The organism is Halorubrum sp. SD41, from assembly GCF_058630335.1.
On sequence record NZ_JBZVGZ010000017.1, the window covers coordinates 1 to 53,169 of the forward strand.

A 53,169-nucleotide genomic window follows, 5' to 3' on the forward strand; every position below is an offset into this window, starting at 1 on the left:
ACGCCTCCCCAACCTCGCCGCTCACGCCCTGCGGGCGTTCGCGGCGTCCCTCGCGGGCTGGCTCGCGGCCTCCGCTTCGCTCCGGCCGCTCGCAGGCGCGCCACCGCACCCCTTTTTATAGCCCCTCGTCGCCGTCGCTCGTGGCTATTTAAATACGTTTTCGTCGCCATCGATCTGCGATACTCACTCCCGCTATGGATCGCCGTCGCGCCTGTGCTGAGCGATCGAGTATCGGAAACGGTCCATCGGATCGCGACGGAACCACCGCCACTATTTATAAAAACTAGCCGCACCCACCGCCGACATGGAGATCGGCGTGACCGTCGGCGACGACATCGACCGCCTCGCGGCGTCGCCGTCGCGGTTCGACTTCTGCGAGCTCGGCGTCGGCGAGCCGACGCTCGTCCCGAGCGAGATCGACCCGGAGCGGCTCGCGACCGCGCTCGGCGACCGCGACCTGCTCGTCCACCTGCCGTACGGCCAGCGGCTGGCGACGTACGTCCCCGAGGTCAACGACGCCATCGTCGACTACCAGCGCCGCCTGTTAACTGCGGCCGGCGACCTCGGCGCGGAGAAGGCGGTCCTCCACGCCACTTCCGCCGACCGCGACGACGTCGAGTTCCGGGAGACCGCCCGCGAGCAGCTCCGCCGGGTCGCCGACGCCGGTCGCGAGGCGGGCGTCGAGGTCGTCGTCGAGAACGTCGGCCACCAGCACGCGGGGCTCCAGCTCTCCGTCCTCGGCGACCTCGCTCGGGAGACGGACACGCCGGTCTGCTTCGACGTCGGCCACGCGTACATGGAGGGCGGTAACAAGGCGATCAAGCGGTTCCTCCGGAGCCACGGGGACAGAGTCTCGCACCTCCACTGCCACGACGTCCGCCGCCGCGGCGACACGCACCTCCCCGTGGGGGCCGGGGAGGTCGACTACGGCCTCGTCGAGTCCGAGCTCGCGGGCTTCGACGGCACGGTCGCGCTGGAGGTGTTCACCGACGACGAGACCCTCCTCCTCGATTCGGCTGAACGAGTCGCCGACCGACTCGGCGGGTCCTTTTGAAACTGCGACTCAGTTCGGCCGGTCGTCAGAGTCGTCCGCGTCCCGGCTCTCGTCGTCCCCGTCGTCGTCCGCGCCGGCGTCCGCGTCGTCCTCCCCGCCCGCACCGCTCTCCGCGTCGTCGCCCACACCGGGACCGGTCTCGCCGGCGTCCGGGTCGGCCTCGTCGCCGTCGATCTGGCGCTTTATCGACTCCAGCTCGGACTCGACGTCGACCTCCGGGGGGTCGTCGGCGTCGCCGGCCGCTTCGCCCTCGGCGCCGTCGTCTCCCCCTTCGCCGGGGTCGGTCACGTCGATCTGAACCGGGGTCCCGTCGTCGTCCCGGTCGGACCGCGTCTCGTCACGCTCGCGGCGCCCGTCGTCGCGCTCGCGGCGCCCGTCGTCTCGCCGACCGTCGCGGTCCCGCCCCAGTCGCCGGTCGCGCGCCGCGTCCGCCTCCCGGCGCCCCTCGTCGATGCGGGACTCGATCTCCGCGGTGAGGTCGCGCGCGTCGGCGATGATCGACCGGGAGGCGGCGTCTTCGGGGAGGTCCGCCTCCGAGAGCGCGGTCCGGAGCTCCGAGAGCGACCGCGAGAGCCCGGCGGTCGCGCCGTCGCGGACGTCCGCGAGGCGGTCGCCGGCGCCCTCCGCGCCCTCGGCGACGCTCCGGCCGGGATCGGCGAGCCGGAGGGTGCCCTGAAGCAGTTCGAGCGACTTGATCGTCGTCTCCAGCAGGGCGATGAGCGTCGGAATCGTGTACTGTTCGGTGAACCGGACCAGCTCCGAGAGCCGGGGCGGCCGCGGGGGCCCGCGGCGGTCCTCCTCCGTCTCCCGGAGGTCGGCGCGGAGCTCGCTCAACACGTCCTCGAGCTCGTCGAGCCGCTCCTCGAGGTCGTCGTCGTCGCATCGGTCGCGGGAACTCATGCCGCGTCGTAGGCGGTCCGCGGATAAAAAGCCCGGCAGCGCAGATGATTCAGAACCCCTCGCGCAGGTGCGTCGTCCGCGGCGGGAACAGCGCGCGGAGGCCGGCCGCGAGGCCGTCGCCCCGGTCCGCGTCGTCGACGGCGAGGCCGTCGCCTCGAATCACCTCGTCGACCGACCGGTACCCGACGTACAGCTGCGAGAGAGCGCCAATCTCGACCGCGGCGTCCGCGTCACCGACCTCGGAACCGCTCTCGTCGCCCGCTCTCTCGGCGCCGTCGGCCGGCTCGACCGCTACCGCACCGTCCGCGACCTCGACTCGGAACGTCCGGTCGTTCCACTCCGCGAGGGGGTCGACGACCGAAAGCGAGAACGCGGCCTCGACCGCCGGGTCGGGGGAGAGCGCTTCGAGCGCGGCCGCGACGTCGACGAGGCGGACCATCGGGCCGGTGCGGACCTCGCAGTCGACGGCGCGCGGGTCGTCGACGAGGTCGAGCAGGGGCGCGTCCGGCGGGGCGCGGATCCGGACCTCGTCGACCTGCGAGTCGTGGTTGCGGAAGAAGCGCAGCAGCTGGAACCACGCCTCGTCGTCCGTGACGGCGACGTCGGTGACGCGCAGGACCGGTCCGTCCGCGTCGTCCGGCTCCTCGAAGCTGTACGCGCAGACGGCCCGGAGCTCGCCGTCGCGCTCCCAGCCGTAGACGAACGGGTCGGTCTTCCACCCTTGGAGCGTCCGCTCGCGCCACCACTCCTCGGTCCAGTCCATCGTCAGGTCGTAGCGGTCGGCCATCGCCGCGAGGACGGGCGTCACCGCCGAGTAGTCCTCCTCGGCGAGCCGGCGAAAGCGCCCGGCGTCGTCGCCGTCGGTCGCGATCAGGTCGTCGACGAACCCCAGCTGGGCCGGCGGCGCGCTCAGGCGGCGGTATCGGCTCGCGGTCGCCCAGCCGTAGTTCGCGTAGAATGGGTACTCGAAGGGCCACAGCGTCGAGACGAACACGCCGCGCTCGCGGTACTCAGCCAGCGACTCCCGAAGCATCCGGCCGACGTTCCCGCGTCTGCGGTGTTCCGGCGGGGACGCGACCGCGGAGAGCCCGGCGACCTCGCGGTCCGCGTCGCGGATCCGCAGCGAGAAGTAGTGGTGCGCGCAGACCGCGACCGGGTCGCCGCCGTCGAACAGCCCCCGCCTGTCGGCGATGGTGTCGTGATCGTCCGCCGCTTCGGGGTCGTACGGACCCTCCGTCGGGGAGAAGGCGTACCGCATGAACGCGTCGAACTCGTCGCCGCGCTCGTCGGGGAACGGTCGGTACTCCATACGCGGTCGGCTCGCGGGAGCCGAATAAGTCTTCCCGGAGCGTGCGGGAGCGTCTCGACCTCCCCTCGGCGACCGCCTCAGTCGAAGCGCCCGCGCCGGTACTGGACCGGCCAGTCGGCCTCCTCGCCGAGCTCGTGGGCGGCCTCCAGCGGCCAGTACGGGTGCCGGAGCATCTCGCGGCCGAGCGCGACGAGGTCGGCCCGTCCGTTCCGGACGAGGGCGTCGGCGTGGGTCGGCTCCGTGATCCCGCCGACCGCGGCGACGGGCACGTCGGTCCCCTCGCGGATCGCCGCGGCGTAGGGCACTTGGTACCCCGGGCCGGCGCTCGGGATCTCCTGATCCGGGTGGATCCCGCCGCCCGAGACGTCGATCAGGTCGGCGCCGGCCTCGGCGAGCAGCGGCGCCACCCGCACCGAGTCGTCCACGTTCCACGAGTCGCGGTCGGGGAGCCAGTCCGTCGCGGAGATCCGGACGAAGACGGGCTTGCCGCCGGGCCAGACCTCGCGAACGGCCTCGACGACCTCGCGCAGGAGGCGAGTGCGGTCCTCGAAGCTCCCCCCGTACCCGTCGTCGCGGTCGTTGGTGACCGGCGACAGGAACTGGTGGAGCAGGTAGCCGTGGGCGGCGTGGACCTCCGCGACCTCGAACCCGATGTCACGCGCGCGCTCCGCGGCGGCCGCGAACGAGTCGATCACCGCGTCGATCCCGTCCCCGTCGAGCCGGCGCGTCTCGGCCAGGTCCCCCTCGTCGACGTCCGGGTGCGGGTACGGCTCGTCGGTCGCGGAGACGGTCTCCCACCCCTCGGGCTCGTCGACGGAGATGGGGCCGCTCCCCTCGGCCGGCGGGCGGTGCGACGCCTTCCGGCCGGCGTGGGCCAGCTGGATCCCCGGCGTCGCGCCCTGCGACCGGACGAACTCGACGATCGGTTCGATCGCTTCGGCGTGCTCGTCGGACCAGATGCCGAGGCAGTTCGGCGTGATACGGCCGCGGTCCTCGACGGCCGTCGCCTCGGTCATCACGACCCCCGCGCCGCCGGCGGCGCGGGCGCCGAGGTGGACGCGGTGCCAGTCGTTCGCCATGCCGTCCTCGGCGGAGTACTGGCACATCGGCGACAGCATTACGCGGTTTCGGAACTCGGTGTCGCGGAGTGAAAGCTGCGTGAACAGCGTGTCGGTCACGGATCGCCGAACGCCCCCGGCGACGTAAGTCCCACCGATCCCCCGCGCGGATCGCCGGCGACGGTTTAGGTCGACCGAAATCTATAACAGCACCGGCCCCTGACCGGATGGTAATGACAACGGGAGACCGGATGGAGCGGGACGTCGAGTCGGCGGCCGACGAGCGGCCGGCCGTCGCCGCGACCCGCTGCTCGCAGGAGCGGACCGTCTTCGCCGAACAGGGGAACACCGACGCGTGGATCGCGACCGACCTCACGGTCGATCTCGACCTCGAACGGTAACGCCGACCTCGCCTTCTACGCCCTTCGCGTTCGCCGCTCAGTGACGCCTACTCCTCGGAACGCAGCGTCTCGCCCGACGCTCCGGACGCGCGCGTCGAAGACGCGGCTCCCGCGCCCGTCGTCACCTCGCGCTCCCGCCGCTCGTCGACGAGCGCGCGGATCCGGTCCAGGATCGCGTCGAACCGGCCGCGGTCGGACCCCTTCTCGAAGTAGGCGTCCGCGCCGGCGCCGAACGCCGCCGCCTCGCGCTCCTCGCCCGGACACGTGGTGTGGAAGACGACCGGGAGCCCGCGGCCCGCCTCGCGCAGCCGTTCGGTGAGGTCGACGCCGTCGCCGTCGGGGAGCCGCTGTTCGGTCACGACGCAGTCGACCGCGACGCGTTCACCGTCGACCTCGACGCCGGTCTCGACCGCGTCGAGCGCGTCCGCAAAGCGGCCCACCGAGCGGACTCGGACCCGGTCGGTGAGCCGCGCCGCGAACGCCTCCAATAGCTCCGCGGAGCGCGCGTCGGGCTCGACTTGGAGGACGGTTATCGGCGCGTGGCGCGTCTCCGCGGCTCCGGCTGCGGTCGGTTCTGATCGATCGGCGGCTGCGTTCGTGTCCGCGCGTGCGTCGGACGGCGGGGATGTGTTGTCGGGCATGGGTTGCGTGGCGGGCGACGAGTCGTCGAGGAGCGACTTACTACTACGGTGGTGATTTTCTTCGAAAAATAATTTCATCTCCGACGGCATAATAATACCGCGATCACCGTTGTCACGGGCTCAGAGCCGATTATTCGGTGGTATCACCGCGAAAACACCGGACGAAAGTGGGGGCGGCGAGCGGTCGCGGGGACGGTCCGCGAGCGCGGCGGGGGTTCCCGGAACGGGGTCGCTTAGGCGAACAGGTCGCGCGCCTCGCGGACCGCGTCGACCAAGGCGTCGACCTCCTCGACGGTGTTGTAGAAGTAGAAGGAGGCGCGCGCCGAGGCGGCGACGCCCATCTCGTCGTGGAGCGGCTGGGTACAGTGGTCGCCGGCGCGGATCGCGACGCCGTAGTCGTTGAGGATGCTGGAGAGGTCGTGGGCGTGGACGCCCTCGACGTTGAACGCGACGAGACCGCCGCGGTCGTCGCCGGGCGGGCCGTAGATCTCGACGCCGCCGAGCGCCTCGAGTTCGTCGTAGGCGTACTCGGCCAGCAGGTCCTCGTGGGCCTCGATCCGGTCCATGCCGACCTCCTCTAAGTACTCGATCGCGGCCGCGAGGCCGACCCCCTGCGCGATCGAGGGCGTGCCGGCCTCGAACTTCCACGGGAGGTCCTCCCAGGTGGAGTCCTCGAAGGAGACGCGACGGATCATGTCGCCGCCGTAGAGGTACGGCTGCATCCCGTCTAAGATCTCCTCGCGGCCGTAGAGGGCGCCGATCCCGGTCGGACCGCACATCTTGTGGCCGGAGAAGGCGAGGAAGTCGACGTCGAGGTCGCCGACGTCGACCGGACGCGTCGGGACCGACTGCGCGGCGTCGGCGAAGATGAGGGCGTCGTGATCGTGGGCCATGTCGGCCAGCTCGCGGATCGGATTCACGGTGCCGAGCGTGTTCGACACGTGGACGACGGAGACCATCTCGGTGTCGTCGTCGATCAGCTCGGCGGCGTGGTCCATGTCGAGCCGCCCCTCGTCGGTGACGTCGACGAAGCGCACGTCGGCGCCCGTGCGCTTGCCGATCTGCTGCCAGGTGACGAGGGAGGCGTGGTGCTCCATCTCGGTGAGGACGACGTTGTCTCCCGGGCCGAGCTCCTCGAGTCCCCAGGCGTAGGCGACGAGGTTCATCGCCTCGGTCGTGTTCTTCGTGAAGACGATCTCCTCGCGGCCGTCCGCGCCGATGAACTCCGCGACCGCGTCGTGGGCCTCCTCGTAGGCGACGGAGGCCTCCTGGCTCAGCTGGTGGATCCCGCGGTGGACGTTCGAGTTGTAGCTCCGGTAGTAGTCGGAGATGGCGTCGACGACCGGGTCGGGCGTGTGCGAGGTCGCCGCGTTGTCGAGGTAGACGAGGGGGGTGTCGTCGCCCTCGCCCTCGCCCGCCGTCTCCGGATCTCCGCCGACCTTCCGATCGAGGATCGGGAAGTCGGCGCGGAGCGCCTCCACGTCGAACGGGTACTGTTCCTGAACTCCCATTACCCCCAATCGGGGCCCGAGGGCTAACACACCTTCGGTCCGGTACGTCTTGCCCGTATCGCTGACGCGCGGGATCGCGCGATCCGCGGGCGGCTCGCCGCCGAAATCCGACCGTCCGGTCGGCGACCTTCGGTCTACTCCCCCCAGTCGGGGTTCGCCCGCGGCGGCGAGAAGATGTCGTAGCCGACGGCCGGTTCGTTGGTCCGGTTCTCGGCGGCGTGCGGCTCGCCGCCGGGGATCGCGTAGGTGTCGTCCGGGCCGACCACGCGCTCCTCGCCGTCGACGAGGAAGGTGAGCCGCCCGGCCGTGATCACGCCGATCTGCTCGTGCGGGTGGTCGTGTTCCGGCACCGTCTCGCCCGGCTCGATCTCGAACCGCTGGATGCTCATTCCCTCGCCGACGGCGCCCTGCGTGAGGAACACGCCGTCGACCGCCTCGACCGCCTCCACGTCCGCGTCTGGTACGACCTCCATACGGCCTCCCGCGACCCGGAGGCACCTAAATCCGCGGGCGCGGGCAGTCGGCGCCGGAGGCGTCGGGCCCGACCGGCGCGGCGCGTCCCGAACCGCGCCCTCACGGGAACGGGTGGTACGGCCGGTCGAGCGCGGGCTCGAACCCCATCGACCGCGGCACCTCGCTCGCGCGGTCGCCGAAGAAGGGTTCGCCGGTGAACAGCGGCTGCGCGCCCGGCACCAGCACGCGGACGGCCTCGAAGCCCAGCGCTTCGAGGTCGCGGGTCGTCACCCGCGCGACGTACGGGTCGAGCCCGACGCCCTCGACGCGGTCGACGACGGCGTCGAGCTCCTCGGTCCCCGTCAGCGCCGGCTCCCCGAGCCCCTCGGCCGAGACGCTCGCGTCCGGGTCGAAGAACGCCGCGGTCTCCGCGGGGAAGTCGGCGTGGCGACCGATCGCGGCGCCCTGCTCGGCGGCCGCCTCCCGGCCCATCGAGCGGAGCTCGGTCCAGTTCTGGAGCGCCTCGGCGAGCGCGCTCCGCGCCGCCGCGGCCGGGTCGAGGTCGGCGCCCGACCCCGCGGCGAACCGCGGCCAGTCGCCCTCGCGCTCGACGCCGGCCGCGACGACCGGCACGTCCACGTCCGTCGTGACGAGCAGGAGCGTCGCCGACAGCGACTCCGCGCGCGCCCGCTTCTCCAGCTCGGCGACCCCCGGGTCGTCGACGTCGAGCCCGAGCGGCTCCGTCGTGGAGTACCAGCCGGTCATCGTCGCGTCGCGCTCGATCGACTCGTACAGCCCGGAGAGCGCGGCGTCGGGTCCGGAGCTCCCGAGCCCGAGCCCGGTCGTGATCGGCGGGCGGTACCGGTTCTCCGGCGGCGGGAAGCCGACGAACTCCGCCGGGAGGCTCGCGGGGTCGCCCGTTCCGAGGCGCTCGCCGCGGACCCACGGGAGGGCGTCGTCGCGGTCGTACGCCTCGGCGCCGTCGGGGCGGACGAACGCGTCCGGCGTGACCGGGTTCGGCACGTTCGCGGCCGGCGCGCGCGTGAACTCGGCCTCGCGGTAGACGCCGGCCGCGTACCGCTCTAACCCCTCGCCGAGCGCCTTCATGAACGCGGCGTCCCAGTCGGCGGCCGCGCCGCCGCCGAAGTCGGCCGCGTCCGCGTCGGAGAACGGCGTCGTGTCCGCGACCCGGGCGACGTAGTACGGCAGCGGGAACGACTCCTGTTCGCCGACCTCGCTCAGGGCGCCGATCCGGGGGTCGACGGCCCGCTCCGCGCGGTCGATCGCGTCGTCGAGCCCGCGGTCGGCGTGGTCGCGCGGGAGCGCGTCGCCGGGGGCGGCGCCGCAGCCGCACCCGGGCGCGGGCAGCAGCGTCCGCTCGGAGCCCGGCACCTCGACGACGGTGTCCGCCACCGGGTCGCCGGCGAGCAGGCGGATCGCCCGTCGCCCGGCCACCGCGCCGGCGTACCGCACGGCGGACCGGCGGCCGGTCGGCGCGTCGGCCGGCTCGGCGCCCCCGCTCTCGACGCGGGCGCGCAGGCAGTCGTAGCAGGCGTCGTCGAACACCGTCACCGCCGCGTCGAGGTCGGCGAGTGGGACGCCGCCGAGCCCGCCCACCTCGACGGCGACCCAGCGGTCGAGCAGTTCGTTCGCGGTCGCGAACGCCGACGACCCCGCGGTGTCGACGACGACCGCCAGGTCGAACCCGTCGAGTAACTCCGCCTCGACGGGCATCGCGTTCACGTCGACGTCGCCGAGCGCGGCCGCGGTCGCCTCGACCGCGGGGCCGTCGCCGACAAGTCCGATATCCATACCCGGTCGACGCGAGGCGGCGAAAAAAAGCCGCGGGGTCCGCGGCGCGCGGCGGAGCGCGCAACGGGGCCGCGGCGCGCGACCGGACGCGTGACGAGACTGCGGCGGGAACGGGAAACGGCGTTCAGGCGGGCGTCGCGGCCATCATCTCGGCGGCCTCGGCGGCCAGATCGGCCGCGTCGACGCCCTGGAGGCGCTCGTCGCCGAGCTTCAGGCGGAGGCGGGGGCGACCGACGTCGATCGGGACCTTCTCGGTGTCGATGATGCCGAGGTCCTCGAGGCGCGTCTTCGTCCGGGAGAACGTCGCCTTCGAGGCGATGCCGACGTCCTCGCCCCACTTCGAGATGTCGTAGAGCAGCACGTCGTTCTTCGCCGCGACGAGCAGCGAGACGGTCACCTCGTCGAGGTCGGCGCGGCCGTCGCCCTCGGTCGCGTCGAGGACGGCGTCGAAGTCCGCGCGCGCCGCCTCGCCGATCTCCGACTCCATCGTCTCGCGGACCCGGCTGATCGCCGGCGTGCGGAGCGTGTACGGCTCCGCGTCGTCGAACGCGCTCCGGTGGGAGCCGTACACCTCGTCGACGAACTCGTCGTCGTCGGTCGAGAGCGCGGCGACGCCGTCCCCCGCGGTGACCAGGGCGACGACCCGGGAGGGGGAGACGAACAACGCGTTGTCGACCTCGCCGTCCAGCACCCGGAGGTCAAGAGCGCCGTCCGCCACGAGGTCGGCCGCCCGGGACGCGACGACGAAGTCGTCCATGACGCCCTTGAGCGTGCGCTCGTCGGCGAGCATCGACAGCTCCGGGAGGTCGTCCCGCCCGACCGCGGTCTCGACCAGCGATACGATCGTCTCCGCGGAGGGGTCCACGACGAGCAGCTCGTCGTCGCCCCCGGCGAACGCCGCTTCGAGCGCCGCCTCGACGTCGGCCGCCAGTAAATTCGACACCATTTATCTCTTCGATCAAAAGCCGGTTGCGTATTTAATATTAACGGGAATCATGGGTCGAACAACGCGCGCAGCGGGCCTCAAACCACCGAAAACGGCCGATGAGCGGCGTCGGAAAATTTCCCGTCTCGGGAGGTCGCTTCCGAGCCGCCAGTCTTCTCTCGGCCGGGGGTCTTTCCCCGGGACTTCGCTCTCGGGCCGACCGTCAGGGGGAGCCGCGTCCGCGGACGGAGCGCCGGCATTTCCGCCGGCGACGGAAGGATTAATGCGCGGTCGCGCCCGCGTTCGCACATGGACCACGAGCACGTCCGGGAGGTCGACCCGGCGGTCGCCGACGCGCTGGCGGGCGAGCGCGACAGACAGGAGCAGACGCTCGCGATGATCGCGAGCGAGAACCACGCCAGCGAGGCGGTGCTGGAGGCGCAGGGGAGCGTCCTCACCAACAAGTACGCCGAAGGCTATCCCGGGTCGCGCTACTACGCCGGCTGCGAGTACGCCGACGAGGTGGAGGAGCTGGCGATCGAGCGCGCGAAGGAGCTGTGGGGCGCCGACCACGTCAACGTCCAGCCCCACTCCGGCACGCAGGCGAACCAGGCGGTGTACTACTCCGTCCTCGAACCGGGCGACAAGATCCTCTCCCTCGACCTCAACCACGGCGGCCACCTCTCGCACGGCCACCCCGCGAACTTCACGGGGCAGCTGTACGACGTCGAGCAGTACGAGGTCGACCCCGAGACGGGGTACATCGACTACGAGGGGCTCCGCGACGCGGCCGAGTCGTTCGAGCCGGACATCATCGTCTCGGGCTACTCGGCGTACCCCCGCACCGTCGACTGGGAGGAGATCCAGGCGGCCGCCGACGCGGTCGACGCCTACCACCTCGCCGACATCGCGCACATCACCGGGCTCGTCGCCGCCGGCGTCCACCCCTCGCCCGTCGGCGTCGCCGACTTCGTCACGGGCTCGACCCACAAGACGATCCGCGCCGGCCGCGGCGGGATCGTGATGTGCGACGCGGAGTTCGCGGACGACGTCGACTCGGCCGTGTTCCCCGGCGGGCAGGGCGGTCCGCTGATGCACAACGTCGCCGGCAAGGCGGTCGGCTTCAAGGAGGCTCTCCAGCCCGAGTTCGAGGAGTACGCCCGGAACGTGGTCGACAACGCCGAGGTGCTCGCCGAGACGCTGCAGGAGCACGGCCTCTCTCTGGTCTCCGGCGGGACGGACAACCACCTCGTGCTGGCCGACCTGCGCGACTCGCATCCGGACCTCTCCGGCGGCGACGCGGAGGACGCCCTCGCGGCCGCGAACATCGTCCTCAACGGGAACACGGTCCCCGGCGAGACGCGCTCGCCGTTCGACCCCTCGGGGATCCGCGCGGGCACCGCCGGGCTGACGACGCGCGGCTTCGACGCCGACGCCATCGAGGAGGTCGGCGACCTGATCTACCGCGTCGTCGACAACGTCGACAGCGACGACGTCATCTACGAGGTCGGCGAGCGCGTCGTCGAGCTCTGCGAGGCGCACCCGCTGTACGAGTGACGACGTAGCGCCGGCCGGCCGCCCCGGTCGCCCTCGATCGCCGCCCCGGGCCGCCGCTCTCCCGCGCCGACGAATCCATGCGTAAAAGTGGGGGCGGCTCGGAATGGGCGGTATGGACGCTCCGTCGTTTCTCGCCGCCCGCCTCGACCGCGGCGCCGCGCCGCTCGCCGTCGGGGACGTGATCGCGTTGATCCTCCTGTTGACCGTGGGGACGCTCAACCACCAGACGATCGAGTTCCTGACCGCGAACCCGCTGTACCTGCCGGGCGTCTACGCGCCCTTCCTGATCGCGTGGGCCCTGATCGCGCCGCTCGTCGGCGCGTACTCCGCGGGCGCGGCCGAGACCGGGAAGTCCTCGGTCCCGCTCGTCGTCCGGTCGTGGATCCCCGCCGCGGTCCTCGGGCTCGCGCTCCGCGCGTTCGTGTTCCGCGGCGGCGCCGAACTCACCTTCGCCGCCGTCATGCTCGTGACGGGGTCGCTCGCGCTCGGCGGCTGGCGGGCGCTCTACTTCCGACTCCGGTAGCGTTCTCGTCCGATTTCGGCGCTCGGCCGCCGTTTCTTCCCCCTTTTTTGCGTTCTCGAACCGCGTCGGCGACAGCTCGGTCCGGTTCATAAGTTATGAGTCACATCTGCGTGTTCACGAACGAACCGCCTCCGAACCGCGGGAAAAATTTAATATGGATTTCTCCGTTAGTATTCGACGGGAGCATGACTGGATACTACGACTACGTCCTCGGGCTCATCCCGGTAGCGCTGATCGGTGTGACCGCCTCGCTCACGCTGGTCGGACTGTCGGTAACGTCGGCGCTCCCGTTCGGCGCCGTCGCCGCGGGGACGGTGATGGCTCACGCGATGTTCGTCCGAAATCCAGTCGCGCTCGACGCGCCCGCGGAGCGCTCCTTCGACGGCGACGCCGGCGAGCGCTCCGCGGTCGGCGGCTCGGCCGCGGGCGGCTCGACGGCGGGCGGTTCCTCCGCGGGCACCGCCGACTGACGGTCCTGTCGCTCCTCCCTTGCCGTTCCGGTCGCCGCCGCGACCGTTCGCCGCGTCCTGTATCGTTTAGTCCCCGCGCCCCGAGTGGGCGGGTATGACGGACGCCCTGTTCCTCACGAGTTCCGAGGTCGACGACCTCGCCGAGCCGGCCGACTACGTCGCCGCCGTGCGCGACGCCTACCGACAGGTCGGCGAGGGAGCGCCGGCGGAGCCGCGGACGAAGCTGTTCAACCGCGAGCCGCCGGGGATGTTCACGACCTACGCCGCCGTCCTCCCGGAGACGGGCGCGATGGGCGGGTACAGCTACTCCGCCGGCTTCGGCGCGGAGGACGCGTGGTTCATGACGCCGCTGTTCGACGCCGAGTCGGGCGAACCGCTCGCGCTGCTCGACGGCGCGTCGATGAATCCGTTTAAAACGGGTGCCGCGGGGGCGGTCGCGGTCGACGCGCTCGCCCGCGACGACGCGACCGAGCTCGCCGTGATCGGCAGCGGCGCGCAGGCGCGCGGGCAGGTCGCGACGACCGCGACGGTCCGCGAGTTCGAGGCGGTGCGCGTCTTCTCGCCGACCCCGGAGAGTCGGGAGTCGTTCGCCGCCGACTTCGACGAGCGCCTCGACGCCGACGTGGCCGCGGTCGCGAGCGCGAGCGACGCGCTGGCGGGCGCCGACGTCGTGATCACCGCGACGACCGCGAGCGACCCCGTGATCGACGACGCCGACGTGGAGCCGGGGACGCACGTCACCGCGATGGGACAGTACCACCCGGAGAAGAACGAGCTGCCGCCCGAGCTCGTCGCGCGGGCGACGTACGTCCCCGACCTCCGGGCGCGCGCGACGCAGGACGCCGGCTCGTACCTCGCCGCGGTCGAAACGGGCCTGATCGAGGAGGGCGAGGGGATCGCGGCAGATCTGGGCGAGGTCGTCGCAAGCGACCACCCCGGCCGGACGAGCGATGACGAGGTGACCGTCTTCGACTCTGGCGGGACCGGCGTCGAGACGGTCGCGGCCGCACACATGCTTTATAAGCGGGCGAGCGAGAGGGGGCGCGGACAGACGATCGACTTCGCGCCCGCGAGCGAGGCGCTGACCGGGGAGTAGTCACGAGAGCCGCGAGGTGGTAGCCGGAGGTTGAAGTGCCGCGCCCGCCTCCCGGCGCACATGCTGATCGGCATCGTCTCCGACACGCACGACGACCTCGCCGCCGTCGAGGCGGCCGTCTCGCTGTTCGAGCGCGAGGGGGTCGACGCGGTCGTCCACTGCGGCGACTTCGTCGCGCCCTTCTCCGTGACGCCGTTCGACGCGGACTTCGACTTTCACGCGGTCCGCGGGAACAACGACGGCGAGTGGGCGGTCGAGTCGACGGTCGAAGAATTTGGCGCGTACCACGGCGAGGCCGCGGCGCTCTCGTTCGAGAGGGCGGGCGACAACGCGGTCGACGTCGCGGTCACGCACGGCACGAGCGACCTCGTCGTCGACGCGCTCGTCGACTGCGGCGACTACGACTACGTGTTCCACGGCCACACCCACGCGCACGGCGTCGAGGAGCGCGACGGGACTATTCGGGTGAACCCGGGCGGGCTTCCGATCCCGGTCGAGGGCGCGGACGACGCGTTCCGGGTCGCGACGCTGGAGACGGCGGAGTCAGGAGCGGACGCCGTGACGCACCACGTCCTCGATGAATAAGAGAAGCACGTGACGCAGAGCGGCTGTTTATAAGCCGACTCGGGACACGGTGTTGGATGTTTATAAGCGATCGTCGACTCTGCGGTGAAGGCCGCCAAAGCCCCAGCCGCTCGCTTATAAATGGCTGCCAGCAGATCGGCGGCGACCGCCTCCAAAGCCCCAGCCGCTCGCTTATAAATGGCTGCCAGCAGATCGGCGGCGACCGCCTCCAAAGCCCCAGCCGCGAGGGCTCGGTGCGCTCGCTGCGCGCCTCGGTCGCTCGCGCTGCTCGCTCCCTGCGGTGCTTACATCGCGCGCCTTCGCCCTCGCGGCTGCCCCTTTGAGTCCCGCCCCGCACAGCACCGCAACCTCACCCCTCCCCAACCTCGCGGTTCGCTCCGGGCTCCCTTCGGTCGCCCGTCGCTCACCGCGTCCCTCGCGCGTGCGACTCGCACCCTGCGGGCGCTCGTCGGCACGCGCCACCGCATCATTTTTTTATAAGCGATCGCGCCGCATCTAACTGGCATTTAAACTGCGATCCTACCCCGAGTTTTATCGCCGCTCGTTCGCTCTATTGGTTCATGAGACACGCACAGGGGCCGCTCCTCACGATCGACCTGACCGAGCGGACCGCGTCGACGGCACCGATCGACGACCGGCTCGCGTCGTTCGTCGGCGGCCGCGGGCTCAACACGTCGCTCGCGTACGACCGGATCCCGTTCGACGCCGACCCGCTCGGGCCGGAGAACCGCCTGTACCTCTCGACGGGGCCGATGCAGTACTCGACGACCTCCTACACCGGCCGGATGGCCGCCACGGGCCTCTCGCCGCTCACGAACGGGCTGCTGTCGTCGAACGCGGGCGGGTTCCTCTCGCGGAACTTCACCGGCGCGGGATACGCCGCGGTCGAACTCGTCGGCGCGAGCGACGACCTGCTCGCGGTCCACGTCCGCGAAATCGGGCCGGACGGCGAGCCGGACGTGACGTTCGAGGAAGTTTCCGATCTGGCGGAGGCCGAGGTGTCGGCCGTGTCGGATCGGTTCGCCGAGACGCACGACCTGGAGCCCGAACACGTCGCCTGTATCGGGCCCGCGGGGGAGAACGCGGTCCGGTTCGCGTCGATCATGACCTCGGACACGCGGGCGTTCGGCCGCGGCGGGCTGGGGGCGGTCCTCGGGTCGAAGGGCGTGAAGGCGCTCACGTTCGACGGCGACGCCGAAGTCGACCTCGACCTCGACTGGCCCGACGAGGCGGGCGAGGTCCACCGCGAGGCGGCCACCTCCGACTCGATCATGAAGCGGCAGGGGACGACGAGCGTGACGGAGCTGGCGAACGAGGTGGACGCGCTTCCGTCGTACTACTTCGCGGAGACCTCCTTCGAGGGCGTCGAGGGCATCTCCGGCGACCGCGTGGAAGAAAAGAAGTACAAGAAGGGGACCTGCTCGCAGTGCGCGTTCGCGTGTAAGCTCCCGACGCGCGACGAGGAGACCGGCGTCGAGACGGAGGGGCCGGAGTTCGAGACGGTGATGGCGTTCGGCTCGAACGCCGGCGTCGACGACGTCGTCGACGTAATGGCCGCCAACGAGCTGTGCGACGAGCTGGGGATGGACACCATCTCCTGTGGCGACGTCGTCTCGATGTTCTTGGAGAGCGAAGACGAGTTCGGCAACGCGGACCTCGTCCGCTCGCTCGTCGAGCGGATCGCCTACCGCGAGGGCGTCGGCGACAAGCTCGCGGAGGGGGTCCACCGCGCCAGCGGGGAGTTCGGCGCCGAGGACTGGACGGTGAAGGGGTTGGCCTTCTCCGGCCACGACGGCCGCGCGCTCAACGGCCAGGGGCTCGCGTTCGCGACCGCGAACCGCGGCGCCGACCACATGTACGGGGAGTTCTACCCCTACGAGTACCCGCTCGTCGACCCCGACGACGCGCTCGACCCCCAGGGGCTCGACGGGAAGCCGCCGAAGCTCGTCGCGAAGGAGAACCGCAACGCGGTCCTCGACTCGGCCGTCGTCTGTAAGTTCTCGCGGGGCACCGTCACCGACGACCGGCTCGCGGCGCTGCTCGACGCCGACTACGACGCCCTCCAGACGCTGGGCGCCCGGATCGTCGAGCTGGAGCGCGCGTTCAACAACGCCCGCGGCTTCGACCGCGCGGACGACACCCTCCCGTACGCCGACGCCATCGAGGGGTTCGACGACGCCCTCTCGGAGTACTACGCGATCCGCGGCTGGAACGACGACGGCACCGTCCCGGGCCACGGCGACGGGCTCGACCCGGCGAGCGCGGCGCCGGCCGACGACTGAGGCGGTCTCACTCGGGTCGGTCGCCGGGCTCGACGTCGACGCCGCGGAACTCGAACCGGGCGCCGCCCGTTTCGCTCTCAGCGAGCTCGACCGTCCACCCGTGCGCCTCCGCGACCTCGGCGACGATCTTCAGCCCGAAGCCGGTCCCGTCCGGGTCCGACGTCACGCCCGCCTCGAACGCCTCCTCGCGGTCACCGGGGTCGATCCCGGGGCCGTCGTCGGCGACGTAGAAGCCGTCGCCGTCGGGGAGCGCGCCGACCGTGACGGCGACGTCGGGGCCCGCGTGGGTGACCGCGTTGACGAAGAGGTTCTCCAGCGCCTGCCGGAGGCGGCTACGGTCGGCGGCGACGACGGCGCCCGTCTCGACCGTCAGCGTCGCCGACTCGGTGTCGGCGGTCTCCCAGCACTCCGCGACGAGGTCGGCCAGCGGGACGGGCTCGGTCTCGTCGATGCCGGCGCCCTGTCGGGCCAGCGCGAGCAGGTCCTCGATCAGCGCGTCCATCCGGTCCAGCGAGCGCTCGACCGCGCCCAGCTCCTCGACGTCGATCGACTCGTCGGCGAGCCGGTCCGTGACGATCTCGAGGTTCCCGGCGGCGACGTTGAGCGGGCTCCGCAGGTCGTGGGAGACGAGGCTGGCGAACTCCTCCAACCGGTCGCGCTCGCGGGCGACCTCCGCTTCGCGCCGGCGGAGCTGTCGCTCCCGCTCGATGCGGACCAGCACCATCGTCACCGTCGCCGCCCAGATGCGCGCGACCGCGAGGTCCGAGTCGTCGAACGCGTCGGGAACGGTCGCGCCGACGTTCAACACGCCGTACCGGCCGAGCGGGACCACGAGCTCGCTGCGGATCGTCGCGTCGTCGTCGTAGCGGTCGGGGTCGTCGCCGACGTCCGCCACGTAGGTCGGCTCGCCGCTCTCGAAGGCCTCCCAGGTGATGCTCGGCTCGTCGGCCGCGAACGTCGGATGATCGCCGACGACGGCGTCCGCGGTGTCGGTCCAGACGATCGGTTCGAGGGCGTCCGACTCCTCGTCGTACAGCCAGATCGCGGCGATCGGGTGGCCGAGCACGTCGTCGACGTACGACACGGCCGCCTCGGCGGCCGCCTCCCTGTCGGTCGTCTTCAGCAGCTCCCTGGTCGCCTCGTGGAGGGATTCGAGCGTCTCCGTGCGGCGCTGGAGCGCCAGCCGCCGCGTCCGCTCGTTCGAGACGTCGATCGCGGTGACGACCGCGTACGGGTCGCCGTCTATCTCGAACGGGCCGACGCTGACCCGAGCCGGGACGAGGACGCCGTCGCCGCGGCGCACGGCCAGCTCGAACCCGTCGGCGAGCGACCGCGCCTCGCCGGCGCGCGTCGTCTCGATCAGCGCCGTCACGCCGTGACGGGAGCCCGCCGCTTCCGCCTCGCTCCGCTCGTCGCTCCGGGAGGCTCCGCCTCCGGTGTCGTCGCCGTCGGTATCGGTTCCGAATGGCGGCGTCGACCCGCCGCCGCCCCAGTCCAACTCGGTCGGGTCCTGGAACACGTCGTCGATCGATCGCCCGGCGAGGTCCGTCGGATCGAGGCCGAACACCGCCTCGACGCTCGGTGTGCCCGCGCGGACGACGCCGTCGCCGTCGACGACGAGCGTGGGGTCCGGGGTCGCGTCGATCGCCTCTGGGAAGCGGTCCATGGTCACTCCTCGGTCGGCTCGTGGACGTGCCCGCACTCGGGGCAGCGCACCTCCTCTCCCCGGAGGTCGGCCGAGGAGGCGCGCACCTCGCGCATCACCTCGCTGATCTTGTCTTCGGCCTCCAGCTCGTCGGCGACGGCGAGGTCGACCCCCTCCACTTCGAGGAGGAACTTCGCGACCTCCGTCACCTCGTACATCATCTCGTCTAAGTCCTCGGCGGTGAAGAAGCCGGACATCGCGCCGTAGAGGAACGTCGCGCCGGCCTTCGTCACCTTCTCCTCGAAGGAGTAGCGCGCCTGGTTGACCGCCTGCGGCGTGTACGTGTCGGTCATGAAGGGGACCAGCTCCGGGAGGTTCTCGCCGATCTTCGTCATCTCGACGCCCGTCTCAGTGCGGAAGTCGGCGCAGAGCCGCGCGATCGCCCACTCGCGGGCCGTGATGTACGTCCGGTCGCGGAGGAACTCGTTGACGCGCTCGTAGCGCGCGCCGTCCATCTTTGTGAACCGCTCGTACTTCTGGACGTCCCGCGGCACGTCGTCGGACTCGTCGCCGGTCGCGTCCTCGGTGTCGGGTTCCTCACCGGTCGCGGTCGGATCCTGTTCGCCGTCCGTTCCGCCTTCGTCGTCGGCCGCGTCCGGCTCCGCTTCCGGCGTCTCGTCGTCCGATCCGTCGTTCGATTCGTCGCCCGCTCGGGAGTCGGGCTCCCCGTCGCCGCCTCCAGAGGGGGACCGGTCCTCGGGCGGGGACCGGTCCGCGGCGGAGTCGCCGGTCTCGCCGGCCGAGTCGGCCGCCGAACCGGTGTGATCGCTCATACCTCTGAAACTCCACGGGCGGGCAAAAGCCTTGTCGGTGGTCGCCCGCCGGAGATCCACTTTTGTACCGGCGCGTGGAGGGATGGGGCATGAAGGTGCTCTGCGGGATCGGCGGCAGCGACGACTCGTTCCGCGCGCTCGACCGGACGGTGGAGCGCGCGGCGATCGCGAACGACGACCTGACGATCGCCGTGGTGGACAACGAGGACTCGTCGGTCGCCCCAGACGAGGTGATGGAACGCGCCCGGGAGGCGACAGACGAGGCCGAGATCGACGCCGAGGTGCGACGCGTCGAGGGCGACCCCGGAAGCCGACTGGTCGAGATCGCCGAGACCGAGGGGTTCGAGGAGATCGTCTTGGGCGGCGGCCACACCAGTCCGATGGGGAAGATCACCATCGGCTCGATCGCGGAGTTCGTCCTGCTGAACGCGAAGACGTCGGTCACGCTGGTCAGATGAGCGACCGAGGCTACCCGGACGCGGTGGCGGACGAGTTCCCGCCGCCGCCGACCGCGTTCACCGACCGCGAGGACCGCGAGATCGAGGTCCGGCCGTACGAGGGCGAGGAGGCGGTCCGCGAGGCGCTCGTCGAGATGTACGACGCCTTCGACCCGGCCGACCGCGCGCAGGGGATCCCCCCGGGCGGCGAGGAGCGCATCCGCGAGTGGCTCGACGCCATCCTCGGCGACGACTGCTACAACGTGATCGCCTGGTGCGGCGACGAGGCCGCCGGCCACGCGACGCTCGTCCCCGACGGCGACGCCTACGAGCTGGCGATCTTCGTCCACCAGGAGTACCAGCGCGCCGGGATCGGCACGCACCTCATCCGCGGGCTGCTCGGGCACGGACAGGCGAACGGCGTCGAGAAGGTGTGGCTCACCGTCGAGCGGTGGAACCGCGCCGCGGTCTCGCTGTACAAGAAGATCGGCTTCGAGACCTCCGACGCCGAGAGCTTCGAGCTGGAGATGGGGCTGCGGCTCCGCGCGGACGACGGAGACGAGGACGGCGAGGACTGAGGGACCTCGCTCGCCGGAATCTTCAAGCCTTTAGGGGCGGCCCGCGACCGCTCCGGTATGAGCCATCGAATTCTGCTGTTGGGGGCGCCCGGCGCCGGGAAGGGGACGCAGAGCGCGAAGCTGGCCGACGAGTACGGCGTCGAGCACGTCACGACCGGCGACGCGCTCCGCGCGAACAAGGAGATGGAGACGGAGTACGGGACGCCGAAGTCGTTCATGGACGCGGGCGAGCTCGTTCCCGACCCGGTCGTCAACGAGATCGTGAAGGCCGCGCTCGACGACGCCGACGGGTTCGTCCTCGACGGCTACCCGCGCAACATCGAGCAGGCGGAGTACCTCTCGGAGATAACCGACCTCGACGCCGTCATCCTCCTCGACGTCGACGAGGAGGTCCTCGTCGACCGACTCACCGGCCGCCGCGTCTGCGACGACTGCGGCGCGAACTACCACGTCGACTTCCAGCCCCCGGAGGAGCCGGGCGTCTGCGACGAGTGCGGCGGCGAGCTGATCCAGCGCGAGGACGACACCGAGGAGACCGCGCGCGAGCGCCTGGAGGTCTTCTACGAGAACACCGAGCCCGTGGTCGACCACTTCCGCGACGAGGGCGTGCTCGTCGAGGTCGACGGCGAGGCCCCTCCGGACGAGGTCTTCGCCCGGATCCGCGACGTCGTCGAGAGCTAACTCGCGTCGCCGAAAACTGATCCGCGTCGTCGTCGGAGGTCGACTCGCGTCGTCGAGGGACGCCGATCCGAGCGGCGATCCTACAAGGTTCTTAACCGTCGACCGCTAATCGGCCGCTAATGAGCAAAGTCGAACGGCGAGTCCGCTCGCTGGTCCGCGATGACGGCGAGATGCGGGACGCCATTCAAGTCGTCCTCGACAACGCCAGCGGCGGCGAGGTCCGTTGGGTCGACGTTCGCGACGAAATCTCGAGCGGGCAGTGGGGCCGGCTCATCGAGAAGGAGATCCTCGTCGACGGCGAGGAGGGGTTCGCGCTGGCCGACCGCGAGGGGATCGAGGCCGGCATGGAGGACGACGACGACTCGGGCGGCGGCGACGTGGAGACGCCGGAGACGACCACCTGGTCGAAGTGGGACAAGCTCGCCGGGGTGGCGACGGTCGGCGCGTTCGTCGGCTACGCGGTCGGCCCGGTCCGGAACGCCATCGCCGGCGCCATCGACGTCGTCCTCGGCCCGCTCCTGAACGTGGTCCCCTTCTACGTCGTGATCATGGTCATCGCGCTCGGGACGGGGCTGTACTCGACGCTGCTGCGCGCCGGGCTCATGGACATGGAGAAGATGGGCGCGTACCAGGACCGGATGAAAGACATCCAAGAGCGTCGGAAGGAGGCCGAGAAGCGCGACGACGACGAGGCCCTCGACGAGATCCAAGAAGAGCAGATGGAGGCGATGGGCGACCAGCTCGGCATGTTCAAAGAGCAGTTCCGCCCGATGGTGTGGATCATGTTCCTCACCATCCCCGCGTTCCTCTGGATGTTCTGGGTGATCGGCTACCGCGGCTCGGACGCCGCGTATCCGGCCGTCGCCGCGCAGGAGCTCGTCGTGCCGCTGGCGGGGACCGTCACTTGGGACACCGGGATCGTCGGCCCGATCCAGATGTGGATCCTCTGGTACTTCCTCTGCTCGATGGCGTTCACGCAGCTGGTCCAGAAGAGCCTCAACATCGAGATGTCGCCGTCCTCCTCGTAGGCGACGCGCTCGATTCCCGCTGTTTCCTCCCGGCGCCTACTCGTCGGCTTCGCCCGCGTTGTCGCCGTCGCTCTCCTCGGTCGCAACCTCCTCGGCCGCGACCTCCTCGGCGACCGCCTCGAACGCCGCGAGGATGACGCGCTTACACGCCTGTCCCTCGGTGCTCCAGTGGTGGGCGTAATCGAGCATGTCGTCGTAGATGTCGGGCTTGCAGCCCGCCGCCTGCGGGTGGCCGCCGCCGTTCACCTTCCCGGCGACCTCGTGGGCGTGCCGGAAGTCGTCCGAGCCGCGGATGGAGGCGGACCCCGCGGGCTTGACGATCACGGCGGCGTCGGCGCCCGCCTCGCGCAGCCGCTCCGCGACCTCGTTCTGCGAGCAGCGGCCGTAGGTGACCGCGACGCGCCAGTCGCCGACCTCGTGGGTGACCGCGCGGTCGACCGCGAGGTCGATTCTGGCTTCCTTCTCGACGCGGCGGTCCTCGACGAACGACCGCACCGTCTCGGGGAGGTCGACGCCGTACGCGCCGATCACGGCCGCGTACTCCTCGGCGCCGGCCCAGTAGGAGTAGTCGGCGAGGTCGTCGGAGCGCGGGTCCTCCTTGATCCAGAGGTCGTGGTCGCGCGTGACTTCGGCGAGTTCGGCCCAGCGGTCGTCGAACGCGACGTCGAGCGACCGGAGCGTCACGTCGGCGGTGCACTCCTCGTCGGAGTCGCCGACGACGAGGTCGACGCCGGCCTCGCGCACCGCCGCGGCGGTCTCGTCGTCCCACTGGTGGTGGTCGAACCAGCGGATCGCGTCGGTCGACTCCGCGAGCGATTCCAGCGGCTCCGCGATCGGCTCGTAGTCGTCGGGACAGAGGTCGCAAATGAACAGGTCGACGCCGTCGTCGGCGTACGCCTCGACGCGTTCGAGCGCGGTGTCGATCGAGTACGGGCCCGCCGAGAGCAGCCCGACCGGGGACTCGGCGTGGACGTCGGCGAGGGGGTCGTCGTCGGACTCCTCGCCGTCATCGTCGTTGCCGTCGGACTCCTCGTCGTCGTCCGCCAACCGCGCCGCGATGGCGTCTTCGAAGGGCTCGACGTCGAGCGCGGCGTCGTACGCCTCGCGGATCATCGCCGCGCAGGCGAGGCCGTCGGCGTCGCCGTCGGCGATCACGACCGCCTCGCTGCCCTCGATCGCCTCCCGCGCCCGGCGCTCCGCGCGTTCGTCGTCCAGCGAGTCGGGGTAGAAGAACCCCTTCCCCGGAAGTTTCGTGTACCGCGAGCGGGGGGCCTCGCCCGTCTCGATGAGGTCGTCGTCCATACCGTTGAGGCGGGCGGCAGCCGGAAAACTCCGCCGCTCTCGGGGCGGTCGCGGGGCGTCAGCGTCGCGTTCGGCGGCCGCCGACCTCCGCGACCGCTCAGATCGTCGTCCGCCGCGGGTCCTCGTCGGTCAGCTGTCGCACCGTCAGCACCGGCACCGGGCAGGTCCGGACGACGCGCTCGGCGACGGAGCCGATGAGGAAGCGGTTCTCGCCGTGGCGGCCCCGCGTGCCCATCGCGACGAGGTCGGCGTCGACCGACCGGGCGTACGTGTCGATCTCCGAGGCCGGGCGCCCCTCGCGCACCTCGATGGTGACGTCGAGGTCGCCGTCGCGGTCGTGCGCCGCGTCGGAGACGCGGTCGAGCGCGTCCCGTCCCTGGTCGTCGAGCGCGTCGCGGAGGTCGTCGCGGACCCTGTCCGGCGACGACTCCACCTCGCCGGCGTCGACGACGTACACCGCGTGGACCTCGGCGTCGAACCGCGCCGCCACGTCGACCGCGACCGAGACGGCCCGCCGGACGCTGTCGGAGCCGTCGGTCGCGACCACGATGGTGTCGAACATGGCCGACCGTTCGCCGCAGCGATACCTAAAACCCGGCGGTCGGGTGAGGGGAGACGGTGCGAAGCGGCGTGAATTCGATGACGATTCTATTTATAAATGACCGGGCGTGGCGGTGGCGCGTGCCGACGAGCGCCCAGCGGGCGCGAGTCGCACGCGCGAGGGAGTCGGCCGACCGGAGGGAGGCCGACGAGGCTGGGGAGGTGTGAGGCTGCGGTGCTGTGCGGGGCGGGACTCAAAGGGGCAGTCGGCGAGGCGGGCGCAGGCGTTCACGAGAGCAGAGCTCTCGTGAGCCAATCAGAACGCAGAGCGTTCTGATGACGACGTAAGCACTGGAAGGAGCGAGCAACGCGAGCGACTGAAGCGCGCAACGAGCGTGCGCCCGCCTCGCCGGCTGGGGCTTTGGCTGTGTCCGCTGCGGCGGCAGCGATTTATAAGCGAGCAGTTGGTGATTTGGCGGTGTCCACCGTTGATCCATAGTCGACTATTTATAAACGAGCGGCTGAGGCTTTGGAGGCGTTTGCCGCCGATCCATAATCGACTATTTATAAGTGAGCGGATGGGGCTTTGGCGGCGTTCGCCGCAGACCCGCCGTATTTATAAAAGACTGCGCGCGTCCAGTCGCGCTACGCCAAGAACACGTGTCGCGGTCGGTCGGCGAGCACGTCGCGGCCCCACTGGACTGTCTCGGAGAACTCGTCGGAGCGGAAGAAGGCCATCGCGTCCTCCTTCGCGTTCCACTGGCTGGCGATGAACATGTCGTTCTCGTCTTCGACGTTCACCATCAGGTCGGTCTCGACGTGGCCGTCCATCTCCCCCAGCAGCTCGCCGACGTCGTCGAACGTCTCGACGAACTCCGACTGGTAGTCGGGCTTGACCGTGTAGAACATCCCCATCGTGCCGAAGCCGGACTCCTCGCCGGCGCGCGCGACGATGTCGGGCAGCTCGGAGAGGAAGCCGGCCGCGGTCTCCGCCGCCGACGCGGTGTCCCAGATGGAGACGACCGCGGCGCGGTCGGTGTGGCGGCCCTCGTACACCGCGGTCTTGACGTGGGTGCCGTAGTGGTCGAAGTTGCCGCGCAGCCCCTCGACCTCGTCGAACAACTCGTCGACGTCGGCCTCGCTGTACAGCACGGTGGCGTACACGTCCTCGCCGTGGGGCTTCCCGGCGTAGATGTCGAGGTCGGCGAGCTCGCCGCGGATGTCCTCGTCGGAACTCCCGTCCCCCCCGCCGCCGTGGCCGCCCTCGCCGCCGTGGCCGTCGCCCTCGCCGTGGGGGTGGTCGCCCTCGCCGCCGCCCCCGTCCTCGCCGTGGGGGTGGTCGCCGTGGGCGGAGCCGCCGCCCGCGCCCGAGCGGTCGTGGCCCTCACCGCGACCGTGGCCGTCGTCGCCGTGCCCGCCTTCGCCGTGATGGCCCCCCTTGCCGTGATGGCCCCCCTCGCCGTGATGGCTCCCCTCGTCGCCGTGCCCGCCTTCGCCGTGGGGGTGGCCGGCGCTGTCGTCCTCCGGAACGCGCCCGGTCGGGACCGACTCGCCGGCGAGGAAGGCGTCGAGGTCGCTCGGCGGGAACCGGCGGCCGACGTAGAAGTCGCCGAACTCGCCGTACCGCGAGGAGGCGGGGTCGAACCGCATCTCGTAGACGATGTCCTTGATGTCGGTCGGGTCGGCGCCGAACAGCGTGACGCCCCACTCGTGGTCGTCGAAGCCGACGGAGGAGGCGATCACCTGCTTGATCTTGCCCGCGTACTCCTTGCCGACCTCGCCGTGGCCCGCCATCAGCTCGGCGCGCTCCTCGAACTCCAGGTCGTACCAGTTGTGCTCCTCGCCGCGGCGCTTGCTCATCGGGTAGAAGCTGACGTACTCCTCGTCCGGGATGTCGGGCTTCAGCTTCCCCTCGATGTAGCGGCGGAGCCCCTCGTCGACGGCGTCGGCGCCCTCCTCGAAGTAGTCGTCCGAGACGTACCCGGACACCTCGGTGACGGTGACGTAGGAGGTCTCCCGTTCGGTGAACTTCGCGAGCGCGGTGTCCTCGAAGCGGCGCTCGATCGAAGACAGGTCGTCGAGCGACGGCCGGAAGTGTAAGAAGAGGAGGTCGGCCTTGTGCCCGAGCACGGAGAACAGCGCCGACTCGCCGTCGTCGGCGTCGGCGACCAGTTCGCGGTGTTTCAGGAAGGCCTCGCCCTCCTCGATCGCTCGCTGCCGCTCGGACTCGGGCGCCTCGCGCCAGGCGTCCCAGTCGATCGAGCGGAAGTCGTGCAGCGAGAACCACCCTTCGGCGGTCTGTGGAGCCTCGACCATACGCCGGGTTCGGGCCGCGCGACTTAGGGGTTTGCGGGTCGTCCCGCGCACCGGAAACGGAACCACGGTCGCGGGTCCCGCGCACCGGAAACGGAACCACGGTCGCGGGTCCCGCGCGCCGCTCACATAGCGTTTTGTACACGCCTCGTGTTGCGGGCGGTATGCCCGCTGAGACGGCACCCTCCGACGACGCGACCGCGTCACCCGACGACGAGTCGGTCGCGGTTCAAACGATCGGCCTGACGAAACGCTACGGCGACGACGTCCTCGCGGTCGACGACCTCGATCTGACCGTGTACGCCGGCGAGATATTCGGGTTCCTCGGGCCGAACGGCGCCGGGAAGTCGACGACGATCGACGTGATCATGGACTACGTCCGCCCGTCAGCCGGGAGCGCGACCGTCCTCGGGCACGACGCGCAGGCCGAGACGCGCGCGGTCGGCGGCTACTCGAAGGGGATGACCCAGCGGCTGGCGCTCGCGATCGCGCTCGTCGGCGACCCCGACGTGCTGATCCTCGACGAGCCGTCGTCGGGGCTCGACCCGAACGGCGTCCGCCTCGTCCGCGAGATCGCCCGCGACCACGCCGACCGGGGGAAGACGGTGTTCTTCTCCAGCCACATCCTCAGTCAGGTCGAGGCCGTCTGCGACCGCGTCGCGATCCTCGACCGCGGGCGGCTCGTCGCCGTCGACACCATCGCGGGGCTCCGCGACGCGCTGGACACCGGCTCGACGGTGACGCTCACGGTCGACGCCGTCCCGGACCGGCTGACGCTCGGCGAACTCGCCGGCGTCGACGACGTCGCGGTCGACGACCGGACGATCCGGGTGCGCGTCGGCGAGGCCGCCGCGAAGGTCGGCGTCATCGATCGGGTGCGCGAGGACGGGGCCGCGGTCCTCGACGTGGCGATCGCGGAATCGTCGCTGGAGGACCTTTTCAGCGCCTATACCGGCGGGTCGACGCCGGATCGAAGCGGTTCCGACGTCGACCCCGCGGAGGCGGAGCGATGACCCGGCGCGTCCGGCTGACGATCGCTCGCAAGGAGTTCGGGGACGCCCTCCGGTCGCGAGTGGTCTGGGGGATCGTCGCGGTCGTCGCCGCGATGTCCTCCCTGTCGGCGGCGCTCCCGCTGTTCGTCCCCGAGGCGGACGTGGGCGCCGGCCCCGAGGCGGCGATCGGCGGCGCGTCGCAGTTCGCCGGGCTACTCGTCCCGATCATGGCGCTGATCGCCGCCTACCTCTCTGTCGCCGGCGAGCGCGAGTCGGGGAGCCTGAAGGTGTTGCTCGGGCTCCCGCCGTCGCGCGGCGAGGTGATCGCCGGGAAGTTCTTCGGCCGGGGCGGCGCGGTTGCCGCCGGGATCGCCGCGGGGTTCGCGATCTCGGGCGCGGTCACGGCGGTCCTCTACGGCGGCCTCCCGGTCGCCGCGTTCCTCGCGACGACGGCGCTGACGGTGCTGCTCGCGGTCTCGTTCCTCGGTATCGCCGTCGGGATATCGGCCGTCACGGCGACGCGGGCCCGGGCGATGACGCTCGCGATCACGGCGTACCTCGGCTTGACGCTCCTCTGGGACCTCGCCCCGAACGGCGTCCACCTGCTGGTCACCGGGCGACTCCCCGGAGCCGACGTGCCCGCCTGGTTCCTGCTCGTCCGGGGGCTCAGCCCGACCGGGGCATACAACGCGCTCGTCCAGCGGACGCTGCTCGGCGACGCCGGCGTGGCGGCGGCGACCGGCGGCCCCGCGCCGGCGTTCCTCAGCCCCGTCGTGTTCCTCGCGGTCATGGTCGCGTGGGCCGCGGTTCCGCTCGCTGTCGGGTACCTCGGCTTCCGGCGCGCCGACCTGAGCTGACCCGGTCCGTCGTCGCTCTCGGCCGCGGTCGCTCTCTACCATCGCCGTTTTCGGCCCTCATCGTGGCCGTTCGGCCGGAGTCGCCGTGACCGAAACCCTTTCGACGCGACCACGAAAGATGTGGACGATGCGGAAAAGCGGCCCGCCGAAAGGACTGATCTCGTATCTCGTGCTGGAGCTGCTCGACGAGCGTCCCCGGTACGGGTACGAGCTGCTCGGCGAGATCACGGAGATCAGCGGCGGCCACTGGGAGCCCTCCTACGGCTCCGTCTACCCGATCCTCTACAAGTTCGAGGAGGAGGGCGTCGCCGAGCGCGTCGAGCGCGACGACGAGCCCGACCGTAAGTACTTCGCGCTCACCGACACGGGCCGCGAGGAACTGGCGGAGAAGCGCCGCGAGATCGGCGGCGAGGCGAAGGAGTTCGGCGACGTCGTCCTCGGCTTCTATCACCTGTACGCCGCGCTCGCCACCGACGACCGCTTCGAGGTGGACGACGCGGACGCCGACTGGGGGTACTCGGAGCGGTACAGCGCGTGGATCGTCGAGCAGATGATCCGGCACCACGAGCGCGACTTCGGCGAGTTCGAGCGGATCGACGCCTCCCCGGAGGAGTTCTACGCGGCGGCGGACGGCTCTGACGCCGCCGACGCGGAGGAGTCGGAGGGGGCGTCCGGCGTCGAGGAGTCCTCCTCCGGCGCGGCCGACGACTGACGCCGGACGAGCCGCCCGCGGCGGAACGAGTCCCTCACCGGTGGAGCAGCCGCCACAGGAGCCCGCCGGGAAGCCCGGCGCGCACGAGCCGGTCGTACAGCCGGTCGGGGAGGACGCGCGCGAGGCGGGGCAGCCACCGCGCCCGGCGACTCACCCGGTAGCGCGTCCGCGGTCGGTCCGCGGTCGTCGCGGTCACCACGCGTTCGACGACCGTCTCGACGTCTGTGGCGGCCGGGGAGTACCCCTCGAACGCGCGGTAGGTGTCGGCGTAGGGGCCCGCGCCGCTCGCGTCCTCGTCGCCCTCTCTCGCGCCGCTCGCCTCCTCGCCGCCCGCACTCACGACCGCCGCCGCGGCCCGCTCGTTGAACCCGGTCGGGACCGGCCCGGGTTCGACCAGCGCGACGTCGATCCCGCGGGGCGCGACCTCGCGCCGCAAGGCGTCGACGTAGCCGTCCAGCCCGGCCTTCGCGGCGCTGTACGCCCCGTGGTACGGCAGCGCCACCGACCCGACCATCGACCCGACGACGACGATCCGCCCGCCGCGCTCGCGCAGCGACGGGAGCGCCGCGGAGACGGTCGCGTGGACCGCGGTCAGATTCGTCTCCAGCTGTCGCCGGAACGACGCGGCCGAGGTGTCCTCGACCGCCGCGATCTCGTAGCCGCCGACGCAGGAGACGACGGCGTCGAGGGGACGGTCCGCCAGCAGGTCGCGGACGGCGTCCTCGTCGCGGAGGTCGACCACGGCGGTCTCGACCGCGTCGGGCAGGGCGGCGAGCCCGTCCGCGTCGCGGTCGGCGCCGAGGACGTCGTGGCCGGCGGCCGCGAGCGAACGAGCGACGCCCCCGCCGATCCCGCCCGCCGCCCCCGTCACGAGAACGTACATGCCGGAAGTTCGCGGCGCGGCCAGTAGACGGTGGCGGTTCTCGGCGTCCGCGGGCGCGGACCGGAGTCCCGGCCCGGATCGGCGTCCCGGTCGGAGCGCGGCGCCGACCCCGCCCGCGACGCCCGAAGGCATATATCCGCCACGGGCGATTGTCGGCGTAATGTCCACCGACGAGCCGTCCGTCCCGATCGTGTGCGACGAGTGCGAGACGGAGACCCGCGTGCCGCTCGACGACCTCGCGGACGCGCTCGAGAAACACAACGCCCAGAAACACGACGGCGAGTCCGTCGCCGAGGTCGACCCGGCGATCAAAGACCGCCTCGCCGACCTCGTCGCCGAGGATCTCGGGCTGTTCGACGAGGACGCGACCGAGCGGCCGTGAGACCGCACGCCCGATTCGGGTGACCGGGTCGCCCGCTGACCGACTCCCGCACACGCGCCGCGCGACCGAGAACGACGACGCGCGATGCGGCGGAATACACCAGCAACAATTGCGTTGTTCGATGACGTGCTTTGCTCCGAAATACCCCTTAAAATCAGTGTTCAGTCCCGAGAGGCTCCGAATTCCGGATTCATCGATGTCACCGGAACGCGCTTCCGTTGCTGGTGACGCGAGGGTGTTGCCCGCGGAGCCGCTTCCGTGTGTATGTACGAATCTACGCGGACAGCGTCGCGGCGGTCGTTCCTCGCGGCAGCGGGCGGAACCGCGACGGTCGGCCTCGCCGGCTGTCTCGGCGGCGGCAGTGGCGGCGGACTCGACGAGCTGACGGTCGCGCACATGCCGATCTACCCGGACCTCCAGTGGTACGTGATGGAGGGCGAGGGGTACTTCTCGGAGATCGACGCCGAGGTCACCGGGCAGGAGTTCAGCAACGGCCCGGACATCGTTCAGGCGCTCGGCGGGGGTGACATCGATATCGCGATGTTCGGGATCGTCCCCGCGATGATCGCGATCGACCGCGGCATCGCCGCGCAGGTGACCGCCGCGAACATCCAGGAGCCGATGGGCATCATGGCGGAGGAGTCGTTCCACGAGACGTTCGAGGCCGAGGGCGGCGACGCGTTCGCGACGTGGGAGGAAGAGCGGGGGGAGCCGTTCACCTTCGGCACGTTCCCGCAGGGGAGCGTCCCCGACGTCCTCCTGCGCTACTGGCTCCGCGACGTCGGCGTCGACCCCGCCGAGAACGACGCGGTGGAGATCCTCGAGATCAGCGGCGCGAGTTCGGTCTGGCAGGCGATCGCCAACGACGAGATCGACGGCACCTCGATCATGGAGCCGGTGCCGACGATCGCGCAGGCGGAGGACTCGTCGGTGACGATGCTCCGGACCGCGGCCGAGGTCCTTCCCGGCCAGCCCGCCGCGGTCACCCTGATGAGCGACGCGGTGCGCGACTCTCCGCTCGCGGCGCAGTTCCTCGAAGGGCACGTCCGCGCGACCGAGTTCATCGGCGAGAACCCGGACGCGACCGCCGCGCACGTCAACGAGGGGATCGGGATGCCGACCGACCGCGCGCGGGACGCGCTCGACTCCCCGCTGTCGAACTTCATCACCGACCCCAACAAGATCACGGACGCGACGCAGGTGTTCTCGGAGTTCGCGGCCGGTAACGGCCAGATCGACGAGCAGCTGTCGAACGACGCGATCTTCGATCTGGAGGTGTACGACTCCCTCTGATGGCGACCGAAACCGCATCGCCGGTCGCGGAGGGCGACGCGTCCGCGGGCGTCGGGCTCGGCGACGGCCGCCGGCTGCTCCGCGGGGCCGTCGGGGTCGCGGCGTTCCTCGTCGTCTGGCACGCCGTCTCGCTGACGCAGGACCCGTTCGTCCTTCCCTCTCCCGTCGCGGTCGCCGGGGCGTTCGCGAGCGAACTCGCCTCGGGCGACATGACGGCGGCGCTGTACCAGAGCGTCCAGCACTGGGTCCCGGGCACGCTCGCCGGGACCGGCCTCGGCGTGGCCGCGGGCGTCGCGTTCGGCTGGAGCCGCCTGCTCGACGACCTGACCGCGCCGCTCGTCCGGACGCTGCGCCCGGTGCCGCCGCTCGCGCTCATCGGGTTCGCCATCGCGTGGTTCGGGATCAACGACTGGGGCGCCGCGTTCATTATCGCGGTCGGCGCGTTCTGGATCAACTTCTACGCGGCGTACGGCGCCGTCGAGGGCGTGAGCGAGGACCTCCTCGACGTGGGCCGGACGCTGGGGGTCCGGAGCGACCTCGACGCGGTCCGGTCGATCGTGCTGCCGGCGTCGATGCCGGGGATCCTGACCGGGATCCGGACGGGACTGGGACGGTGTTGGATGCTCGTCGTCGCCTCGGAGATCTTCGGCGTCCCCGGGGTCGGCCGCGAGATCATCCGCGCCAGCAACAACCTCCGCGTCGACCGGGCGATCGCGTACATCCTCGTGTTGAGCCTGATGTACCTGCTCGTCGACGTGGCGTTCCGCGCGGTCGAACGGAGGGCGTTAGCGTGGCGGGCGTGAACGGCGACGACGTGAGCGAGTCAGCGGGGTCGTCCGCGGCCGGCGAGTCGCCTCTTGCCCCCGAGGCGGCGAGCGTCGCCCTCGACGGGGTCGGGAAGACGTACCCCGGTGACGGGGACGGCGGCGCGGTGCGCGCACTCGACGACGTGTCCTTCTCGGTCGCGGACGGGGAGTTCGTCTGTCTCGTCGGCCCCTCGGGCTGCGGGAAGACGACGCTGTTCCGGATCGTGGCCGGGCTCACCGAGGCGACCGACGGTCGCGTCCTGCTCGACGGCACCGAGGTCACGGGCCCGACGACGGACATGGGCGTGGTGTTCCAGGAGTACCACCTGTTCCCGTGGCTGACGGTCGCGGAGAACGTCGGGTTCGGCCTCGAACGGAGCGGCCGCTCGCCGGCCGAGCGCGAGGCGCGGGTCGACGAGATGCTCGATTTGGTCGGCCTGACGGAGTTCCGCGACGCCTACCCGAAGTCGCTGTCCGGCGGGATGAAACAGCGCGTCGCCATCGCCCGGTCGCTCGCCGTCGACCCGAGCCTCCTGCTGATGGACGAGCCGTTCGGCGCGGTCGACGCCCAGACCCGCGAGATGCTCCAGCGGGAGCTGCTCGACGTGTGGGCCTCGACCGGGAAGACCGTCCTCTTCGTCACGCACGACGTCGCGGAGGCGGTGACGCTCGCGGACCGGATCGTCGTGATGGCCGCCGACCCGGGACGCGTCCGCGAGATCGTCGACGTCGACGCCGAGCGCCCGCGCGAGCGCGGCGACGCCGCGTTCGCGGAGTACGTCGGCCGCGTGCGAGAGCTGATCGGGGCCGGGCCGTAGCGGATCCGACGGCGCTCTCCCGCGGCCGCTCCGGCTACGATTCCCCGTCGTCTCCGCTCTCCTCGACGCTCGCGGACAGCTCGTCGACGTGGGTGCGCAGCGTCGCCAGCGTCGCGTCCGCGTCGGCGTACCCCTCGTCGTAGTCGTCGAGCGCGGCCGCGGCTCGGTCGAGGAAGCGTTCCACCGCCTCGTCGGTCGACTCGTCGGTCATGCGAAACCGTCCGCCCGCGAGCGGTTTATGTCCCCCGGCCGCGCGGTCGAACGCCGGCGGCATGTGCCCGGCTACTGTCGGCGCCGGAGCGCGTACGTCGTGTAGCCGACCGCGACGACGAGCGCGACGGAGAGAAGGGTGCCGAAGACGGCGGGCGACGCGGTGACGTAGTCGCCGAACGGGTCGGTCAGCGCGAACACGCCCACGATGAGCGCGAGCGAGATGGCGATGCCGACCGCGCCGAACGCCTTGAACGCCGCGTCGAGGTCGAAGCGTTGCGATCCCCGTTGATGGCTCATACCCCGTAGTACGCGCTCCGTTTATAAATCGGCCCAGTGGAATTCCCAGCTTCGGAGAACGGCGACCCCGGCCGTCACTCCGGGTAGCCCTCGACGATTTCGACGCCGGAGGAGGCGCCGATCCGGACCGCGCCCGCGTCGAGCATCTCTATCGCCTCCTCGTAGGAGCCGACGCCGCCGGAGGCCTTCACCGGGAGGTACTCGCTCATCAGCTCCACGTCGGCGACCGTCGCGCCGCCGTCGGCGAAGCCCGTCGAGGTCTTCACCATGTCGGCGTCGGCGGCGACCGCGGCCTCGCAGGCGCGGCGCTTCTCGGCGTCGTCGAGCAGCGCGGTCTCGATGATAACCTTCACCGGGACGGGGACGGCCGCGACGACGTCGGCGAGCTCGTCGGCGACGGCGCCGTCGTCGCCCGCCTTCAGCCGGCCGACGTTGATCACGAGGTCGATCTCGTCGGCGCCCGCCTCCCACGCCGCGACCGCCTCGTCGCGCTTGACCCCGGGGGCGTGCTGGCCGTGCGGGAACCCGACCACGGTGGCGATCGCCTCGGGGTCGCGTTCGTACGCGACCGCCTCGGCGACGTAACACGGCGGGATGCAGGCGTTCATCCCGCGGGCGGCGGCCTCGTCGAGAACGGTCCGCACGTCGGCCGGGGTCGTCTCGGGACCGAGGACGGTGTGGTCGATGCTGGCGGCGAACTCCTCGCGGTTCATGCCTCCTCCGTGGCGGCGGGCGGTAAAAGGCGTGCGGGGTCGACGCGCGCGGCTCGGTACGGATCGGCGGCGAAAAAACGGGCGCGTTCGAGCGAAAACGGGTGCGTTCGAGCGAAAACGGGCACGTTCGAGCGAAAACAGCGGGAGGGAGCGACCGGCGCGGTGCCGGTCGGTCGGGGCGGGCGGGCCGAGGTCAGCCCTCGATCTCGATCTCCGTGCCGGAGACGGCGCCCTCGACGGTCACGGGGAGCCGGACCGTCAGGATGCCGTTCCGGTACTCGGCCTCGATGCCGTCCTCGTCGATCGCCTTCGGGAAACGGAACCGCCGGTGGTACGTCCGGCGGGTCCCGCGGCGTTCGTCCTCGTGTTCGCCGGCAACGTTGAGCACGCCGTCGTTCCACGAGGCGGTGATCTCCGCGGGGTCGAACCCAGGGAGCTCGACCGAGAGGACGAACTCGCCGTCCTCCTCGTACAGTTCGTAGTCGTTGCTACCGGATTCGAACAGTCGGCTCGGGAAATCGGTTCCCTGCGTCCACGTGTTCGCCGGTTCGAGCATGGGAATTGCTGACCACCTCGAACTCAGTCACAACTATGGTTGCGATTCTATAAAAATATCACGAATTATGTGGGTTTGTCACAATTTATGCCCCGGCCCGTCTCCGATTCGAACACGCGCTTCGGGGCGCCGCGCCGACGGATCCTGCCTCCGCCCCGGACGAGAGCGGGCGAACGGACGTTGGAGAATTCTCCAACGTTCTCGCGATCGCCTCGCATTTATTGCATTCGCGTGCCACCGCAACGCATGGATCGCGACACCGCCGCGCCCGCCGTCGCCGACCTCCCCGGCGAGCGCGCTCGCGAGTGGGTCGACTACCACCACGAGTCAGCCGCGCCGAGCACCTACGTCTACGAGTTCGTCTGGGACCGCACCGCGCCCGCCGAGGGGCCGTTCTGTACCGACGTCGACGGCAACGTCCTCATGGACTTCACCAGCCACGTCGCCGCCGCGCCGCTCGGGTACAACAACCCCCTGATAATGGACCGTCTCGAAGAGTTCGATCTGGTCGACCCCCTGAAGATCGCCGGCCAGGACTTCTACGCCGCGGGCGGCCCCTCGCCCGGGGACGGGATCCCCGGCGCCTCGGGGCTCATGGACCGCCTGACGGACCTGACGAGCCACTACGAGATGGACACCGTCTTCCTCTCGAACTCCGGGGCGGAGGCGGTCGAGAACGCCGTCAAGATCGCCTACGACGCCTCTGACGGCGCGAAGTACGCGATCACCTTCGACGGGGCGTTCCACGGCCGGACGCTGGGCGCGCTCTCGCTCAACCGCTCGAAGTCCGTGTACCGCCGCGACTTCCCCGAGATCAGCGGCGTGACCGAGGTCCCGTTCTGCGACGACCGCACCTGTTCGCCCGAGACCTGCTCGTGCGGCTTCTTCGCGGACGGCGTCTCGCGGCTCCGGAGGAAGCTCGACCCGGAGCGCGGGAACGTCCACCCGGACGACGTGGCCTACCTCATCATGGAACCGATCCAGGGTGAGGGGGGCTACCGGTTCCCCTCCGAGGCGTTCACCGACGAGATCGCGGCGCTCGCCGAGGAACACGACATCACGGTGATCGCCGACGAGATCCAGACCGGCGTCGGCCGCACCGGCGAGATGTGGGGCTCGGACCACTACGCGTACGACCCCGACGTGATCGCGAGCGGGAAGGGGCTCCGCGTGGGCGCGACCGTCTCGCGGAGCGACGTGTTCCCCGAGGAGACCGGCCGCCTCTCCTCGACCTGGGGCGCCGGCGACCTGATCGCCTCCGCGCAGGGCGCGCTCACGCTGGACGCGATCGAGGAGGCGGACCTCACCGACAACGCCGTCGTCCGCGGCCGACAGTTCAAGGAGACGATGCGCGACGCCGCCCTCGACCCCGTCGAGGACGTCCGCGGGAAGGGGCTGCTGCTCGCCGTCGAGTTCGACACGAAGGAGCGCCGGGACGCGGTCGTCGACGAGGCGTTCTCGCGCGGTCTCCTCACGCTCGCGTGCGGTCACAAGGTCCTCCGGGTCCTCCCGCCGCTCGACGTCACCGAACGCGAGATCGACCTCGGCTGCGACCTCCTCGCGGACGCGATCGCGGCCGCGGCGTAAGTTCGCGATCGTCGCTCGCTATCGATCCGCGTACCACTCCGCGAACTTCGCTAAGGCCCGTCCGCGGTGTGACACCGCGTTCTTCCGGTCGGTGTCCATCTCCGCGAACGTCTCGCCGTCGTGTTCGAAGATCGGGTCGTACCCGAACCCGCCGTCCCCCCGCGGCGCGACGATCCGGCCCGGGACGTACCCCTCGAACAGTTTCACCGGGAGCGGGTCCGCGTCGGTCCCGCCCGACCCCGCCTTACCCTCGCCGTCCGGCCCCGCCGCCGCGGCGGCGTCGCGGTCGCCCCGGTCGACGGGGTCGGGGCTCGCCGCGAACCCCTCGCCGTCGCAGTAGCCGAGGACGCAGCGGAAGGCGGCGCGGCGGTCGTCGAGGTCGGCGGCGATATCGTGGACTCGCTCGATCCCGAGCGTCTCCTCGACGTACGACGAGTACGGCCCCGGGAAGCCGTCGAGCCCCTCGACGAACAGCCCCGCGTCGTCGACGAGGACCGGCGCGTCCGCGTGGCGGTACGCCTCGCGGGCCCCCCGCGCCGCGATCGGGCCGAGCTCGTCGGCCTGGACCTCCGCGTAGTCGAAGTCGAGCCGCTCCACCGAGCCGTCCGGGAGGTACCGCTCCGCCTCGCGCACCTTCCCCGGGTTCGTCGTCACGTACCTGAGCACGGATCGCCGTGGGCGCGCCCGCGACGAATAGCCGTCGGTCGCGGGCGGGAACCGGCCGCCTGTGGCAGTACGTTTTTGTCGGGCCGACGACAGCACTCGCGTATGGCCCTCCCCACGTTCGAGAAGAAGCGACTCATCGGGCTCATCGCGATCCTGTCGTTCGGGCTCACCTCGCTGTCCGCCGTCCTCCTCCCGGCTCCGCTTGTGACGCTCGGGCCGGCCCTGTTCATCACCGGCTTCTTCATCCTCATTCCGCTGGTGCTGGTGCTCGGCGAGCAGTTCCCGCTCGTCGCGTCCGGCGACGAGTCGGCGACCGCGTCGCACGCGAGCGAGGGGACCGCCGACCGGCCGGTCGCGGCGCTGCGCGAGCGGTACGCGACCGGCGAGATCGACGAGGCCGAGTTCGAGCGCAGACTCGACCGCCTGCTCGCGACCGAGGACCTCGACGAGCGGTTCGACCGGATCGAGTCCGACCGGGGCGAGGAACCCCGGGAACGGGACCTCGAACTGGAGTGACTCGCCCCGCGCTCAGGGGTCGACCCGGACGAGCCACGCCTCGGGGTCGTCGATCTCCGCGGCGGTCGGCAGGTTCTCGGCGCGCTCCCAGACGGCCCCCGCCGCCTCGATGCCGCGCGCGTCGGCGACGTGTCGGAAGAACTCCGCGCCGCGCTCGTACTGCCGGCGCTTGAGCCCGAGTCCGAGCAGGCGCTGCGCGAGCCGGCGCACGGGGCCGCCGCCGCCGCGCCGCTCGTCGAGCTTCGCCCGGAGGTCGGCGTACTCGCCGTCGAACGCGCGGTCCATCAGCACCTCGGCGTACCCCTCGACCGCGGTCATCGCGGCCTGGAGCTCCGCGAACGCGTCGGGGTCGAGCCCGCGCCCGGTTATCCCCTCGACGCCGCCCGCGCCGCCGACCATCCCCTCGACGCCGCGCTCGACGCGCGATTCGAGGTACTCCGGCAGCCACGGCGCCGCGCCGAACTCCGCGGCGTGGGTCACCTCGTGGAACGCGATCCACCGGCGGAACCGGGGGTAGTCGACGTCGAGCGCGGCCGCGACCGCGACGATGTTCGGGTGGACGAAGTAGAGCCCGTGCTCGGCGTCCGGCTCGTCGGCGAGCAGGAGGGGATCGTACTGGCCGAGGACGTTTCGGGCGAGGAAGCCTAAGGCGAACGCCATCGAGCCCGTGTTGGCGACCCGCGACAGGTCCCGCGCGAAGGCGGCGCCGGGCGCGGGGCCGGTCGGCCCGGGCGAGCCGTCCGGCATCACGTCGAGCGAGTCGGTTCCGGGAGTCCCGACCGCTCCGACCTCCTCGCCGTCGCCGGTCGCGGCCGCCTCGATCGGGTCCATCACGCGTCGGAAGGTGCCGACGCTCGCGTCGATCCAGTGGTGGCGGTTCTGCACCTCGACGGTGTCCGGCACGTCGAACTCGATCCCGGCGGTGTCGGCCAGCCGGGTTCGGGCGTCCCGCACGTCGGCGGCGTACCCCGCGCGCTCCGCGTCGGTGAGGGCGATCGACCCGGGGTCCGTGGCGTCCTTCGCGGCCGCCGCGGCCCGGTCCCAGTCGACGACGCCCGGCCCCTCGGCCTCGGCGACGGTCCGGACGCTTCGGAGGATGTCCATACCGATCGGACGGGCGGCCGCCCCAAAGCGCTTGTGTCGCCGCCCGCTCCCGGCGGCACGGCCCGCCATCGGTGTCTTCTTGCCGGGGCCGGTCGACCCGCGCGTATGGACGACGAGCGCAGCGCGTTCCTCGACGACCTCCTCGCGACGCCGAGCCCTTCGGGGTTCGAGACAGCCGCACAGCGGGTCTGGACCGACTACGTCCGCGAGTTCGCGGACCGGGTCGACACCGACGCGTACGGCAACGCCGTCGCGGTCCACGAGGGCGACCCCGACGCGCCGGCGATCGCCGTCACCGGCCACGCCGACGAGATCGGGTTCATCGTCCGCGACGTGCTCGACGACGGCTTCCTCCGCATCGGGCGCATCGGCGGCTCCGACCGCACCGTCTCGAAGGGCCAGCACGTGACGGTCCACGCCGACGAGCCCGTTCAGGGCGTGATCGGCCAGACCGCGATCCACCTGCGGGACGGCGGCGACGAGGAGTACGAGGACGTCGCGGGCCAGTTCGTCGACATCGGGGCCGAGGACGCCGAGGCGGCGCGCGAGCACGTCGAGGTCGGCGACCCGGTCACGTTCTCGTCGGGCGTGCGCGACCTCGTCGGCGACCGGATCGCCGCCCGCGGAGTCGACAACCGGGCGGGGGCGTGGGCGGCCGCGGAGGGGCTCCGCCGCGCCGCCGCGGCCGGCGTCGACGCCACCGTCTACGCGGTCTCGACGGTTCAGGAAGAGGTCGGGCTACAGGGCGCCCGGATGGTCGGCGTCGACCTCGACGACGTCGACGCGTTCGTCGCGGTCGACGTCACCCACGCCACCGACAATCCGGACGTCGATCGCGAGCGGCGCGGTCCGGTCGAGCTCGGCGCCGGCCCGGTGATCGGCCGCGGCAGCGCGAACCACCCCACCCTCGTCGACCTCGCGCGCGACGCGGCCGACGACGCCGGCCTCGAGGTCCAGCTCCAGGCGGCCGGCACCCGCACCGGCACCGACGCGGACGCGTTCTACACCGCCCGGGGCGGCGTGCCCGCGCTCAACGTCTCGATCCCGAACCGGTACATGCACACGCCGGTCGAAGTGATCGACACGACCGACCTCGACGCGGTCGCCGACCTCCTCGCCGCGATCGGCGCGGCGGCGGGCGATCTCGACGCGGCGTCGACGCCGTTCGCCGTCGACGTCTGAGCGCGGCTCGCCACGACAAACCGGGGCACGGCGGCGTCGAAACGGAACTGTTTTACTATCGTCTTTCCTACCGTAGATTGCGACGAACGGACGTGCTCTGGTGGTGTAGTCCGGCCAATCATATCACCCTCTCACGGTGATGACCTGGGTTCAAATCCCAGCCGGAGCATCTTTCTGACTGACTTCGTCAGTCAATATCCGCTTCGCTCAGCGGGCTCTCGAACGAAGTGAGAGAAATCGATGAGAGCGGATTGAACCCTATCAGACGCGCGCAGCGAAGCGAACACGTCTGATTCTGGTTCAAATCCCAGCCGGAGCGTCCCGCGTCGTCGCTTTCTCGCCGCTCGGAACGACCGCGTAGCCGCTTCGCCCGCGGTCGGTTCGTTTCGACTCCGACGGTCGCGACCGACGGTGCCGTTAGAGGTAGCGGCAGGCGTTGAACGGCGAGACGGGCTTTTATCCGGTGGAGTGCGAGGAGTTCGCATGAGCGACGCCGCACTCCCCGCGCCGACCGCCGACGAGGCGCTCCACACGACGGTCGACCTCCCCTTCGAGGACGCGGTGCCGTTCGTCCAGCTCGAACACGAGCTCGCCGACTTCGAGACGGTGCGCGTTACGCGCCTCGACGAGATGATCGAGGGGATGCTCGGCCACGACGACGTCAAGCGGACGGCGCTGATCGTCGTCTGTCATCCCGAGATCGCGTACGACGCGTTGCGGATAGATCCCACGCTCGCCGGCATGCTCCCGTGTACCACCGTCGTGTACGAGCGCGCCGGCGACGACCGCGTCCACGTCCACCACGTCTCGGCGACGAAGGCGATCCGCGACCTCGGCTGCGCGTCGGCGGCCGGGGGCGACGGGGACGCCGTCGAGGAGCTGGTGGCGAAGACCGGAGAGCTGATGGCGGTCGTCTGGGAGAACATCGAGACGCACGGCCGGGCGTAGTCGCCGTCCTCGGCGGGCGCCCTCCGCTGACCGCTCCCGGGCGGCCCGCTTTCACCGGTCCAGCCGCCAGCGGATCACCGCTGCGGCGAGGAGGACGGTTCCGAACGTGACTGCCCCGGAGACGAGCGCGCCGCGCGCGCTCGTCGCCCCGGTCGCGAACGCGCTCGCGGAGGCGGAGCCGCCGACCACCGCCGCCCCGCCGGCCAGCCCGCCGAACCCGATGCAGCAGAGGCTCAGCAGACCGACCGCGGACAGCGACCCGAGAACCCCGTCGTCGCTCATCGCTCCTCTATTGCTACCGGCTCCGACCACGAATAGCTGTCGCGCCCGCCGCCCAAGCGAGGATTTAATTCCGACAGCGCGCGAGAGCGTCGTGTGGACCCGAGCCGGATCCCCGCCGAGTTCCCCGCGCCGAGCTTCCGCGGGGCGCAGGAGCAGGCCCTCGACGACATCCGCGACGCGTTCGCGGCCGGTAACCGAGTCGTGCTGGTGCGCGCGCCGACGGGCAGCGGCAAGTCGCTGCTCGCCCGCGCGATCATGGGCGCGGCCGAGACCGCGGGCGAGGCGGCCCCCAGCGAGGCGACCGGCGCCTACTACACGACCCCGCAGGTGTCGCAGATCGACGACGTCGAGGCCGACGACCTCCTCGACGACCTCGCGGTGATCCGCGGGAAGTCGAACTACGACTGCGTCCTCCCGGGCGAGCACGACACGCCCGTGAACCGCGCGCCCTGCGCGCGCCAGCAGGGGTTCGACTGCTCGATCCGACACCGCTGCCCGTACTTCTCCGACCGCGCTATCGCCTCCGGCAACCGCTTCGCGGCACAGACGTTAGCGTACTTCATGCGCACCGCCGGCTCCGAGGTGTTCCGGAAGCGCGACGTCGTCGTGATCGACGAGGCGCACGGGCTCGCGGAGTGGGCCGAGATGTACGCCACCATCGAGATCTCGCCCGAGCGTGTCCCGGTGTGGGACGACGTGGGCGTCCCCGACGTCGCGGCCGACGCCGGTCCCGAGGAGGACGCCCTCGACCGAACCGCGCGGTTCGTCGAGGCGCTCCGCGACGCCGCGATCCGAGCGAAAGACGAGCTGGTGGGTCGCCCGGAGCTCGACCGCGAGGAGGTCGCCCGCCGCGACCGACTCCAGGAGCTCATCAGCGAGCTCGGCTGGTTCTTAGAGGACTACCGCGACCCGGAGTCGCCGACCTCGTGGGTCGTCGACCAGGCGGGCGGCGAGGGGTCCCCAATCGACATCAAGCCGCTCGACCCCGCGCGGTACCTCAGACACACGGTGTGGGACCGCGGCAACCGCTTCGCGTTACTGTCGGCGACGATCCTCTCGAAGGAGGCGTTCTGTCGCGGCGTCGGCCTCGACCCCGCCGACGTCGCCCTCGTCGACGTCGAGCACACGTTCCCGCTCGCGAACCGGCCGCTGTACGACGTGACGCAGGGGTCGATGACGTACGAGCACCGCGACGAGACGACCCCGAAGATCGCGCGCCTGATCGTCCGTCTGATGGCGGAACACCCCGACGAGAAGGGGCTGATCCACGCGCACTCGTACGACATCGCCGAGCGGCTCACCGAGCGCCTCGGCGAGTTCGGCGTCGCCGCGCGCGTCAGGCGCCACGACCGACAGAACCGAGACGCCGAGCTGGAGGCGTGGAAGGCCAGTTCCGACCCGGAGGTGTTCGTCTCCGTGAAGATGGAGGAGGCGCTGGACCTGAAGGGCGAGCTCTGTCGGTGGCAGGTGGTGTGTAAGGCGCCGTACCGGAACACGAACGACTCGCGGGTCGCACGCCGGCTGGAGGACGGTCAGTGGGCGTGGTACCACCGCACGGCACTGCGCACGGTCATCCAGGCGTGCGGCCGGGTCGTCCGCGCGCCCGACGACTACGGCGCGACGTACCTCGCCGACGACTCCCTCCTCGACCTCTTCGAGCGCGCCGAGGCCGACACGCCCGACTGGTTCCGCGACCAGGTCGACGCGATGACGACCCGGTCGCTGCCGGCGTTCGATCCCGAGGCGGCGCTGGCAGGCATCGACGCGTCGCCGTCCGGCGGTGCGGGGGCGGGACGGCGGCGGAGTCGCCGTTCGGGCGGGTCAGAGAGCGGGAACGCGGGTCACTCGTCGCGCGGCGAGGGCGGCTCGGAAACCGGTGACGGCGACGCGACCGCCGACAGCGAAGCGACCGGCGACGAGTCGGTTCGGACCCGTTCCGAGCGGGACGCGGACCGACGGAAGGACCACCCGCTGTCGGACGTGTGGGGCGACGGCTGACGAGGGCTACCGCGGCGCGGCCGTCACAGCAGCGAGACGCCGTACGCGACCATGGAGCTCACCATGAGAAACGCGAAGAACAGCGCCATGATCTGTTGTCTGTCCATGCCGCCGTGTCGACCGCAGAACCGTTTAACTCCTGCGGGCGAGGGGTGGCGGCGCGCGAGTCGTATTATCACTCCCGCGCCGATCATACGCCAATATATATCGTATAAGGTGTATCAGGGCCCTCCATGAAGTAGTAACCTTCATAATCCCTCACGCGACTACTGGATATATGGCCACGAACGGGCTGTCGAGTGCGCTGACGCTGTACGGTGCGCGAACCCTGACGCTGTCGCAGGCGGCCGCACAGGCAGGGCTCAGCGAGGCCGAATTCATCGAGCAGCTCGAACGCCGCGGGATCGACGTAACCGAGTCCGAGCGCGCCGCGGCGCTCGGCCGCGAACAGCCCGCCCGCGCCGACTGAGCGTCTCCCCGTCCCCGCTGACGACGTCGACGCGCCGACCCGATTTCACGGCTCTCTTCCACGAACGATCAGTTCCGGCTCTCGCGTGGGTGGCTCTCGGAGCGAGTCGGACGCGGTCCGCGAGTAGCGTCAGTCCCGACTCGGAGCCGACTCCGCGGCCGGCTCCGTCCCCTCCGCCGGCACGAGGTGGACGTCGCCGTCGTGTTCGAAGGCGAGGACGGAGTCGGCGTCGTCGTCGACGAACGTCGGGTTCGGGACGGTCTTCGCCTCGTAGGTGACGGGGTCGAGGACCTGGATCGCGTTCTCGTCCTCGACGGTCACGACCGTCGTCTCCGCCGCGTCGTCGCGGGTGCCGAGCCGGGTTGCGTCGGGGGCCTCCCCGTCCGCGAACGCCGACGTGTACTCCGCGCCGCTCGCGAGCCGGACGCCTTGGATCCGGCCGGAGACGCCGGTGACGAGTACCGGCCCGTCGCCGTCCTCGGGGTCGACGATCTCGCCTGCCGCGTACTTCGGGAGCCGGACCGCGAAGGTGACGCGGTACACCTCGTTGCCGTCGCCGTCCTCGGTGACGAGCGTCGGGTACGACTCGAAGCTCCCGCCGAGCGACTCGGTGATCCGCGTCGCGACGTTCTGCGCGAGGCGGTTCGAGGAGAGCTTGATGTTCGGCCCGTCGTCAGTTTCGTTCACCTCCGTGATGAACGCCTCCCGGTCGCCGTCGGCCTCCTGGTCGGCGACGTACCGCTCGGCGATGTCGAGCGCCTCGGCGCGCTCGGCGGGCGTGAGGTCGCGCTCGTCGGCGCGGACCTGGACGATCCCGGCGTAGTAGCCGCCGGCGATGCGCCCGCAGCGGTCGCAGGTCCCGCGCGAGATCTTCACCGGGACCGTCACCTCCGCCGAGCGGAGCGTGCCGCGCACCACGCCGGAGAAGCGGCAGTGCATCCGCACGTTGTTCTCGTCGACCTGCTCGGGCTCGACGCCCCACTCGACGTCCGCGGCGTCGACGTGGACGCCGAGCGCCTCCGCGACCTCGTCGACGGCCACGTCGGTGTAGTCGCGCGCGCCGACGTCGCGCCACGACTCGCCGCGCCTGACGGCGCCGCAGCCGGAGCACACCAGCACCTCGATCCGGTCGGGCGCGTCGACCAAGTCGAAGTCCTCGAAGTAGCAGTCGTCACAGAGCAGCGCGTCTCGCCCGCGCGGCTCGCCCGGAAGGGGGTCGCGCCGCTCGGGGACCGGGTCGCCGCAGCGCGGACAGAACTCCCGCGACTCGCTCATTGGCGGCGGCTACGCCGAGGATCCGTTTAAACCGCGCGGACCGCCCCCGCTCTCGTCGCGGGCGCGAGCCGGTTCCGGCCGGCCGCGCGGGTCGCGACCTCCGAAATGGTTTTTCGCACGGACCGAGAACGGACGCGTATGAGCGGCAACCCCGACGACGAACGGCTCGAGGAACTGCGCGAACAGAAGATGGAGGAGCTCCGCGAGCGACAGGGCGGCGAGGGCGACGCCGCCGAGGCCCAACAGGAGGCTCAGGAGCGCGCCGAGGCCCAGCAGGAGGCGGTGTTGAAACAGCACCTGACCGACGGCGCGCGCCAGCGGCTCAACGCGGTCGAGATGTCGAAGCCGCAGTTCGGCGAGAAGGTGAAACAGCAGGTCGCCGCGCTGGCGCAGAGCGGGCGGATTCAGGGACAGATCGACGAGGACCAGATGCGCGAGCTCCTCAAGGAGCTCCAGCCCGAGCAGAAGAGCTTCGACATCCGACACCGGTAGATGGAGCTCGCGCTGCTGTACAGCGGGGGGAAAGACTCCTCGCTCGCCGCCCACCTGCTCGACCGGTTCTACGACGTCCGCTGCGTCACCGGGAGCTTCGGGCTCACGGACGACTGGGAGCACGCCGAGCGGGCGGCCGCCGAGCTCGGGTTCCCGTTCGAGCGCGTCGACCTCGACCGCGACGTGGCCGAGAGCGCCGCCGAGACCATGGTCGCCGACGGCTACCCCCGGAACGGGATCCAGCGCGTCCACGAACACGCCTTAGAGACCATCGCCGCCCTCGACGTCGACGCCATCGCGGACGGCACGCGCCGCGACGACCGCGTCCCCACGGTGTCGCGGGCGCAGGCGCAGAGTCTCGAAGACCGAAACGAGATCGACTACATCTCCCCGCTCTCCGGGTTCGGCCGCCACGCCGTCGACGCGCTCGTCGACGCCACCTTCGACGTCCAGCAGGGGCCGAGCGAGGAGGTCCCGAAGGCGGACTACGAGGACGAGCTCCGGACGCTCATCGCCGACGAGTACGGCGAAGGGACCGTCGGCGACGTGTTTCCGGATCACGACCAGACGTACGTCCACGGCCGGAACGACTGATCGGCCGGCGCGGCGATCCGTCCGCGGTCGACGGCCTCCCGCCGACCCGGAACCGCCGGAACTACTTTCGACCCCGCGGGCGTAGCGTTCGGTATGTCATCCGAACGAGTCGTCGACCTGCTCCGGACCGCGTACGCCGACGAGATCGAGACCGTGATGAACTACCAGACAAACGCGATCGTCCTCGACGGCGTCCGCGCCGAGGAGATCAAAGAGAGCCTCAAACAGGACGTCCAGGAGGAGCTCGGCCACGCCGAACAGCTCGGCCAGCGGCTCAAACAGCTCGACGCGCGTCCGCCCGGGTCCGCCGAGTTCACGGCCGGCCAGGAGTCGCTCCAGCCCCCCGCGGACTCGACGGACGTGTTGGCCGTCATCAACGGCGTGCTCGACGCCGAGGAGGACGCGATCGCGACGTACCGAGAGCTGATCGACGCCGCCGAGGAAGCCGACGACCCGGTCACCGAGGACCTCGCCGTGACGCTGCTCTCCGACGAGGAGGCCCACCGGACCGAGTTCCGCGGGTTCCAGAAGGAGTACCAGCGCGAATAGACGGGCGAGGCGCCGCGCCTCGTTGCCCCCGGAGCGCGCATCGGTGGGCACGAGCCCCGCCCCCGAAAGGATGCTTTCAAGCGGGCGCTCGCCGAAGCGACGCCCATGTACGACGGCCTCAAGGGATTCCGAGATTTCTACCCCGGCGAGCAGTCCGCTCGCCGCGAGGTGACCGACGCGATCGAGGGCGCGGCGAGCCGCCACGGCTTCCGCGAGATCGCCACCCCCGCCCTGGAGCGGACGGAGATGTACGTCGACAAGTCCGGCGAGGAGATCGTCGAGGAGCTGTACGCCTTCGACGACAAGGGCGGCCGCGGCGTCTCGATGACGCCCGAGCTCACGCCCACCGTCGCCCGGATGGTCGTCGCGAAGGGCCAGGAGCTGTCGAAGCCGATCAAGTGGATGTCCACCCGGCCGTTCTGGCGCTACGAGCAGGTCCAGCAGGGCCGCTTCCGCGAGTTCTACCAGACGAACATCGACGTGTTCGGCTCCTCGGCGCCCGAGGCCGACGCCGAGGTGCTCGCGGTCGCCGCCGACGCCCTGACGGACCTCGGACTCACCGGCGACGACTTCGAGTTCCGCGTTTCGCACCGCGACATCCTCGGCGGCCTCGTCCGTTCGCTCGCCGACGACCCCGACGCGGTCGACACCGCCGCCGCCATCCGCGCGGTCGACAAGCGCGCGAAGGTGGATGACGCCGAGTACGTCGGCCTCCTCTCCGACGCCGGGCTCGCCCGCGACACCGCGAGCGACTTCGACGACCTCATCTCGGGCGTCGAGACCGTCGACGACCTCGACGCGGTCGCCGAGGCCGGCGGCGAGGACGTGGAAGCGGCGGTCGAGAACCTCCGGAACGTGCTGGCCGCCGCGGACGACTTCGGCGCGGGCGAGTTCTGCGAGGTGTCGCTGACGACCGCCCGCGGGCTCGACTACTACACTGGCGTCGTCTTCGAGTGCTTCGACTCCACCGGCGAGGTCTCCCGCTCCGTCTTCGGCGGCGGCCGCTACGACGACCTCATCGAGAGCTTCGGCGGCCAGCCCACGCCCGCGGTCGGGGTCGCGCCCGGCCACGCCACCCTCAAGCTGCTCTGCCAGCGCGCCGGCGTCTGGCCCGACGAGGAGCTCTCGACCGACTACTACGTGCTCAGCGTGGGCGACACGCGGAGCGAGGCCGCCGCGCTCGCGGGCGACCTCCGCGCGCTCGGCGACGACGTGGTCGTCGAGCAGGACGTCTCCGACCGCTCGTTCGGCGCGCAGCTCGGCTACGCCGATTCGATCAACGCGGAGACGGTCGTCGTCGTCGGCGAGCGCGACCTGGAGAACGGCGAGTACACGGTGAAGGACATGGCGAGCGGCGACGAGACGACTGTTCCGGTCGAGGAGTTCCCGCCCGAGTCGGGGCTGCCGACCTACGAGGACTACGCGTAGCGCCGCGGCTCGCGGTCGAACGGAGGGGCGACGCGCCCGGACGCCGCGGGGCGGCGACCCGATCCCTGAACGCTTTTGAGGCGCGCGGCGGGACGGGGGAACGATGATCCCCCTCGCGACGGCGATGCCCCCCGTCGAGATCGGCCTCCGCGTGGCGGCGGGCGTGGCCCTCATCCTGATCAACGCGTACTTCGTGGCGATCGAGTTCGGCCTGACGCGCCTGCGGCAGTACCCCGAGTCGGAGATGGACACCCCCGGACTGCGGCGCGCCTGGGAGATGACCGACGACCTGGAGTTCTACCTGACCACCTGTCAGGTGTGGATCTCCGGGACGTCCATCGCCCTCGGTATCGTCGCGGAGCCGGGGCTCGCGGCGCTTTTCGCCCCGCTCTTCGAGAACACGGCGCTCGCGTCCGCCGGCGCCGGCTCCCTGTTGGGCTTCTTCCTCATCAACATGGTCCACCTGACGCACGGCGAGCAGACGCCGACGTACCTCGGCGTCGAGCGCTCGAAACAGGTGGCCGGGTACGGCTCCCGACCCCTCTACTGGTTCGCGTGGCTCATCTCCCCGCTGATCAAGTTCGGCGACTGGGTCGCGAAGGCCACCCTCGGGCTGTTCGGCGTGGAGATGACCGGCTCGTGGACCGAGGCCGAAGAGGAGGTGTTGGAGACGCGCGCGCAGCTCCGCAACCGCCTCGGCTCGATGATGGAGGAGGTCGAACTCCCCGAGGAGCGCCGCGAGGAGGTCCTCAACGCCCTCGACGTCGACGAGCTCGCCGTGCGGGAGGTGCTGACGCCGGCCGACGAGGTGATCTCGCTGTCGACGACCGCCTCCGCCGAGGAGAATCTCGACCGCATCCGGGACACCCCGCACAGCCGCTTCCCGCTCGTCGGCGACGACCTGAGCGAGTTCGAGGGGATCGTGTACGCCCCGTCGATCGTGAGCCGCTTCGACGAGCTCCGGGACGGCGACCTCACGTTCGCGGACGTCGCGGCCCCGCCGATGACGGTGTCGGCGGACGCGAGCGTCAGCGACGCCTTCGACCAGTTCCAGGCGGAGTCGCAGGAGCTCGCGCTGGTGATCGAGGACGGCGAGGTCGTCGGGCTGCTCACCGCCACCGACGCGATGGAGGCGGTGATGGGCCAGCTGGAGGACCCGTTGGATGCCGGCAACTTATAATGGAGCCGTGACGCCGGCGGCTCTGTCGCCGCCTATCCGCCGAGGAAGTCGCGCCGCACGTCCTCGTCGGCGAGCAGCACGTCGCCGCGGTCGGTGTAGCGGTTCTCGCCGTTCACCAGCACGTAGCCGCGGTCGCACCGACGGAGCGCCTCCTTCGCGTTCTGCTCGACCATCAGCACCGCCGTCCCGGCCTCGTTGATCCGGTCGATCCGGTCGAACATGTCGGCGACGAGGTCGGGGGCGAGCCCCGCCGAGGGCTCGTCGAGCAGGAGGAGGTCGGGGTCGAGCATGAGCGCCCGTCCCATCGCGACCATCTGCCGCTGGCCGCCGGAGAGCGTCCCCGCCTTCTGGTCGCTGCGCTCGCGGAGGATCGGGAACCGGTCGTAGATCGTCTCGATCTGGGCTTCGGGCACCTCGTCGAGGATGTACGCCCCCATCTCGAGGTTCTCGCGGACGCTGAGCCCGGGGAACACGTTGTCGTTCTGCGGAACGAATCCGATCCCCTCGCGGATGATCTGCTCCGGCGCGAGCCCCTGAATCGGCTCCCCCTCGAACTCGACGGTGCCGCCCATGTGGGTCGTGAGCCCGAAGACGGTCTTCATCACGGTCGACTTGCCGGCTCCGTTGGGGCCGACGATGGTGACGTACTCCTCGTCGGCGACGTCTAAGACCACGTCCGAGAGGATCTGGAGGTCGCCGTAGCCGGCGTCGAGGTCGCGGATCCTGAGGATCGCGTCGCCGTCGATCGCGTGCTCGGCGCCGGCGTCCGCCTCGGCCTCGACCGCGTCCGAGTCGACGTCGACCGCGTCGGGGTCGTGGCCGTCCGCCGCCGGGGCGTCGCCTCCGTCCGTCGCCGAGGCGGCGTCGCCGGTCGCGTTCGGTCCGTCGTCTGCGCTCATAGGTCCTCACCCAGGTACGCCTCGATGACCCGCTCGTCGTTCCGTATCTCGTCGCCGGTCCCCGCGGCGAGCACGCTGCCCTGATGCATGACGATGACGCGTTCGCAGTTGTCCATGATGACGTCCATGTCGTGTTCGACGAGCAGGAAGGTGTAGCCGTCAGCGCGCAGGTCGTGGATCCGGTCCAACAGCTTCTCTTGGAGGGTGGGGTTGACCCCGGCGAGCGGCTCGTCGAGCAACACCATCTCGGGGTCGGTCATCAGCGCGCGGGCCATCTCCAGCAGCTTACGCTGGCCGCCGGAGAGGTTCCCCGCGTGCTCGTGCGCGAGGTGGTCGATCTCGAAGAACTCCAGCGTCTCCCAGGCCCGCTCGCGGAGCTCGGTCTCCTCCGCGATCACCGCGCCGCGGAGCCCGGGCGTCACCGCCCGGATCGCGGACTCGCCGAGCTGGCCCTGCGGCGCGAGCATGAGATTCTCTAAGACGGTCATCTCGGAGAGCTCCCGGGCGATCTGGAACGTCCGGACCAGCCCCTTCCGGGCGATCTGGTGCGGCCTGAGCCCGGTGACGTCCTCGCCCTCGAAGTACACCTTCCCGGCGGTCGGCTCGTGGACGCCGGTGATGCAGTTGAACGTGGTCGACTTCCCGGCGCCGTTCGGGCCGATAAGCCCGGTCAGCGAGCCGGACTCCACCTCGAAGGAGGCGCCGTCGACGGCGGTGACGCCGCCGAACCGCTTGACCAGCCCCTCCACGCGGAGCGGGGGCGCCCCCGAGGGGACGTGTTTCGCCGCCTCCTCGACCGCGCTGTCGTTCGCCTCGGGTTCGTCGACCGTCGCGTCCGTCGCGTCGACCGTCTCGGCGACGTCGTCCGCGTCGGCGATGTCGGCCGGGTCGGGCGCGTCGCTACTCATCGGACTCACCCCCCGCGGGCCGCTCCGAGAGGTCCACCGCCGCGGCCGTCTCGATCCGGTCGCCGAGGATCCCCTCCGGCCGCCGGTGGATGATGAACACCAGGACGAGGCCGAGGAAGACGAACTGGAGCGGCGCGATGTTGTCGGTCGCGTACGCGAGGAACGTCACGGGGTCGAGCGAGACGAGCGCGTCGGCGAACGACGGCGGCGTCTCCGCGTCGATGAGCCCGCGGACGACCCCGCCGACGCGCCGCGGTCCCTCGAACAGCACCGCGGCGAAGACGATGCCGCCGAGGACCGAGCCGGTGTTCGACCCGGATCCGCCGATGATCACCGCGATGAACACGTAGAAGGTCAACAGCGGCCGGAACTGTGGGGTCGGCGAGACGTTGCCCTGGCTGCCGAACCAGAGGATGCCGGCGAGCCCCATCAGCGCGCAGCCGATGACGAACACCTTGATCTTCACGAGGTTCACGTCCTTGCCGAGCGAGTCGGCGACGAGTTCGTCTTCCCGGATCGCCTTCATCGTCCGGCCGAACGGCGAGCGGCCGAGGCGCTCCAAGACGAGGTAGAAGCCGACGAGGAAGACGGCGAGGACGGCGATGTACCCCCAGCCGATGAGGATCGGGTGCGAGATGCCGAGCCCGTCGTTCCCGAAGACGCCGAAGACGAGGTCGCCGAACGCGGTCGGCGTCCCCGCCTGTCCGTCGACGAGGAACAGGTCGCGGACGGGGTTGTCCGGCATTCCCATCCCGCGGCCGCCGCCGGTCCCGGCCCCGATCGTGTCGCGCAGGAAGTTGTCGAAGGCGCTCGACTGGAGCGACAGGCGGACGATCTCGGAGAGCCCGAGCGTCACGATGGCGAGGTAGTCGGCCTTGAGCCGGAGCGCCGGCAGGGCGGCCACCGCCCCGAGCAGCGCCGCCATCACCATCCCTGCGACGATCCCGACCGGGAGCGGCAGCCCGAGTCCGGGGGGACCGAACGCGGGGTCGGGCGACCGGACGACCATCCCCATCGTGTACACGCCGACGGCCATGAAGCCGGCGACGCCGATGTTGAAGAGGCCGGTGTACCCCCACTGGAGGTTCAAAGCGAGCGCGGTGAGCGCGTAGACGATCCCGAGGAACGTCAGCGTCTCCATGAGGCCGACGACGCTGTTGAGCCCGTTGGTGAACGTCAGCAGCGTCGCGGCCGCGTAGATGGCGAGCAGCGTCCCGACGACGAGCCCGAGGTCGCTCTCCCGGGCGGCCTCGACGACCGCCGCCGTCGCGCTCTCGGGCGCGTCGGGCGCGCCTTCGGACGGTCCGGACGCGGAGCCGTCGGGGGCGTTCGCGTCGCTCATGTGGTCGTCACCCCTCCGAAGAGCCCCTCGGGACGCAACAGCAGCATGAGGATCATCACGCCGAACGCCGCGGCCTGGTTGAAGTCCGAGGGGATCCAGATCGTCGACGTGGTGAACACGATCCCGATGACGAGGCCGCCGGCGATGGCGCCGTAGATGGAGCCGATCCCGCCTAAGATTACGGCCGCGAAGATCAACAGCAGGAGGAGCCAGCCGAAGTCGAACTGGATCGTCCCGCGGAGCAGCACGTAGAGGTAGCCGGACGCGCCCGCGAGCCCGCCGCCGATGATCCACGTGGCGGTGACGACGCGCTCGGCCGGGATCCCCGTGATGAGCGCGAGGTCCTTGTTGTCGGCCATCGCCCGCATCGCGGTCCCGAGTTTCGTGTGCTGGAGCATCCCGTGCATCGCGAGCATCAGGCCGACCGCGGCCACGAGGATGGTGAGCTCGTGCGCGTCCACCGAGAGCCCGAGCGGATCGAACGCGATGTTCGACGCGTCGACGCTGGCGGTGATCCCCCGGCGGTCGGAGCCGTAAACGAACTGGAGCAGGTAGCGGACGATCAGCGCCGCGCCGATGGAGGCGATGAGCAGCGAGATCCCGTCGCGGTCACGCATCGGCTTGTAGAACGCGCGGTCGAGCGCGACCGCGAGCAGCGCGGTGACGACGAACGCCGCGACCAGCCCCACGAGGATCGCCCCGGGCGTCGTGAGGATGTGCGCGCCGATGTCGCCCGGCGAGGCGTTGCCGGCGTCGCGGACGGTCAGGAGCGCGCGGACCGGTACCTCGCCGAACCCGGCGATGAGGAACGCGACGCCCCACCCGGAGAACGCGCCGACGCTGACGAGGTCCCCGTGCGAGAAGTTCGCGAACGAGAGGATGCTGTACGTCATCGAGAGCCCGATGCCGGCGAGCCCGATGACGAGGCCGATGACGACGCCGTTCCAGAGGTTCGAGCCGAGCCGCTCGACCGAGATCGACCCCCCGATCGGGCCGAGGCCGACCCCCGCGACCTTCGCCGCGAGGTCGACCGCGAGCAGGGCGCCGAAGAGGGCGACGATGAGGAGCCCCGGCCGGGCCCGCGCCGAGTCGACGATCGACGAGTCAGTTGTTCCCATGTGTACGTCTCACTGGCACAGGGTGGGTCTCCGAGCGGTAAATAACTCGCTGTTCGGACAAAAGTCGATACCTCGAAAGCGCCTGACAGCTGTGGCGGCCCCGGCGGAGTTCTCGGAGCCGCGCCTCGGTGGTTTTATAATCCGCGTCAGTCCCCGCCCGCGGCTCGCGCGTGGCG

The 53,169-nt window shown here is 71.0% G+C and carries 58 protein-coding genes and 1 tRNA gene (1 of these 59 only partly in view); 31 read left to right on the forward strand and 28 right to left on the reverse strand.

What is annotated here, in order from left to right; translation table 11 throughout:
- Window positions 1–304 precede the first annotated feature (304 nt).
- Entirely contained in the window at window positions 305–1,054 is a 750-nt protein-coding gene (locus AC4NMM_RS09325) for a sugar phosphate isomerase/epimerase family protein (RefSeq protein WP_491924145.1), read from the forward strand.
- A 9-nt stretch (window positions 1,055–1,063) separates the two neighbouring features.
- Here the strand turns inward: AC4NMM_RS09325 and AC4NMM_RS09330 are convergent, their stop codons facing one another.
- The 3 genes from AC4NMM_RS09330 to AC4NMM_RS09340 all read right to left on the reverse strand — a co-directional run bounded on the left by AC4NMM_RS09330 (window position 1,064) and on the right by AC4NMM_RS09340 (window position 4,441).
- Window positions 1,064–1,954: a DUF7547 family protein gene (locus tag AC4NMM_RS09330; RefSeq protein ID WP_491924146.1), complete on the reverse strand. Its 891-nt coding sequence runs from the start codon at window positions 1,952–1,954 to the stop codon at window positions 1,064–1,066.
- A gap of 49 nt (window positions 1,955–2,003) precedes the next feature.
- Entirely contained in the window at window positions 2,004–3,263 is a 1,260-nt protein-coding gene (locus AC4NMM_RS09335) for a GNAT family N-acetyltransferase (protein WP_491924147.1), read from the reverse strand.
- Between the two features lie 77 nt (window positions 3,264–3,340).
- Window positions 3,341–4,441 (reverse strand): NADH:flavin oxidoreductase/NADH oxidase, encoded by a 1,101-nt coding sequence (locus tag AC4NMM_RS09340; protein WP_491924148.1) that lies wholly within the window; start codon window positions 4,439–4,441, stop codon window positions 3,341–3,343.
- Window positions 4,442–4,554: 113 nt separating this feature from the next.
- On the opposite strand from AC4NMM_RS09340, the gene AC4NMM_RS09345 reads away from it, so the two are divergent.
- The gene (locus AC4NMM_RS09345; RefSeq protein ID WP_172863954.1) at window positions 4,555–4,722 is read left to right on the forward strand and encodes a hypothetical protein; all 168 of its coding nucleotides are present in this window, start codon (window positions 4,555–4,557) and stop codon (window positions 4,720–4,722) included.
- Window positions 4,723–4,769: 47 nt separating this feature from the next.
- Here the strand turns inward: AC4NMM_RS09345 and AC4NMM_RS09350 are convergent, their stop codons facing one another.
- The 5 genes from AC4NMM_RS09350 to tbsP all read right to left on the reverse strand — a co-directional run bounded on the left by AC4NMM_RS09350 (window position 4,770) and on the right by tbsP (window position 10,085).
- On the reverse strand, window positions 4,770–5,363 hold the full coding sequence (locus tag AC4NMM_RS09350; RefSeq protein WP_491924149.1) for a response regulator: 594 nt from the start codon (window positions 5,361–5,363) through the stop codon (window positions 4,770–4,772).
- Window positions 5,364–5,596: 233 nt separating this feature from the next.
- Window positions 5,597–6,874: an aminotransferase class V-fold PLP-dependent enzyme gene (locus AC4NMM_RS09355; protein WP_491924150.1), complete on the reverse strand. Its 1,278-nt coding sequence runs from the start codon at window positions 6,872–6,874 to the stop codon at window positions 5,597–5,599.
- A 134-nt stretch (window positions 6,875–7,008) separates the two neighbouring features.
- Window positions 7,009–7,347, reverse strand: a complete 339-nt coding sequence (locus AC4NMM_RS09360; protein WP_491924151.1) for a cupin domain-containing protein — start codon at window positions 7,345–7,347, stop codon at window positions 7,009–7,011.
- Window positions 7,348–7,447: 100 nt separating this feature from the next.
- On the reverse strand, window positions 7,448–9,139 hold the full coding sequence (locus AC4NMM_RS09365; RefSeq protein WP_491924152.1) for a YcaO-like family protein: 1,692 nt from the start codon (window positions 9,137–9,139) through the stop codon (window positions 7,448–7,450).
- A gap of 124 nt (window positions 9,140–9,263) precedes the next feature.
- Complete coding sequence (gene tbsP / locus AC4NMM_RS09370) at window positions 9,264–10,085, reverse strand: transcriptional regulator TbsP (protein ID WP_491924153.1); 822 nt, start codon at window positions 10,083–10,085, stop codon at window positions 9,264–9,266.
- A 288-nt stretch (window positions 10,086–10,373) separates the two neighbouring features.
- On the opposite strand from tbsP, the gene glyA reads away from it, so the two are divergent.
- The 6 genes from glyA to AC4NMM_RS09400 all read left to right on the forward strand — a co-directional run bounded on the left by glyA (window position 10,374) and on the right by AC4NMM_RS09400 (window position 16,577).
- Complete coding sequence (gene glyA / locus AC4NMM_RS09375) at window positions 10,374–11,621, forward strand: serine hydroxymethyltransferase (protein ID WP_491924154.1); 1,248 nt, start codon at window positions 10,374–10,376, stop codon at window positions 11,619–11,621.
- Between the two features lie 112 nt (window positions 11,622–11,733).
- The gene (locus AC4NMM_RS09380) at window positions 11,734–12,144 is read left to right on the forward strand and encodes a DUF3054 domain-containing protein (protein WP_096394789.1); all 411 of its coding nucleotides are present in this window, start codon (window positions 11,734–11,736) and stop codon (window positions 12,142–12,144) included.
- A 185-nt stretch (window positions 12,145–12,329) separates the two neighbouring features.
- Window positions 12,330–12,614 carry a DUF8015 family protein gene (locus AC4NMM_RS09385; protein ID WP_096394791.1) on the forward strand — a complete coding sequence of 95 codons (285 nt, stop codon included), beginning with the start codon at window positions 12,330–12,332 and terminating at the stop codon, window positions 12,612–12,614.
- Between the two features lie 94 nt (window positions 12,615–12,708).
- The gene (locus AC4NMM_RS09390) at window positions 12,709–13,710 is read left to right on the forward strand and encodes an ornithine cyclodeaminase family protein (protein WP_491924155.1); all 1,002 of its coding nucleotides are present in this window, start codon (window positions 12,709–12,711) and stop codon (window positions 13,708–13,710) included.
- A 60-nt stretch (window positions 13,711–13,770) separates the two neighbouring features.
- On the forward strand, window positions 13,771–14,295 hold the full coding sequence (locus tag AC4NMM_RS09395; protein ID WP_491924156.1) for a metallophosphoesterase: 525 nt from the start codon (window positions 13,771–13,773) through the stop codon (window positions 14,293–14,295).
- A 560-nt stretch (window positions 14,296–14,855) separates the two neighbouring features.
- Window positions 14,856–16,577, forward strand: a complete 1,722-nt coding sequence (locus AC4NMM_RS09400; protein ID WP_491924157.1) for an aldehyde ferredoxin oxidoreductase family protein — start codon at window positions 14,856–14,858, stop codon at window positions 16,575–16,577.
- Between the two features lie 7 nt (window positions 16,578–16,584).
- Here the strand turns inward: AC4NMM_RS09400 and AC4NMM_RS09405 are convergent, their stop codons facing one another.
- A complete protein-coding gene (locus AC4NMM_RS09405; protein ID WP_491924158.1) occupies window positions 16,585–18,249 on the reverse strand; it encodes an ATP-binding protein in 1,665 nt (554 codons plus the stop codon).
- The gene (locus tag AC4NMM_RS09410) at window positions 18,246–19,055 is read right to left on the reverse strand and encodes a DUF5806 family protein (protein ID WP_096394801.1); all 810 of its coding nucleotides are present in this window, start codon (window positions 19,053–19,055) and stop codon (window positions 18,246–18,248) included. The genes AC4NMM_RS09405 and AC4NMM_RS09410 overlap by 4 nt, the downstream gene beginning before the upstream one ends.
- 89 nt (window positions 19,056–19,144) lie before the next feature.
- Here AC4NMM_RS09410 and AC4NMM_RS09415 point away from each other — a divergent pair, with 89 nt between their 5' ends.
- The 4 genes from AC4NMM_RS09415 to AC4NMM_RS09430 all read left to right on the forward strand — a co-directional run bounded on the left by AC4NMM_RS09415 (window position 19,145) and on the right by AC4NMM_RS09430 (window position 21,779).
- Complete coding sequence (locus AC4NMM_RS09415) at window positions 19,145–19,513, forward strand: universal stress protein (protein ID WP_096394803.1); 369 nt, start codon at window positions 19,145–19,147, stop codon at window positions 19,511–19,513.
- On the forward strand, window positions 19,510–20,070 hold the full coding sequence (locus tag AC4NMM_RS09420) for a GNAT family N-acetyltransferase (RefSeq protein ID WP_096394805.1): 561 nt from the start codon (window positions 19,510–19,512) through the stop codon (window positions 20,068–20,070). Before AC4NMM_RS09415 ends, AC4NMM_RS09420 begins: the two co-directional genes overlap by 4 nt.
- Before the next feature lie 57 nt (window positions 20,071–20,127).
- Window positions 20,128–20,751, forward strand: coding sequence for an adenylate kinase (locus AC4NMM_RS09425; protein WP_096394807.1), 624 nt, complete (start codon window positions 20,128–20,130; stop codon window positions 20,749–20,751).
- 119 nt (window positions 20,752–20,870) lie between these two features.
- The gene (locus AC4NMM_RS09430; protein ID WP_096394809.1) at window positions 20,871–21,779 is read left to right on the forward strand and encodes a DUF106 domain-containing protein; all 909 of its coding nucleotides are present in this window, start codon (window positions 20,871–20,873) and stop codon (window positions 21,777–21,779) included.
- 36 nt (window positions 21,780–21,815) lie between these two features.
- Here the strand turns inward: AC4NMM_RS09430 and AC4NMM_RS09435 are convergent, their stop codons facing one another.
- The 3 genes from AC4NMM_RS09435 to AC4NMM_RS09445 all read right to left on the reverse strand — a co-directional run bounded on the left by AC4NMM_RS09435 (window position 21,816) and on the right by AC4NMM_RS09445 (window position 25,937).
- On the reverse strand, window positions 21,816–23,081 hold the full coding sequence (locus AC4NMM_RS09435) for a DHH family phosphoesterase (protein WP_096394811.1): 1,266 nt from the start codon (window positions 23,079–23,081) through the stop codon (window positions 21,816–21,818).
- 97 nt (window positions 23,082–23,178) lie between these two features.
- The gene (locus AC4NMM_RS09440) at window positions 23,179–23,643 is read right to left on the reverse strand and encodes a universal stress protein (protein WP_096394813.1); all 465 of its coding nucleotides are present in this window, start codon (window positions 23,641–23,643) and stop codon (window positions 23,179–23,181) included.
- Window positions 23,644–24,266: 623 nt separating this feature from the next.
- Window positions 24,267–25,937, reverse strand: a complete 1,671-nt coding sequence (locus AC4NMM_RS09445) for a heme-binding protein (RefSeq protein ID WP_491924159.1) — start codon at window positions 25,935–25,937, stop codon at window positions 24,267–24,269.
- 161 nt (window positions 25,938–26,098) lie between these two features.
- Between AC4NMM_RS09445 and AC4NMM_RS09450 the strand changes: the two genes are divergently transcribed.
- From AC4NMM_RS09450 to AC4NMM_RS09460, 3 genes are all read left to right on the forward strand, one after another.
- Window positions 26,099–26,947, forward strand: a complete 849-nt coding sequence (locus AC4NMM_RS09450) for an ABC transporter ATP-binding protein (protein ID WP_491924160.1) — start codon at window positions 26,099–26,101, stop codon at window positions 26,945–26,947.
- Window positions 26,944–27,783 (forward strand): ABC transporter permease subunit, encoded by an 840-nt coding sequence (locus AC4NMM_RS09455; protein ID WP_096394819.1) that lies wholly within the window; start codon window positions 26,944–26,946, stop codon window positions 27,781–27,783. Before AC4NMM_RS09450 ends, AC4NMM_RS09455 begins: the two co-directional genes overlap by 4 nt.
- Before the next feature lie 127 nt (window positions 27,784–27,910).
- Window positions 27,911–28,495 (forward strand): PadR family transcriptional regulator, encoded by a 585-nt coding sequence (locus tag AC4NMM_RS09460; RefSeq protein ID WP_096394821.1) that lies wholly within the window; start codon window positions 27,911–27,913, stop codon window positions 28,493–28,495.
- A gap of 34 nt (window positions 28,496–28,529) precedes the next feature.
- Here the strand turns inward: AC4NMM_RS09460 and AC4NMM_RS09465 are convergent, their stop codons facing one another.
- A complete protein-coding gene (locus AC4NMM_RS09465; RefSeq protein ID WP_172863955.1) occupies window positions 28,530–29,378 on the reverse strand; it encodes an SDR family NAD(P)-dependent oxidoreductase in 849 nt (282 codons plus the stop codon).
- A gap of 160 nt (window positions 29,379–29,538) precedes the next feature.
- Here AC4NMM_RS09465 and AC4NMM_RS09470 point away from each other — a divergent pair, with 160 nt between their 5' ends.
- The 4 genes from AC4NMM_RS09470 to AC4NMM_RS09485 all read left to right on the forward strand — a co-directional run bounded on the left by AC4NMM_RS09470 (window position 29,539) and on the right by AC4NMM_RS09485 (window position 32,677).
- Complete coding sequence (locus AC4NMM_RS09470; protein ID WP_017344002.1) at window positions 29,539–29,760, forward strand: DUF8149 family protein; 222 nt, start codon at window positions 29,539–29,541, stop codon at window positions 29,758–29,760.
- A gap of 264 nt (window positions 29,761–30,024) precedes the next feature.
- Window positions 30,025–31,053, forward strand: coding sequence for an ABC transporter substrate-binding protein (locus tag AC4NMM_RS09475; RefSeq protein ID WP_491924161.1), 1,029 nt, complete (start codon window positions 30,025–30,027; stop codon window positions 31,051–31,053).
- Entirely contained in the window at window positions 31,053–31,856 is an 804-nt protein-coding gene (locus tag AC4NMM_RS09480; protein WP_096394825.1) for an ABC transporter permease, read from the forward strand. Before AC4NMM_RS09475 ends, AC4NMM_RS09480 begins: the two co-directional genes overlap by 1 nt.
- On the forward strand, window positions 31,844–32,677 hold the full coding sequence (locus AC4NMM_RS09485) for an ABC transporter ATP-binding protein (protein ID WP_096394827.1): 834 nt from the start codon (window positions 31,844–31,846) through the stop codon (window positions 32,675–32,677). Before AC4NMM_RS09480 ends, AC4NMM_RS09485 begins: the two co-directional genes overlap by 13 nt.
- A gap of 34 nt (window positions 32,678–32,711) precedes the next feature.
- Here the strand turns inward: AC4NMM_RS09485 and AC4NMM_RS09490 are convergent, their stop codons facing one another.
- The 4 genes from AC4NMM_RS09490 to AC4NMM_RS09505 form a co-directional block, all read right to left on the reverse strand.
- On the reverse strand, window positions 32,712–32,888 hold the full coding sequence (locus AC4NMM_RS09490) for a hypothetical protein (RefSeq protein WP_172863956.1): 177 nt from the start codon (window positions 32,886–32,888) through the stop codon (window positions 32,712–32,714).
- A gap of 71 nt (window positions 32,889–32,959) precedes the next feature.
- Window positions 32,960–33,187, reverse strand: coding sequence for a hypothetical protein (locus tag AC4NMM_RS09495; RefSeq protein ID WP_096394829.1), 228 nt, complete (start codon window positions 33,185–33,187; stop codon window positions 32,960–32,962).
- Window positions 33,188–33,261: 74 nt separating this feature from the next.
- Window positions 33,262–33,900, reverse strand: coding sequence for a deoxyribose-phosphate aldolase (gene deoC, locus AC4NMM_RS09500; protein WP_096394831.1), 639 nt, complete (start codon window positions 33,898–33,900; stop codon window positions 33,262–33,264).
- A 193-nt stretch (window positions 33,901–34,093) separates the two neighbouring features.
- A complete protein-coding gene (locus AC4NMM_RS09505) occupies window positions 34,094–34,456 on the reverse strand; it encodes an Hsp20/alpha crystallin family protein (protein WP_096394833.1) in 363 nt (120 codons plus the stop codon).
- Between the two features lie 246 nt (window positions 34,457–34,702).
- On the opposite strand from AC4NMM_RS09505, the gene AC4NMM_RS09510 reads away from it, so the two are divergent.
- On the forward strand, window positions 34,703–36,043 hold the full coding sequence (locus AC4NMM_RS09510; protein WP_491924162.1) for a class-III pyridoxal-phosphate-dependent aminotransferase: 1,341 nt from the start codon (window positions 34,703–34,705) through the stop codon (window positions 36,041–36,043).
- A gap of 18 nt (window positions 36,044–36,061) precedes the next feature.
- On the opposite strand, the gene AC4NMM_RS09515 is transcribed toward AC4NMM_RS09510, so the two are convergent.
- Window positions 36,062–36,709 carry a non-canonical purine NTP pyrophosphatase gene (locus tag AC4NMM_RS09515; RefSeq protein ID WP_096394837.1) on the reverse strand — a complete coding sequence of 216 codons (648 nt, stop codon included), beginning with the start codon at window positions 36,707–36,709 and terminating at the stop codon, window positions 36,062–36,064.
- A 102-nt stretch (window positions 36,710–36,811) separates the two neighbouring features.
- Between AC4NMM_RS09515 and AC4NMM_RS09520 the strand changes: the two genes are divergently transcribed.
- Window positions 36,812–37,225 (forward strand): SHOCT domain-containing protein, encoded by a 414-nt coding sequence (locus AC4NMM_RS09520; RefSeq protein ID WP_491924163.1) that lies wholly within the window; start codon window positions 36,812–36,814, stop codon window positions 37,223–37,225.
- 12 nt (window positions 37,226–37,237) lie between these two features.
- Here the strand turns inward: AC4NMM_RS09520 and AC4NMM_RS09525 are convergent, their stop codons facing one another.
- Window positions 37,238–38,329: a zinc-dependent metalloprotease gene (locus tag AC4NMM_RS09525; RefSeq protein ID WP_096394841.1), complete on the reverse strand. Its 1,092-nt coding sequence runs from the start codon at window positions 38,327–38,329 to the stop codon at window positions 37,238–37,240.
- Window positions 38,330–38,434: 105 nt separating this feature from the next.
- Here AC4NMM_RS09525 and AC4NMM_RS09530 point away from each other — a divergent pair, with 105 nt between their 5' ends.
- The 3 genes from AC4NMM_RS09530 (at window position 38,435) to AC4NMM_RS09540 (ending at window position 40,459) form a co-directional block, all read left to right on the forward strand.
- On the forward strand, window positions 38,435–39,511 hold the full coding sequence (locus AC4NMM_RS09530; protein WP_096394843.1) for a M20/M25/M40 family metallo-hydrolase: 1,077 nt from the start codon (window positions 38,435–38,437) through the stop codon (window positions 39,509–39,511).
- 94 nt (window positions 39,512–39,605) lie between these two features.
- Window positions 39,606–39,680: transfer RNA gene (locus AC4NMM_RS09535), tRNA-Glu, on the forward strand.
- 314 nt (window positions 39,681–39,994) lie between these two features.
- On the forward strand, window positions 39,995–40,459 hold the full coding sequence (locus AC4NMM_RS09540; RefSeq protein WP_096394845.1) for a DUF302 domain-containing protein: 465 nt from the start codon (window positions 39,995–39,997) through the stop codon (window positions 40,457–40,459).
- 51 nt (window positions 40,460–40,510) lie between these two features.
- Here AC4NMM_RS09540 and AC4NMM_RS09545 read toward each other — a convergent pair whose 3' ends face one another.
- Window positions 40,511–40,741, reverse strand: coding sequence for a hypothetical protein (locus AC4NMM_RS09545; protein WP_096394847.1), 231 nt, complete (start codon window positions 40,739–40,741; stop codon window positions 40,511–40,513).
- Between the two features lie 93 nt (window positions 40,742–40,834).
- Here AC4NMM_RS09545 and AC4NMM_RS09550 point away from each other — a divergent pair, with 93 nt between their 5' ends.
- On the forward strand, window positions 40,835–42,739 hold the full coding sequence (locus AC4NMM_RS09550; RefSeq protein ID WP_096394849.1) for a helicase C-terminal domain-containing protein: 1,905 nt from the start codon (window positions 40,835–40,837) through the stop codon (window positions 42,737–42,739).
- A gap of 23 nt (window positions 42,740–42,762) precedes the next feature.
- On the opposite strand, the gene AC4NMM_RS09555 is transcribed toward AC4NMM_RS09550, so the two are convergent.
- The gene (locus AC4NMM_RS09555; RefSeq protein ID WP_157745957.1) at window positions 42,763–42,918 is read right to left on the reverse strand and encodes a hypothetical protein; all 156 of its coding nucleotides are present in this window, start codon (window positions 42,916–42,918) and stop codon (window positions 42,763–42,765) included.
- Window positions 42,919–43,016: 98 nt separating this feature from the next.
- Between AC4NMM_RS09555 and AC4NMM_RS09560 the strand changes: the two genes are divergently transcribed.
- Complete coding sequence (locus AC4NMM_RS09560; protein ID WP_096394851.1) at window positions 43,017–43,208, forward strand: DUF7317 family protein; 192 nt, start codon at window positions 43,017–43,019, stop codon at window positions 43,206–43,208.
- 129 nt (window positions 43,209–43,337) lie between these two features.
- Here AC4NMM_RS09560 and AC4NMM_RS09565 read toward each other — a convergent pair whose 3' ends face one another.
- Window positions 43,338–44,483, reverse strand: a complete 1,146-nt coding sequence (locus tag AC4NMM_RS09565) for a 60S ribosomal export protein NMD3 (RefSeq protein WP_096394853.1) — start codon at window positions 44,481–44,483, stop codon at window positions 43,338–43,340.
- A gap of 138 nt (window positions 44,484–44,621) precedes the next feature.
- Here AC4NMM_RS09565 and AC4NMM_RS09570 point away from each other — a divergent pair, with 138 nt between their 5' ends.
- From AC4NMM_RS09570 to AC4NMM_RS09590, 5 genes are all read left to right on the forward strand, one after another.
- Entirely contained in the window at window positions 44,622–44,975 is a 354-nt protein-coding gene (locus AC4NMM_RS09570) for a DNA-binding protein (RefSeq protein ID WP_096394855.1), read from the forward strand.
- Complete coding sequence (locus AC4NMM_RS09575) at window positions 44,976–45,569, forward strand: DUF7411 family protein (RefSeq protein ID WP_096394857.1); 594 nt, start codon at window positions 44,976–44,978, stop codon at window positions 45,567–45,569. It abuts the gene before it with no gap.
- A gap of 93 nt (window positions 45,570–45,662) precedes the next feature.
- Entirely contained in the window at window positions 45,663–46,118 is a 456-nt protein-coding gene (locus AC4NMM_RS09580; protein WP_096394859.1) for a DUF892 family protein, read from the forward strand.
- A 105-nt stretch (window positions 46,119–46,223) separates the two neighbouring features.
- On the forward strand, window positions 46,224–47,546 hold the full coding sequence (gene hisS, locus AC4NMM_RS09585; protein ID WP_096394861.1) for a histidine--tRNA ligase: 1,323 nt from the start codon (window positions 46,224–46,226) through the stop codon (window positions 47,544–47,546).
- Between the two features lie 103 nt (window positions 47,547–47,649).
- Window positions 47,650–48,726, forward strand: a complete 1,077-nt coding sequence (locus AC4NMM_RS09590; protein ID WP_096394863.1) for a CNNM domain-containing protein — start codon at window positions 47,650–47,652, stop codon at window positions 48,724–48,726.
- A gap of 32 nt (window positions 48,727–48,758) precedes the next feature.
- Here AC4NMM_RS09590 and AC4NMM_RS09595 read toward each other — a convergent pair whose 3' ends face one another.
- The 5 genes from AC4NMM_RS09595 to lipA all read right to left on the reverse strand — a co-directional run.
- A complete protein-coding gene (locus AC4NMM_RS09595; RefSeq protein ID WP_172863957.1) occupies window positions 48,759–49,625 on the reverse strand; it encodes an ABC transporter ATP-binding protein in 867 nt (288 codons plus the stop codon).
- Window positions 49,622–50,533: an ABC transporter ATP-binding protein gene (locus tag AC4NMM_RS09600; RefSeq protein ID WP_096394865.1), complete on the reverse strand. Its 912-nt coding sequence runs from the start codon at window positions 50,531–50,533 to the stop codon at window positions 49,622–49,624. The genes AC4NMM_RS09595 and AC4NMM_RS09600 overlap by 4 nt, the downstream gene beginning before the upstream one ends.
- Window positions 50,526–51,875, reverse strand: coding sequence for a branched-chain amino acid ABC transporter permease (locus tag AC4NMM_RS09605; protein WP_096394867.1), 1,350 nt, complete (start codon window positions 51,873–51,875; stop codon window positions 50,526–50,528). The genes AC4NMM_RS09600 and AC4NMM_RS09605 overlap by 8 nt, the downstream gene beginning before the upstream one ends.
- Complete coding sequence (locus tag AC4NMM_RS09610; RefSeq protein WP_096394869.1) at window positions 51,872–52,993, reverse strand: branched-chain amino acid ABC transporter permease; 1,122 nt, start codon at window positions 52,991–52,993, stop codon at window positions 51,872–51,874. The genes AC4NMM_RS09605 and AC4NMM_RS09610 overlap by 4 nt, the downstream gene beginning before the upstream one ends.
- A gap of 146 nt (window positions 52,994–53,139) precedes the next feature.
- Window positions 53,140–53,169: the 3' end of a lipoyl synthase gene (lipA, locus tag AC4NMM_RS09615; RefSeq protein ID WP_096394871.1), read on the reverse strand. 909 nt of this gene lie beyond the right edge of the window; only the last 30 of its 939 coding nucleotides appear in the window; its start codon lies off the right edge, out of view — the gene reads right to left on this strand; it ends in the stop codon at window positions 53,140–53,142.

Bases quoted from the DNA above. Each gene is read 5' to 3' on its own strand.
- AC4NMM_RS09475 (WP_491924161.1), top strand. From the start codon at position 30,025: ATGTACGAATCTACGCGGACAGCGTCGCGGCGGTCGTTCCTCGCGGCA.
- AC4NMM_RS09365 (WP_491924152.1), bottom strand. From the start codon at position 9,139: ATGGATATCGGACTTGTCGGCGACGGCCCCGCGGTCGAGGCGACCGCG.
- AC4NMM_RS09560 (WP_096394851.1), top strand. From the start codon at position 43,017: ATGGCCACGAACGGGCTGTCGAGTGCGCTGACGCTGTACGGTGCGCGA.
- AC4NMM_RS09465 (WP_172863955.1), bottom strand. From the start codon at position 29,378: ATGTACGTTCTCGTGACGGGGGCGGCGGGCGGGATCGGCGGGGGCGTC.
- AC4NMM_RS09440 (WP_096394813.1), bottom strand. From the start codon at position 23,643: ATGTTCGACACCATCGTGGTCGCGACCGACGGCTCCGACAGCGTCCGG.
- AC4NMM_RS09520 (WP_491924163.1), top strand. From the start codon at position 36,812: ATGGCCCTCCCCACGTTCGAGAAGAAGCGACTCATCGGGCTCATCGCG.
- AC4NMM_RS09600 (WP_096394865.1), bottom strand. From the start codon at position 50,533: ATGAGTAGCGACGCGCCCGACCCGGCCGACATCGCCGACGCGGACGAC.
- AC4NMM_RS09420 (WP_096394805.1), top strand. From the start codon at position 19,510: ATGAGCGACCGAGGCTACCCGGACGCGGTGGCGGACGAGTTCCCGCCG.
- deoC (WP_096394831.1), bottom strand. From the start codon at position 33,900: ATGAACCGCGAGGAGTTCGCCGCCAGCATCGACCACACCGTCCTCGGT.
- AC4NMM_RS09360 (WP_491924151.1), bottom strand. From the start codon at position 7,347: ATGGAGGTCGTACCAGACGCGGACGTGGAGGCGGTCGAGGCGGTCGAC.
- AC4NMM_RS09390 (WP_491924155.1), top strand. From the start codon at position 12,709: ATGACGGACGCCCTGTTCCTCACGAGTTCCGAGGTCGACGACCTCGCC.
- AC4NMM_RS09385 (WP_096394791.1), top strand. From the start codon at position 12,330: ATGACTGGATACTACGACTACGTCCTCGGGCTCATCCCGGTAGCGCTG.
- AC4NMM_RS09610 (WP_096394869.1), bottom strand. From the start codon at position 52,993: ATGGGAACAACTGACTCGTCGATCGTCGACTCGGCGCGGGCCCGGCCG.
- tbsP (WP_491924153.1), bottom strand. From the start codon at position 10,085: ATGGTGTCGAATTTACTGGCGGCCGACGTCGAGGCGGCGCTCGAAGCG.
- AC4NMM_RS09495 (WP_096394829.1), bottom strand. From the start codon at position 33,187: ATGAGCCATCAACGGGGATCGCAACGCTTCGACCTCGACGCGGCGTTC.
- AC4NMM_RS09480 (WP_096394825.1), top strand. From the start codon at position 31,053: ATGGCGACCGAAACCGCATCGCCGGTCGCGGAGGGCGACGCGTCCGCG.
- AC4NMM_RS09455 (WP_096394819.1), top strand. From the start codon at position 26,944: ATGACCCGGCGCGTCCGGCTGACGATCGCTCGCAAGGAGTTCGGGGAC.
- glyA (WP_491924154.1), top strand. From the start codon at position 10,374: ATGGACCACGAGCACGTCCGGGAGGTCGACCCGGCGGTCGCCGACGCG.
- hisS (WP_096394861.1), top strand. From the start codon at position 46,224: ATGTACGACGGCCTCAAGGGATTCCGAGATTTCTACCCCGGCGAGCAG.
- AC4NMM_RS09570 (WP_096394855.1), top strand. From the start codon at position 44,622: ATGAGCGGCAACCCCGACGACGAACGGCTCGAGGAACTGCGCGAACAG.
- AC4NMM_RS09410 (WP_096394801.1), bottom strand. From the start codon at position 19,055: ATGAGCGATCACACCGGTTCGGCGGCCGACTCGGCCGGCGAGACCGGC.
- AC4NMM_RS09510 (WP_491924162.1), top strand. From the start codon at position 34,703: ATGGATCGCGACACCGCCGCGCCCGCCGTCGCCGACCTCCCCGGCGAG.
- AC4NMM_RS09445 (WP_491924159.1), bottom strand. From the start codon at position 25,937: ATGGTCGAGGCTCCACAGACCGCCGAAGGGTGGTTCTCGCTGCACGAC.
- AC4NMM_RS09430 (WP_096394809.1), top strand. From the start codon at position 20,871: ATGAGCAAAGTCGAACGGCGAGTCCGCTCGCTGGTCCGCGATGACGGC.
- AC4NMM_RS09605 (WP_096394867.1), bottom strand. From the start codon at position 51,875: ATGAGCGACGCGAACGCCCCCGACGGCTCCGCGTCCGGACCGTCCGAA.
- AC4NMM_RS09425 (WP_096394807.1), top strand. From the start codon at position 20,128: ATGAGCCATCGAATTCTGCTGTTGGGGGCGCCCGGCGCCGGGAAGGGG.
- AC4NMM_RS09450 (WP_491924160.1), top strand. From the start codon at position 26,099: ATGCCCGCTGAGACGGCACCCTCCGACGACGCGACCGCGTCACCCGAC.
- AC4NMM_RS09540 (WP_096394845.1), top strand. From the start codon at position 39,995: ATGAGCGACGCCGCACTCCCCGCGCCGACCGCCGACGAGGCGCTCCAC.
- AC4NMM_RS09325 (WP_491924145.1), top strand. From the start codon at position 305: ATGGAGATCGGCGTGACCGTCGGCGACGACATCGACCGCCTCGCGGCG.
- AC4NMM_RS09355 (WP_491924150.1), bottom strand. From the start codon at position 6,874: ATGGGAGTTCAGGAACAGTACCCGTTCGACGTGGAGGCGCTCCGCGCC.
- AC4NMM_RS09575 (WP_096394857.1), top strand. From the start codon at position 44,976: ATGGAGCTCGCGCTGCTGTACAGCGGGGGGAAAGACTCCTCGCTCGCC.
- AC4NMM_RS09460 (WP_096394821.1), top strand. From the start codon at position 27,911: ATGCGGAAAAGCGGCCCGCCGAAAGGACTGATCTCGTATCTCGTGCTG.
- AC4NMM_RS09335 (WP_491924147.1), bottom strand. From the start codon at position 3,263: ATGGAGTACCGACCGTTCCCCGACGAGCGCGGCGACGAGTTCGACGCG.
- AC4NMM_RS09380 (WP_096394789.1), top strand. From the start codon at position 11,734: ATGGACGCTCCGTCGTTTCTCGCCGCCCGCCTCGACCGCGGCGCCGCG.
- AC4NMM_RS09545 (WP_096394847.1), bottom strand. From the start codon at position 40,741: ATGAGCGACGACGGGGTTCTCGGGTCGCTGTCCGCGGTCGGTCTGCTG.
- AC4NMM_RS09435 (WP_096394811.1), bottom strand. From the start codon at position 23,081: ATGGACGACGACCTCATCGAGACGGGCGAGGCCCCCCGCTCGCGGTAC.
- AC4NMM_RS09345 (WP_172863954.1), top strand. From the start codon at position 4,555: ATGACAACGGGAGACCGGATGGAGCGGGACGTCGAGTCGGCGGCCGAC.
- AC4NMM_RS09505 (WP_096394833.1), bottom strand. From the start codon at position 34,456: ATGCTCGAACCGGCGAACACGTGGACGCAGGGAACCGATTTCCCGAGC.
- AC4NMM_RS09470 (WP_017344002.1), top strand. From the start codon at position 29,539: ATGTCCACCGACGAGCCGTCCGTCCCGATCGTGTGCGACGAGTGCGAG.
- AC4NMM_RS09400 (WP_491924157.1), top strand. From the start codon at position 14,856: ATGAGACACGCACAGGGGCCGCTCCTCACGATCGACCTGACCGAGCGG.
- AC4NMM_RS09350 (WP_491924149.1), bottom strand. From the start codon at position 5,363: ATGCCCGACAACACATCCCCGCCGTCCGACGCACGCGCGGACACGAAC.
- AC4NMM_RS09590 (WP_096394863.1), top strand. From the start codon at position 47,650: ATGATCCCCCTCGCGACGGCGATGCCCCCCGTCGAGATCGGCCTCCGC.
- AC4NMM_RS09395 (WP_491924156.1), top strand. From the start codon at position 13,771: ATGCTGATCGGCATCGTCTCCGACACGCACGACGACCTCGCCGCCGTC.
- AC4NMM_RS09525 (WP_096394841.1), bottom strand. From the start codon at position 38,329: ATGGACATCCTCCGAAGCGTCCGGACCGTCGCCGAGGCCGAGGGGCCG.
- AC4NMM_RS09565 (WP_096394853.1), bottom strand. From the start codon at position 44,483: ATGAGCGAGTCGCGGGAGTTCTGTCCGCGCTGCGGCGACCCGGTCCCC.
- AC4NMM_RS09580 (WP_096394859.1), top strand. From the start codon at position 45,663: ATGTCATCCGAACGAGTCGTCGACCTGCTCCGGACCGCGTACGCCGAC.
- AC4NMM_RS09415 (WP_096394803.1), top strand. From the start codon at position 19,145: ATGAAGGTGCTCTGCGGGATCGGCGGCAGCGACGACTCGTTCCGCGCG.
- AC4NMM_RS09595 (WP_172863957.1), bottom strand. From the start codon at position 49,625: ATGAGCGCAGACGACGGACCGAACGCGACCGGCGACGCCGCCTCGGCG.
- AC4NMM_RS09330 (WP_491924146.1), bottom strand. From the start codon at position 1,954: ATGAGTTCCCGCGACCGATGCGACGACGACGACCTCGAGGAGCGGCTC.
- AC4NMM_RS09490 (WP_172863956.1), bottom strand. From the start codon at position 32,888: ATGACCGACGAGTCGACCGACGAGGCGGTGGAACGCTTCCTCGACCGA.
- AC4NMM_RS09530 (WP_096394843.1), top strand. From the start codon at position 38,435: ATGGACGACGAGCGCAGCGCGTTCCTCGACGACCTCCTCGCGACGCCG.